56 protein-coding genes and 1 riboswitch (1 of these 57 only partly in view) are annotated in these 55,815 nt (G+C 71.7%); of the genes, 33 read left to right on the top strand and 23 right to left on the bottom strand.

All coding sequences use genetic code 11. The features are described from left to right. On the top strand, positions 1-684 hold the 3' portion of the coding sequence (locus OOZ19_RS23840; protein ID WP_266092388.1) for an alpha/beta hydrolase. Its footprint begins 276 nt before the window's first position; 684 of the gene's 960 nt are visible here — the last part of the coding sequence; its start codon lies off the left edge, out of view; its stop codon occupies positions 682-684. A 163-nt stretch (positions 685-847) separates the two neighbouring features. On the opposite strand, the gene OOZ19_RS23835 is transcribed toward OOZ19_RS23840, so the two are convergent. After that, positions 848-1,783, bottom strand: a complete 936-nt coding sequence (locus tag OOZ19_RS23835) for a DNA recombination protein RmuC (protein ID WP_266092387.1) — start codon at positions 1,781-1,783, stop codon at positions 848-850. Positions 1,784-2,143: 360 nt separating this feature from the next. Here OOZ19_RS23835 and OOZ19_RS23830 point away from each other — a divergent pair, with 360 nt between their 5' ends. The 4 genes from OOZ19_RS23830 to ychF all read left to right on the top strand — a co-directional run bounded on the left by OOZ19_RS23830 (position 2,144) and on the right by ychF (position 7,727). After that, positions 2,144-3,322 carry an exonuclease SbcCD subunit D gene (locus OOZ19_RS23830; RefSeq protein ID WP_266092419.1) on the top strand — a complete coding sequence of 393 codons (1,179 nt, stop codon included), beginning with the start codon at positions 2,144-2,146 and terminating at the stop codon, positions 3,320-3,322. Beyond that, the gene (locus OOZ19_RS23825; protein ID WP_266092386.1) at positions 3,319-6,273 is read left to right on the top strand and encodes an AAA family ATPase; all 2,955 of its coding nucleotides are present in this window, start codon (positions 3,319-3,321) and stop codon (positions 6,271-6,273) included. Before OOZ19_RS23830 ends, OOZ19_RS23825 begins: the two co-directional genes overlap by 4 nt. A 56-nt stretch (positions 6,274-6,329) precedes the next feature. Beyond that, positions 6,330-6,554 (top strand): hypothetical protein, encoded by a 225-nt coding sequence (locus OOZ19_RS23820; RefSeq protein ID WP_266092385.1) that lies wholly within the window; start codon positions 6,330-6,332, stop codon positions 6,552-6,554. 96 nt (positions 6,555-6,650) lie between these two features. Continuing rightward, positions 6,651-7,727 carry a redox-regulated ATPase YchF gene (gene ychF / locus OOZ19_RS23815; protein ID WP_266092384.1) on the top strand — a complete coding sequence of 359 codons (1,077 nt, stop codon included), beginning with the start codon at positions 6,651-6,653 and terminating at the stop codon, positions 7,725-7,727. A gap of 607 nt (positions 7,728-8,334) precedes the next feature. On the opposite strand, the gene OOZ19_RS23810 is transcribed toward ychF, so the two are convergent. Together OOZ19_RS23810 and OOZ19_RS23805 are read right to left on the bottom strand one after the other, a co-directional pair. Then, complete coding sequence (locus tag OOZ19_RS23810; RefSeq protein ID WP_266092383.1) at positions 8,335-8,679, bottom strand: VOC family protein; 345 nt, start codon at positions 8,677-8,679, stop codon at positions 8,335-8,337. A gap of 160 nt (positions 8,680-8,839) precedes the next feature. Further along, positions 8,840-9,277, bottom strand: coding sequence for a DUF6157 family protein (locus tag OOZ19_RS23805; RefSeq protein ID WP_266092382.1), 438 nt, complete (start codon positions 9,275-9,277; stop codon positions 8,840-8,842). A gap of 696 nt (positions 9,278-9,973) precedes the next feature. Between OOZ19_RS23805 and OOZ19_RS23800 the strand changes: the two genes are divergently transcribed. After that, positions 9,974-10,933, top strand: coding sequence for an FAD-dependent oxidoreductase (locus OOZ19_RS23800; protein WP_266092381.1), 960 nt, complete (start codon positions 9,974-9,976; stop codon positions 10,931-10,933). 5 nt (positions 10,934-10,938) lie between these two features. On the opposite strand, the gene OOZ19_RS23795 is transcribed toward OOZ19_RS23800, so the two are convergent. Next, positions 10,939-11,232, bottom strand: coding sequence for a 4a-hydroxytetrahydrobiopterin dehydratase (locus OOZ19_RS23795; RefSeq protein ID WP_266092380.1), 294 nt, complete (start codon positions 11,230-11,232; stop codon positions 10,939-10,941). A 69-nt stretch (positions 11,233-11,301) separates the two neighbouring features. Next, positions 11,302-11,412: riboswitch (TPP riboswitch) on the top strand. Positions 11,413-11,458: 46 nt separating this feature from the next. Here OOZ19_RS23795 and OOZ19_RS23790 point away from each other — a divergent pair. From OOZ19_RS23790 to OOZ19_RS23780, 3 genes are read left to right on the top strand one after another with little or no spacing between them, the layout of a single operon-like run. After that, complete coding sequence (locus OOZ19_RS23790) at positions 11,459-12,505, top strand: thiamine ABC transporter substrate-binding protein (RefSeq protein ID WP_266092379.1); 1,047 nt, start codon at positions 11,459-11,461, stop codon at positions 12,503-12,505. Continuing rightward, positions 12,502-14,100, top strand: a complete 1,599-nt coding sequence (locus tag OOZ19_RS23785; RefSeq protein WP_266092378.1) for an ABC transporter permease — start codon at positions 12,502-12,504, stop codon at positions 14,098-14,100. The genes OOZ19_RS23790 and OOZ19_RS23785 overlap by 4 nt, the downstream gene beginning before the upstream one ends. Next, positions 14,100-15,137 carry an ABC transporter ATP-binding protein gene (locus OOZ19_RS23780; RefSeq protein ID WP_266092377.1) on the top strand — a complete coding sequence of 346 codons (1,038 nt, stop codon included), beginning with the start codon at positions 14,100-14,102 and terminating at the stop codon, positions 15,135-15,137. Before OOZ19_RS23785 ends, OOZ19_RS23780 begins: the two co-directional genes overlap by 1 nt. Positions 15,138-15,145: 8 nt before the next feature. On the opposite strand, the gene OOZ19_RS23775 is transcribed toward OOZ19_RS23780, so the two are convergent. The 4 genes from OOZ19_RS23775 to OOZ19_RS23760 form a co-directional block, all read right to left on the bottom strand. Next, positions 15,146-15,553, bottom strand: coding sequence for a GNAT family N-acetyltransferase (locus OOZ19_RS23775; protein ID WP_266092376.1), 408 nt, complete (start codon positions 15,551-15,553; stop codon positions 15,146-15,148). Between the two features lie 170 nt (positions 15,554-15,723). Continuing rightward, positions 15,724-16,581, bottom strand: coding sequence for an ABC transporter permease (locus OOZ19_RS23770; protein WP_266092375.1), 858 nt, complete (start codon positions 16,579-16,581; stop codon positions 15,724-15,726). Next, complete coding sequence (locus tag OOZ19_RS23765; protein WP_266092374.1) at positions 16,578-17,555, bottom strand: ABC transporter ATP-binding protein; 978 nt, start codon at positions 17,553-17,555, stop codon at positions 16,578-16,580. The genes OOZ19_RS23770 and OOZ19_RS23765 overlap by 4 nt, the downstream gene beginning before the upstream one ends. Continuing rightward, a complete protein-coding gene (locus tag OOZ19_RS23760) occupies positions 17,555-18,676 on the bottom strand; it encodes a LolA family protein (RefSeq protein ID WP_266092373.1) in 1,122 nt (373 codons plus the stop codon). The genes OOZ19_RS23765 and OOZ19_RS23760 overlap by 1 nt, the downstream gene beginning before the upstream one ends. Positions 18,677-18,813: 137 nt before the next feature. On the opposite strand from OOZ19_RS23760, the gene OOZ19_RS23755 reads away from it, so the two are divergent. From OOZ19_RS23755 to OOZ19_RS23745, 3 genes are all read left to right on the top strand, one after another. Next, on the top strand, positions 18,814-19,560 hold the full coding sequence (locus tag OOZ19_RS23755; RefSeq protein ID WP_266092372.1) for a response regulator transcription factor: 747 nt from the start codon (positions 18,814-18,816) through the stop codon (positions 19,558-19,560). Positions 19,561-19,571: 11 nt separating this feature from the next. After that, positions 19,572-20,945 (top strand): sensor histidine kinase, encoded by a 1,374-nt coding sequence (locus tag OOZ19_RS23750; RefSeq protein ID WP_266092371.1) that lies wholly within the window; start codon positions 19,572-19,574, stop codon positions 20,943-20,945. A 253-nt stretch (positions 20,946-21,198) separates the two neighbouring features. Further along, on the top strand, positions 21,199-21,999 hold the full coding sequence (locus OOZ19_RS23745) for an NUDIX domain-containing protein (RefSeq protein WP_266092370.1): 801 nt from the start codon (positions 21,199-21,201) through the stop codon (positions 21,997-21,999). 183 nt (positions 22,000-22,182) lie between these two features. Here OOZ19_RS23745 and trpS read toward each other — a convergent pair whose 3' ends face one another. Next, the gene (trpS, locus tag OOZ19_RS23740; protein ID WP_266092369.1) at positions 22,183-23,148 is read right to left on the bottom strand and encodes a tryptophan--tRNA ligase; all 966 of its coding nucleotides are present in this window, start codon (positions 23,146-23,148) and stop codon (positions 22,183-22,185) included. Positions 23,149-23,368: 220 nt separating this feature from the next. Between trpS and OOZ19_RS23735 the strand changes: the two genes are divergently transcribed. Then, positions 23,369-23,692 (top strand): YciI family protein, encoded by a 324-nt coding sequence (locus tag OOZ19_RS23735; protein WP_266092368.1) that lies wholly within the window; start codon positions 23,369-23,371, stop codon positions 23,690-23,692. A 43-nt stretch (positions 23,693-23,735) separates the two neighbouring features. On the opposite strand, the gene OOZ19_RS23730 is transcribed toward OOZ19_RS23735, so the two are convergent. Next, positions 23,736-23,906 (bottom strand): hypothetical protein, encoded by a 171-nt coding sequence (locus OOZ19_RS23730; RefSeq protein WP_266092367.1) that lies wholly within the window; start codon positions 23,904-23,906, stop codon positions 23,736-23,738. 405 nt (positions 23,907-24,311) lie between these two features. Here OOZ19_RS23730 and typA point away from each other — a divergent pair, with 405 nt between their 5' ends. From typA to dapC, 8 genes are all read left to right on the top strand, one after another. After that, the gene (gene typA / locus OOZ19_RS23725; protein WP_266092366.1) at positions 24,312-26,237 is read left to right on the top strand and encodes a translational GTPase TypA; all 1,926 of its coding nucleotides are present in this window, start codon (positions 24,312-24,314) and stop codon (positions 26,235-26,237) included. 158 nt (positions 26,238-26,395) lie between these two features. Beyond that, positions 26,396-28,129 (top strand): ABC transporter family substrate-binding protein, encoded by a 1,734-nt coding sequence (locus tag OOZ19_RS23720; protein ID WP_266092365.1) that lies wholly within the window; start codon positions 26,396-26,398, stop codon positions 28,127-28,129. A gap of 150 nt (positions 28,130-28,279) precedes the next feature. Next, the gene (locus OOZ19_RS23715; RefSeq protein ID WP_266092364.1) at positions 28,280-28,882 is read left to right on the top strand and encodes an LURP-one-related family protein; all 603 of its coding nucleotides are present in this window, start codon (positions 28,280-28,282) and stop codon (positions 28,880-28,882) included. 121 nt (positions 28,883-29,003) lie between these two features. After that, positions 29,004-29,915 (top strand): N-acetyl-1-D-myo-inositol-2-amino-2-deoxy-alpha-D-glucopyranoside deacetylase, encoded by a 912-nt coding sequence (mshB, locus tag OOZ19_RS23710; RefSeq protein WP_266092363.1) that lies wholly within the window; start codon positions 29,004-29,006, stop codon positions 29,913-29,915. Next, the gene (locus OOZ19_RS23705) at positions 29,912-30,277 is read left to right on the top strand and encodes a hypothetical protein (protein ID WP_266092362.1); all 366 of its coding nucleotides are present in this window, start codon (positions 29,912-29,914) and stop codon (positions 30,275-30,277) included. The genes mshB and OOZ19_RS23705 overlap by 4 nt, the downstream gene beginning before the upstream one ends. 12 nt (positions 30,278-30,289) lie before the next feature. After that, positions 30,290-31,282 carry a hypothetical protein gene (locus OOZ19_RS23700; RefSeq protein ID WP_266092361.1) on the top strand — a complete coding sequence of 331 codons (993 nt, stop codon included), beginning with the start codon at positions 30,290-30,292 and terminating at the stop codon, positions 31,280-31,282. A 164-nt stretch (positions 31,283-31,446) separates the two neighbouring features. After that, positions 31,447-31,767, top strand: a complete 321-nt coding sequence (fdxA, locus tag OOZ19_RS23695) for a ferredoxin (RefSeq protein ID WP_184476945.1) — start codon at positions 31,447-31,449, stop codon at positions 31,765-31,767. Next, entirely contained in the window at positions 31,764-32,882 is a 1,119-nt protein-coding gene (gene dapC, locus OOZ19_RS23690) for a succinyldiaminopimelate transaminase (RefSeq protein ID WP_416309489.1), read from the top strand. The genes fdxA and dapC overlap by 4 nt, the downstream gene beginning before the upstream one ends. A gap of 4 nt (positions 32,883-32,886) precedes the next feature. Here dapC and OOZ19_RS23685 read toward each other — a convergent pair whose 3' ends face one another. Then, positions 32,887-33,810, bottom strand: coding sequence for a CHAD domain-containing protein (locus OOZ19_RS23685; RefSeq protein WP_266092360.1), 924 nt, complete (start codon positions 33,808-33,810; stop codon positions 32,887-32,889). A 92-nt stretch (positions 33,811-33,902) separates the two neighbouring features. Further along, positions 33,903-34,889, bottom strand: coding sequence for a 2,3,4,5-tetrahydropyridine-2,6-dicarboxylate N-succinyltransferase (gene dapD / locus OOZ19_RS23680; RefSeq protein ID WP_266092359.1), 987 nt, complete (start codon positions 34,887-34,889; stop codon positions 33,903-33,905). Positions 34,890-35,095: 206 nt separating this feature from the next. Here dapD and dapE point away from each other — a divergent pair, with 206 nt between their 5' ends. Next, a complete protein-coding gene (gene dapE, locus OOZ19_RS23675; protein WP_266092358.1) occupies positions 35,096-36,172 on the top strand; it encodes a succinyl-diaminopimelate desuccinylase in 1,077 nt (358 codons plus the stop codon). 15 nt (positions 36,173-36,187) lie between these two features. On the opposite strand, the gene OOZ19_RS23670 is transcribed toward dapE, so the two are convergent. Then, complete coding sequence (locus OOZ19_RS23670; RefSeq protein WP_266092357.1) at positions 36,188-37,123, bottom strand: slipin family protein; 936 nt, start codon at positions 37,121-37,123, stop codon at positions 36,188-36,190. 233 nt (positions 37,124-37,356) lie between these two features. Here OOZ19_RS23670 and OOZ19_RS23665 point away from each other — a divergent pair, with 233 nt between their 5' ends. From OOZ19_RS23665 to folP, 3 genes are all read left to right on the top strand, one after another. Further along, the gene (locus OOZ19_RS23665; protein ID WP_266092356.1) at positions 37,357-38,133 is read left to right on the top strand and encodes an LOG family protein; all 777 of its coding nucleotides are present in this window, start codon (positions 37,357-37,359) and stop codon (positions 38,131-38,133) included. Further along, positions 38,130-38,681, top strand: a complete 552-nt coding sequence (locus tag OOZ19_RS23660; RefSeq protein ID WP_266092355.1) for an LOG family protein — start codon at positions 38,130-38,132, stop codon at positions 38,679-38,681. The genes OOZ19_RS23665 and OOZ19_RS23660 overlap by 4 nt, the downstream gene beginning before the upstream one ends. 108 nt (positions 38,682-38,789) lie before the next feature. Continuing rightward, entirely contained in the window at positions 38,790-39,668 is an 879-nt protein-coding gene (gene folP, locus OOZ19_RS23655) for a dihydropteroate synthase (RefSeq protein ID WP_266092354.1), read from the top strand. Positions 39,669-39,680: 12 nt separating this feature from the next. On the opposite strand, the gene OOZ19_RS23650 is transcribed toward folP, so the two are convergent. Beyond that, entirely contained in the window at positions 39,681-40,049 is a 369-nt protein-coding gene (locus tag OOZ19_RS23650) for a hypothetical protein (protein WP_266092353.1), read from the bottom strand. Positions 40,050-40,387: 338 nt separating this feature from the next. On the opposite strand from OOZ19_RS23650, the gene OOZ19_RS23645 reads away from it, so the two are divergent. The 3 genes from OOZ19_RS23645 to OOZ19_RS23635 all read left to right on the top strand — a co-directional run bounded on the left by OOZ19_RS23645 (position 40,388) and on the right by OOZ19_RS23635 (position 41,643). Continuing rightward, entirely contained in the window at positions 40,388-40,738 is a 351-nt protein-coding gene (locus OOZ19_RS23645; protein ID WP_266092352.1) for a PadR family transcriptional regulator, read from the top strand. Between the two features lie 102 nt (positions 40,739-40,840). Further along, the gene (locus tag OOZ19_RS23640) at positions 40,841-41,182 is read left to right on the top strand and encodes a DivIVA domain-containing protein (protein ID WP_266092351.1); all 342 of its coding nucleotides are present in this window, start codon (positions 40,841-40,843) and stop codon (positions 41,180-41,182) included. Positions 41,183-41,187: 5 nt separating this feature from the next. Next, positions 41,188-41,643 (top strand): SRPBCC family protein, encoded by a 456-nt coding sequence (locus OOZ19_RS23635; RefSeq protein WP_266092350.1) that lies wholly within the window; start codon positions 41,188-41,190, stop codon positions 41,641-41,643. A 48-nt stretch (positions 41,644-41,691) separates the two neighbouring features. On the opposite strand, the gene OOZ19_RS23630 is transcribed toward OOZ19_RS23635, so the two are convergent. Next, complete coding sequence (locus OOZ19_RS23630) at positions 41,692-42,480, bottom strand: enoyl-CoA hydratase-related protein (protein WP_266092349.1); 789 nt, start codon at positions 42,478-42,480, stop codon at positions 41,692-41,694. A gap of 375 nt (positions 42,481-42,855) precedes the next feature. On the opposite strand from OOZ19_RS23630, the gene OOZ19_RS23625 reads away from it, so the two are divergent. Beyond that, positions 42,856-43,023 carry a DUF3117 domain-containing protein gene (locus OOZ19_RS23625; RefSeq protein WP_184476971.1) on the top strand — a complete coding sequence of 56 codons (168 nt, stop codon included), beginning with the start codon at positions 42,856-42,858 and terminating at the stop codon, positions 43,021-43,023. A gap of 130 nt (positions 43,024-43,153) precedes the next feature. After that, on the top strand, positions 43,154-44,731 hold the full coding sequence (locus OOZ19_RS23620) for a leucyl aminopeptidase family protein (RefSeq protein WP_266092348.1): 1,578 nt from the start codon (positions 43,154-43,156) through the stop codon (positions 44,729-44,731). Between the two features lie 76 nt (positions 44,732-44,807). Here OOZ19_RS23620 and OOZ19_RS23615 read toward each other — a convergent pair whose 3' ends face one another. Next, positions 44,808-45,728 carry a LysR family transcriptional regulator gene (locus tag OOZ19_RS23615; RefSeq protein ID WP_266092347.1) on the bottom strand — a complete coding sequence of 307 codons (921 nt, stop codon included), beginning with the start codon at positions 45,726-45,728 and terminating at the stop codon, positions 44,808-44,810. A gap of 63 nt (positions 45,729-45,791) precedes the next feature. Here OOZ19_RS23615 and OOZ19_RS23610 point away from each other — a divergent pair, with 63 nt between their 5' ends. Continuing rightward, the gene (locus tag OOZ19_RS23610) at positions 45,792-47,021 is read left to right on the top strand and encodes an MFS transporter (RefSeq protein ID WP_266092346.1); all 1,230 of its coding nucleotides are present in this window, start codon (positions 45,792-45,794) and stop codon (positions 47,019-47,021) included. On the opposite strand, the gene tatB is transcribed toward OOZ19_RS23610, so the two are convergent. The 4 genes from tatB to sigE form a co-directional block, all read right to left on the bottom strand. Further along, on the bottom strand, positions 47,000-47,392 hold the full coding sequence (gene tatB / locus OOZ19_RS23605; protein ID WP_266092345.1) for a Sec-independent protein translocase protein TatB: 393 nt from the start codon (positions 47,390-47,392) through the stop codon (positions 47,000-47,002). The genes OOZ19_RS23610 and tatB overlap by 22 nt on opposite strands. Positions 47,393-47,493: 101 nt before the next feature. Beyond that, entirely contained in the window at positions 47,494-49,320 is a 1,827-nt protein-coding gene (locus tag OOZ19_RS23600; protein ID WP_266092344.1) for a trypsin-like peptidase domain-containing protein, read from the bottom strand. Positions 49,321-49,493: 173 nt separating this feature from the next. Then, positions 49,494-50,219: a zf-HC2 domain-containing protein gene (locus OOZ19_RS23595; RefSeq protein WP_266092343.1), complete on the bottom strand. Its 726-nt coding sequence runs from the start codon at positions 50,217-50,219 to the stop codon at positions 49,494-49,496. Then, positions 50,216-50,803, bottom strand: coding sequence for an RNA polymerase sigma factor SigE (gene sigE, locus OOZ19_RS23590; protein WP_266092417.1), 588 nt, complete (start codon positions 50,801-50,803; stop codon positions 50,216-50,218). Before sigE ends, OOZ19_RS23595 begins: the two co-directional genes overlap by 4 nt. A gap of 335 nt (positions 50,804-51,138) precedes the next feature. Between sigE and OOZ19_RS23585 the strand changes: the two genes are divergently transcribed. Continuing rightward, the gene (locus tag OOZ19_RS23585; RefSeq protein ID WP_266092342.1) at positions 51,139-51,756 is read left to right on the top strand and encodes an O-methyltransferase; all 618 of its coding nucleotides are present in this window, start codon (positions 51,139-51,141) and stop codon (positions 51,754-51,756) included. A 92-nt stretch (positions 51,757-51,848) separates the two neighbouring features. Here the strand turns inward: OOZ19_RS23585 and OOZ19_RS23580 are convergent, their stop codons facing one another. Then, positions 51,849-52,988, bottom strand: a complete 1,140-nt coding sequence (locus OOZ19_RS23580) for an Mrp/NBP35 family ATP-binding protein (protein WP_266092341.1) — start codon at positions 52,986-52,988, stop codon at positions 51,849-51,851. 274 nt (positions 52,989-53,262) lie between these two features. Here OOZ19_RS23580 and OOZ19_RS23575 point away from each other — a divergent pair, with 274 nt between their 5' ends. Further along, the gene (locus tag OOZ19_RS23575; RefSeq protein WP_184476983.1) at positions 53,263-53,754 is read left to right on the top strand and encodes a MarR family winged helix-turn-helix transcriptional regulator; all 492 of its coding nucleotides are present in this window, start codon (positions 53,263-53,265) and stop codon (positions 53,752-53,754) included. Between the two features lie 79 nt (positions 53,755-53,833). On the opposite strand, the gene OOZ19_RS23570 is transcribed toward OOZ19_RS23575, so the two are convergent. Next, on the bottom strand, positions 53,834-54,367 hold the full coding sequence (locus tag OOZ19_RS23570) for a DUF1003 domain-containing protein (RefSeq protein WP_266092340.1): 534 nt from the start codon (positions 54,365-54,367) through the stop codon (positions 53,834-53,836). Beyond that, positions 54,360-55,667: a magnesium transporter MgtE N-terminal domain-containing protein gene (locus OOZ19_RS23565; RefSeq protein WP_266092339.1), complete on the bottom strand. Its 1,308-nt coding sequence runs from the start codon at positions 55,665-55,667 to the stop codon at positions 54,360-54,362. The genes OOZ19_RS23570 and OOZ19_RS23565 overlap by 8 nt, the downstream gene beginning before the upstream one ends. Positions 55,668-55,815 lie beyond the last annotated feature (148 nt).

Below are 55,815 nucleotides of genomic sequence, written 5' to 3'. Positions count from 1 at the left end.
GATCGGGCGATCGACGGGCGCCTCGCTGCCGGCGGGGCAGCCGAGTCGCTGGCGGCGGAGCGGATGCTGAGCAAGGGGTTCGCGGTGGCCACCGTGGACTACCGGCTCAGCGACCTGGGGCCCGCGCCTGCACAGGTGGAGGACGTCGCCGAAGCGGTCCGCTGGTTGCAGCGCCACGCCGGGGACTGGCGGCTCGACTCGGAGCGCGTCGTGCTGTGGGGCGCCTCAGCGGGCGGATTGCTGGTCTCGCAGCTCGGGGCGGTCACCGACGATCCGGACGAACCCGGCGGCGGGCTCACCGGGATCCGCGGCGTCGTCAACTGGTTCGGCCCGACAGACCTGAGCGTCGAAGCGGAACTGGCGAACCCGCAGCTGTCCGACTACTCACGACGCACGGTGCGGAAGTACCTGGGCTGCATGCCCAACGAGTGCCCGCGCCACGCCGACGCGGCCAGCCCGATCCGCAACCTCTCCGGTGCCGAGCCGCCGTTCCTGATCCAGCACGGCACGAAGGACTCGCTGGTGCCGGTCAAGCAGAGCCTGGACTTCGCGGACGCGCTGCGCGAACTCGGCGTGGACGTCGCGCTGCACCCCTACGACGACTTCGACCACGGCTTCACGCCGGGCCCGAGCGTCCCGATGATCGTCGACGCGATGGACGCCTTCCTCGCCGAACACGGCTGAACCGGGCGAGCCGCACACCACCCACCGCCCCGCGAAAACGGCGAGGACAGACCCTCAACCACTGCCTTCGATCTTGCCGTGGTGAGCCCGGTCTTTGATCTTTGTCTTGTCAGCGGCGAAGCCGACGAGCAGCGACCACCAAAGCAAGCTGAGACAACCCGACTCAGTTCTCGGACGCTTCGGTGCCGACCAGGCCCTCCTCCTCGCGCCGGACGGTCCCGATGGAGGCCGAGCCGCCCGCGCTCTCGGCCAGCGGCTGCACGGCGCCGCGGAACGACTCCAGTGCGTCGAGCTCCCGGCGGCGGGCCGAGACGAACCGCTGCAGGTGCGTGCTGGAGAGGTTCACCGCCTCCACCGCGCCCGAGGCCGCCCGCTGCGCCCGCACCGCCTGCGACCGCACCTGCTCGATGTCCTCGGCGATGGTGCGCTCGGTCGCCGCGAACAGGGCAGCGGAGGCGAGCACCGCGAAACTCGTGGGCCCGCACAGGAAAACGCGCTTGTCCAGCAGCCAGGACAGCAGGCTGGGGTCGGTGTCCAGCGCGGTCACCACGGCCGCGTCGGAGGGCACGAACATGATCGTGCCGTAGATCGCGTCCGCCCAGCGCTGGTAGCCCTTGCCCGCGAGCTCCGAGGCGCGGGAGCGGATGTTGCGCACGTGCACCCGCAACGCCTCGCCGCGTTCCTGCGGATCGTTGGTCTCCATCGCTTCCGCCCACACCGCGAGGCTGGCCTTCGCGTCCACCGGGACCTGCCTGCCGCCGCCGACGGTGAGCACCAGGTCCGGCCGGGCGGCACCGCCGCCCGCCAAGTCGGTCTGCACGCTGAAGTGCACCCCTTCCCGCAGCCCCAGCGACTTCGCCGTCTCGACGAGGACCTGTTCGCCGAGCTCGCCGCGGCCGGTGATCGACGCGAACGCCACCTCGTACCGGCGCAGCGCGGCCTGCTGCTCGACGGTGCGGGCGCGTTCGGTCTCGACCATGCGCAGCGCGTCGTCGGCACGGCGCGCGGAGTCGGTGTAGAGCCGCCAGATCAACAGCAGCGCCCCCGCGAACAGCAGCATCAGCACGATCACGACGGCGGTCAGCACGCCGGTACCCATGACGATCTCCTCTCGGCGGGGAACCCGATCATCCCGCATCGGCCCGACGATCCGGTCGCCATCGCCGCGAGCTCCGCGTGATCGGCCGAACGCGCGGTGTTTCGCCTGCTGGACAAGGGTGATCCGACACGCCGAGGCATGTCGTGCGAACTGCCCGGACACCTCCGCGGCGGCAGCCGAGCAGCAGCGGCGCAGGGCGTGCTCACCCCGCTTGAGCTGCGGTGTCGATGCGGCCGGATGCTCGGATCGGCGATCGGTCCGCGACGGAGCGGACGCGGTGCGTGGTGACATCCGATCTTTCGAGCGATGCCCGCCGACGCAGCGCGATCAGGGCGGGAGGAGTTCGGTAACTTGACCGCCATGCGGGTGCTGCACACCTCCGACTGGCACGTGGGACGCACGTTCCACGGCCGCGATCTGCTCGCCGAGCAGGAATCGGTGCTCTCCGGGCTGGCCGACCTGATCGCCGACGAGCACGTCGACGTCGTCGTCGTGTCCGGCGACCTCTACGACCGCGCCGTGCCCTCGGGCGAGGCCGTCGAGACCTGCGTGCGCGTGCTCGGCCGGTTGCGCGCGGCGGGCGCGCAACTGGTGGTGACACCGGGCAACCACGACTCCGCTGCGCGCGTCGGGGCGTTCGGCGAGTTCGCCGCCGCGGGCGGCCTGCACCTGCGCACCCGCATCTCCGCGTTGCACGAACCGGTGCTGCTCGACGACGAGCACGGGCCGGTCGCCTTCTACGGAATCCCTTACCTGGAGCCGGATCCGGCGCGCCAGGTGCTCGACTCCCACGCCGACGTGCCGGGTGCGAGCCCGATCGAGCAGCGCGGGCACCAGGCGGTGCTCACCGAGGCGATGAACCGCATCCGCGCCGACCTCAAGTCCCGCGACGAGCCGCGATCCGTGGTGCTCGCGCACGCCTTCGTCACCGGTGGCGACGTCAGCGACTCCGAGCGCACGATCGCCGTCGGCGGCGTGGACGACGTCCCCGGCGCGGTGTTCGACGGCGTGGACTACGTCGCGCTCGGGCACCTGCACGGGCCGCAGCGGCTGGCCGAGCACCTGCGCTACTCGGGCAGTCCGGTGGCGTACTCGTTCTCCGAGGCGGCGCAGCGGAAATCCGTCTGGCTGGTGGACCTCGACGCCACCGGGCTGCACGACGTGCGCCGCCACGAACTGCCCGTGCCGCGCCAACTCGCGACCGTGCGCGGCGAACTCGAAGCGCTGCTCGCCGAACCGGAGTACGCGGCCTACGAGGACTGCTTCCTGTCCGCGACGCTCACCGACGAGGTCCGGCCGCTGGACGGGATGCGCGCCCTGCAGGAACGCTTCCCGCACGCGGTGCACCTGGAGTGGCAGCCCGCGGGCGGCAGGGCCACCGCGGAGCTGCGCTATTCGGAAGCCGTGCGCGGCCGGGACGACACGGCGGTGGCCGACGGCTTCGTCGCCGACTGCCGGGGCTCCGAACCCACCGAGGGCGAACGCGCGCTGCTGGCCGAAGCCCTGCACGCCGTGCAGCTCGCCGAGGTGCGCGAATGAGGCTGCACCAGCTGACGATCACCGCGTTCGGCCCGTACCGGGACCGCGCCGAAGTGGACTTCGACGAGCTCGGCACCGACGGCCTGTTCCTGCTGCACGGCGACACCGGCGCGGGCAAGACCAGCCTGCTCGACGCGATCTGCTTCGCGCTCTACGGCGCCGTGCCAGGTGCTCGCGAACAGGTCAAGCAGCTGCGCTGCGACACCGCCGCCGACGACGTGGCCACCTCGGTCGAGCTGGAGCTCACTGTGCAGGGCCACCGGCTGCGCATCGTCCGCAGCCCCAAGTACGACCAGCGCAAGAAGCGCGGCGAAGGCACCACCACCCGCAACGCGAAAGCCTCGCTGACCTGGATCAGCGACGCCCCCGACGGCGCCGCGTCCGAAGGTTCCGCCCGCATCGACGAGGTCAACCGCACCGTGCAGCGGCTGCTCGGGATGAGCGTTGACCAGTTCACGAAGGTCGTGCTGCTGCCGCAGGGCGAGTTCGCGAACTTCCTGCGCGCGGAGACCACCGAACGCGAGAAGCTGCTGGAGAAGCTGTTCGGCACCCAGCGGTTCGCCGACGTCGAGCAGTGGTTCGTCGAGCACCGCAGGCAACGCGGCCGGGCGGTGGAGGCCCACACCCAGCAGGTCCGCGAGCTCGTGGCCCGCGTCGCCCAGGTCGTCGGGCAGGACCCGGAGGACGGGGCCGACGAGCGGTTCTGGCTGGAGGGCTGGGAAAAGCACCTCGCCGCAGAGCTCGACGAGACCCGGCGCGCCCGCGCCGAACTGGCCGACCGGCGCGAGGCGGCGGACGAGGAGCTGACCGCGCGCCGCGAACTCGCCGACAAGGTCCGCCGAGTCCGGGGCGCCCACGCGGAACTGGCCGACCTCGACGCGCAGCGACGCACCCACGAGCAGTGGCGCGCCGAACTGGACGCCGCGCAGCGGGTGCTGCCGGTGCTCACCGTCCGCCGCGCGACGACCGAAGCCGAGACCGACCTGGATCGCGCGGCCCGCGAAGCCGGACGCGCGGAGGCGGACTGCCCCGGAGCGGACCTCGACGCCTCGCTCGACGAGCTGCGCTCGCTGGCGGGCACCCACCGGGAGCGCGCGGGGGCGCTCACCGAACTGCTCCCCGAAGCGCGGCAACAGGAAACCGACCACGCCCGGCTCGCCGAACTCGCCCGCGGCATCGAGGCCGACGAGCGGGCGGGCGCCGAGCTGGCCGAGCAGCAGGTCGCGCTGCCCGAGCGCATCAGCACCGCTCGGGCGCGGCTCGACGAGTCGAAGCAGGCCGAGACCCGCCGCGAGCAGGCCGACGCGAAAGTCGCGGACCTCACCGAACTGCTGCGCACCGCGCGCGCCGTGCCCGCGGCGCGGCAGGCCCACGAGCAGGCCGCCGAGGCCGCGCAGCGAGCGGTGGACGCCCACCAGCAGGCCCGCGAAACCCTGCTGGACCTGCGGGATCGCAGGCTCGCGGGCATGGCCGCCGAACTCGCCGCCGGCCTCGCCACCGGTGCCGCCTGCCCCGTGTGCGGTTCGGCGGAGCACCCCGAGCCGCGTGCGGCCGTGGACGACTCGGTCACCGCCGACGACGAGGAACGCGCTCAGCAGGCCGAGCAGCAGGCGCAGACCCGTCGCGAGGCCGCGGCGACGAAGGAGACCGAGGCGCGCAGGCACCTCGACCTGCTGCTGGAGCGAGTAGGCGAGCGGACCACCGACGACCTCGTGGCCGACACCGCCGCCGCCACCGAGCAGCGCGACGCCGTCCGCGCCCTCGCCGATCAAGGCCGCGCCCGCGCCGATGAACTCGCAGACCTGGAGTCCTCCGCGCAGCGGCTCACCGAGCGGCGCGGCGAACTGGATCAGCGGATCGCCGCGGCCCGAACCGAGCGCGCCGGACTTCGCTCCACCGCGGATGCTCGCGCGGAGCGGTTGGACGCGGCGCGCGGCGACCACCCCGGCATCGCCGAACATCGCGCGCACCTGCTCGACCGCGTCGCGCGCCTCGACCGCCTGATCACCGCTCGCGGCGCCCGGGACGAGGCGGAGAAACGCCTCGCCAAGCAGCGCGCGGCGCTGCACGAGGCGGCGGTCGAAGCGGGCTTCGACGGCATCGACGCGGCACTCGCCGCCGAACGCGACGAAACCCGCCGCGCCGAACTCACCGACGACCTCACCCGAGCCGAGCAGCGCCGGGCCACCGCGAACTCCGCGCTCGGCAGCGAAGAGCTCTTCGGCATCGACGCCGGCACCGAGATCGGCCTGGAAGCCGCCGCCGAAGCCGCCACCACCGCCCGCGAAGCCGCCGAGCGGGCCACCGCCACCGCGCAACGCGCCGAACAGCGCGAACAGGACGTGCGGCTGCTCGCGACCCGGTTGCGCGCGGCCTGGGACGAACTGGGCCCGGCGCTGGCCGACCACGCCGAGCTGGAGGCGCTCGCCGACGTCGTCAACGGGCGCGGACAGAACGCGCGCAAGATGTCGCTGCGCTCCTACGTGCTGGCCGCCCGGCTGGAAGAGGTGGCGGTCACCGCGACCCGCCGGTTGCAGCGGATGAGCGACGGGCGCTACTCCTTCGTGCACTCCGACGCGGCGGGCGCTCGCGGTACCCGCGGCGGGCTCGGGCTCGACGTGCTCGACGACTACTCCGGCCACACCCGCTCCGCGAAGACGCTCTCCGGCGGGGAATCGTTCATGGCCTCGCTGTCGCTGGCGCTGGGCCTCGCCGACGTCGTCGCCGGGGAGACCGGTGGCGCGCTGCTGGACACGCTGTTCATCGACGAAGGCTTCGGCACGCTCGACGCGAACACCTTGGACCTGGTGATGGACACCCTCGACGAACTCCGCGCAGGAGGGCGGGTCATCGGCCTGGTCTCGCACGTGGACGAGATGCGCCAGCGCATCGGAGTCCGGCTGCGCATCCGGAAGTCCCGCGAGGGTTCCACGATCGAACTCGACACCTGAGAACGGTCCGCGCCCGACTGATGACAGCGACGTGGTTCATCCCTAATGTCGGAGTCATGGCTCAATCCATGATTCGGCGTTCCCGTGGCTTCAAGGTCGTCGGCGGTGTGGCGGGTGCGTTGCTGGCGCTCACCGTCACCGCAGGCTGCAACGACCCCGCCGCACCGCCGCAACAGCAGCAGGAGCAAGAGGACGGCGGCAACCAGCAGGACGGCGACCAGCAGAACGACCAGCAGGACGGCGACGACCAGGACGGCGGGGACGACCAGGACGACGACTGAGTCGTGACGATCGGCGACGGGCGCGGGTCGGTCGTACCGGCTCGTGCCCGGGCCGCCTGAGTCGATCGACCCCCGGACCACCTAGAATCACCGGCCGTGAGCCTCACCCTCGGAATCGTCGGGCTGCCCAACGTCGGCAAGTCCACCTTGTTCAACGCGCTGACCAGCAACGACGCGCTCGCGGCGAACTACCCGTTCGCCACCATCGAGCCGAACGTGGGTGTCGTGCCGTTGCCCGATTCCCGGCTGGCCACCCTCGCCGAGCTGTACGGCTCCGAGAAGCTGGTGCCCGCCACGGTGTCGTTCGTCGACATCGCGGGCATCGTCAAGGGCGCTTCCGAAGGCCAGGGCCTCGGCAACAAGTTCCTCGCGAACATCCGCGAAGCCGACGCGATCTGCCAGGTCATCCGCGTGTTCGACGACCCGGACGTGGTGCACGTCGACGGCAACGTCGACCCGTCCAGCGACATCGAGACGATCAACACGGAGCTGATCCTCGCCGACCTGCAGACCCTGGACAAGGCGCTGCCGCGGCTGGAGAAGGAAGCCCGGACGAACAAGGACAAGCGCTCGGCGCTGGAGGCGGCCAACGAGGCGAAGGCCCTCCTCGACGGCGGCACCACGCTATTCAGCGCGAACAAGGCCGACGTGCCGGAGCTGCGCGAGCTGAACCTGCTCACCACCAAGCCGTTCCTGTACGTGTTCAACGCCGACGAAGGCGTGCTCTCCGACGACGCCCGCAAGCAGGAACTGCGCGACCTGGTCGCCCCCGGCGACGCCGTCTTCCTGGACGCCAAGGTCGAATCCGAGCTGATCGAGCTCGACGAGGAGTCGGCCCGCGAACTGCTGGAATCCGTCGGCCAGCCGGAACCGGGCCTGCACGCCCTGGCCCGCGCCGGGTTCCACACCCTCGGCCTGCAGAGCTACCTCACCGCGGGGCCCAAGGAGGCCCGCGCCTGGACCATCCCGCAGGGCGCCACCGCCCCGCAGGCCGCCGGCGTGATCCACACCGACTTCGAGCGCGGCTTCATCAAGGCCGAGATCGTGTCCTTCCCGGACCTCGTCGAAGCGGGTTCGATGAGCGCCGCCCGCTCCGCGGGCAAGGTCCGCATGGAAGGCAAGGACTACGTCATGACCGACGGCGACGTGGTCGAGTTCCGGTTCAACGTGTAGCGCTGTTGACGCTCCTCGTCATGGGAGTGGTGGTGTGATCAGCTCGGTCGCCGACCGCGGCACCGAGCAGGTCTGACGTCGCGAGCCGGCGAAGCGGGTCAAACCGCGACTGCACGAGGCGGCGAACAGGAAGCTGGACCTGGCTGCTGGATGAGATGACGCTGGATGCGGTGCGTGTACCGCCCGGCGATCATCTGGAAAGCGCTCAAAAGCGGCAGGGCAGGGCGGCACGGCATCCGGATCAACGTCAACGACCAAGGGCGGATCTGCTTCCGCTGAGCGCTGCTGAGCGGCACCCCTCCGATGGTGGTGAGCCTCAGCGCTGGACGTGTTGGTGGACTCCGCTGCGGAACGCGCACGTGCTGTGTGCTGGATTCGGAGCGCGACTCGGTGAGCTCGCCCCTACGTCCTCCGCCAAGTGACGTGCCGTGAACACCGAAATGAGGCTGGACGACCGTCCTGCTCCAACGTGAGGTTGGTCTGCGCGGCGACGTGGTGGAGTTCGGTTCAACGTGTGAGTCGGCGATCGGTGGCGCGCTGCGCGCCGCCGCCCGTCGGCGCTCCTGATGGCGATGGTGCGCGGCGGCCGGGCACGTCGGCGTCTGGCTCAGCGGTGGGCGAGCACGTTGATGACGTTGCCGCCGGGGTCGCGGAAGAAGAAGCGCCGAACGCCCCACTCCTCGTCGGTCAGCGGGTGGACGATCTCGAAGCCCTGGCGCACGATCTCGTCGTGCACCGAGTCGACATCGGCGACCTCCAGCGACGCGACGGGGTTGCAGGGCGCGGTGCGGTCGGTGGTCATGAGGCTGAACTGGGCCGTGCCGCCGCTGCCCAAGGTGGCGATCCAGCCGTGGTCCATCAGCACGTCCAACCCGAGCGCTCGCCGGTACGCCGAGACGGCGGCGGGCAGCTCCGGAACGGTCAAGATCGGCACAGCTCGGTTGAGGTCCATCCCTCGAGTATGCGGCGGTCGCCGCCGTCGTGGTCTTCGCGATGTCCGAAGTCCGGCTCGGCCGCCCGCATTGAGCCGGTTCTCGACCGGCCGGTCGAGTTCCAGATCCTCGACCTGGCGGAGAGCCCGAGCCGGCCGGCGCGTTCGGCGAGAGCGGTGATCACGGAAGTACGCGCGAGCTGCGCATGGCCTTCGTGAGGGTGATCGGTTCGCCCGAGTCGCCACTACGCCGGCCGGAGGTGAACTCCGCGTACTCCGGACCGTCCACGGCGTACAAGGCCAGTCGGCCACGAGCGTCGGCGTGGATGCCCCAGCCGTAGCGCTTGCCGAGCTGCGACGAACGCAGGCACGGCTGGCTCCGCGCGTAGAACTCGAGGCGAGCGTTGACCCGATCTTCGTCGGGGATGCCCTGCCGATCCGCGAAGACGGTGAAGATGACGTCGCCGGACGTGAACTCGTACGGATGCTGGGAGATCAGCTTGTAGGTGCGTGCGGCGACCGAGGGATCGTCGCCCTTGACCGGGGGCACCGTTCCTGTCGCCGCCGGGCAGTCCTCGGCCACGGCGATGAACGTGTCCACGTAGTCCACCCGCTCCATGCGGCAACTTTAGTCCTGGGCACCCGCCGAGGCGAGGGAATCCGCAGGTCGGTCGGGTTCAGGCCGACGGCGGCGGGAGGACGTTCCGCTTGGACCGCGGGAGGTCCGGATTCGGTTCGGGATCCGGCCGACATCCGGCGTCGAACGAGTCGGGGAGCAGGCCGCGACGCGTTCAACCGGCGGCGGGGTGCCATGGGTGGGGAACGATTCTGTCGTTGTCGATCGGTTGACCCCTGATCGAGGGTTGGGGCGTGGTGCACGCGGGATTCTCTTGAGCGCCAGATTGCTGATTCGGCACTTTCGGGTGAAACGTCGCGAGGTGTCGGTAGCTGAGCGCTGGTGCTGCTCAGCTGCTGGTAGAAGCGCCAGTCGTCATGATTCGCATGGCGTTACCGGCCGCTTTAGGTTGTGCCCATGCAGCTCATCACCTCGATCTGCGGGGACTGCAACGGCAAGGGTTGCGGTAACTGTGGTGACACCGGAACGATCACCATTCTTGAGGACTAGCAGGCGAAATCCGCGATTTCGCGGGATGGCCCGCCGCGCGATGCGGCGGGCGCCGCCGCCCACCCCGCAACGTTCGAACGCTGCTCCTGTTGCGCCGCCGACAACGGCCGCGACGGCGCGGTGGCACCGTCCGCCCGCGCCCGTCGCAGCGGTCCGTGCGCAGCGGACATCGCTGCTAGCGTGCCGAAGATGGCTACCACCGAGCCCGTCCTGGTCATCGGTGCCGGAGTGACCGGTCTCAGCACTGCCGTCACCCTCGCCGAGACCGGTGTCCCGGTGCGCATCCGCACCGACGAACGGCCCGCCGAGACCACTTCGGCCGTCGCCGGAGCGATGTGGGGACCGGCGCTGCTGCAACCCGCCGACCGCGTTCGAGGCTGGGTCGCCCACACCTACCACCGCCTCGTCGAACTCGCGGCCGACGACACCAGCGGCGTGCACCTCGCCGCCGGGCGGATGGCCGCCCGCGTCGACCTCGGCGACCAGTTGCCGCCCGAAGCGCTGCTGCTCCCCGACCTGCGCCGTTGCCCGCCCGAGGACCTTCCGGGCGGGTTCGTCAGCGGCTACCGGGCGACCGTGCCGCTGATCGACATGCCGCGCTACCTCGGCCACCTCACCGCGAGGTTCCGGGCCGCCGGTGGGGAACTGCTGCTCAGCCCGGTGTCCTCGCTGGTCGAAGCGGTCGAGGAAGCGAGCCGGGTCGTCAACTGCACCGGAGTCGGCGCGCACGAACTCGTCGGTGATCCCGGCGTGCGTCCCGTGCGGGGCCAGCACGTCATCGTGCGCAACCCCGGCATCACCGACTACTTCGTGGAGATCGGAGCCGGACCCGACTTCACCGCGTACATGCCGCACGGCGCACACGTGGTGCTCGGCGGTACGGCCGTCGACCAGGACTGGTCCCGCATCCCCGAGCGCGAGGCGGGCGCCGCCATCCTGCGGCGCTGCGCGCACGTCGAACCCCTGCTCGCCGGAGCCGACGTGCTCGGCGAGACCGTCGGGCTCCGGCCCGGACGGGACGCGGTCAGGCTGGAAGTCGAGCGGTTCGGCGGCGGCACCGTCGTGCACAACTACGGGCACTCCGGTTGCGGCGTCGCGCTGTCCTGGGGCTGCGCCGCCGAGGCCGCCGAGCTGGTGCTGTCCGGCTGAGGCGTTCAGGACAGGGCGTCGACGACGCCGTCGATCTCCTCCGCCAGCGTGACGTCCTTCGACGTGATGCCGCCTTGCGAATGCGTCGACAGCGAGAACGTGACCTTGCGCCAGCGGATGTCGAAGTCCGGGTGGTGGTTCTCGCTCTCGGCGATCTCCGCGATCCGGTTCACGCACTGGATGGCCTGCGGGAAGCTCGCGAACTCCACCGTCCGCGTGATCTTGGCTCCGTCTTGGGCCCACTCCGGCAACCCGGAGAGAGCTTCGGCGACCTGGGTGTCGTTCAGCAGTTCGGTCATGCCCACATGGTGGTCGCCGATCGGCCGGAATGCGACCGTCGGCCCTCGTCGGAGTGGCGGCACGTAGACTGCCGTCGCCACGGGAGTCCAGCGCGCTGGGCTGAGAGGAGGGGCGAATCCCCTCGACCGTCCGCACCTGAACCGGATCATGCCGGCGCAGGGAGGTGTCGCGATCAGCTCGACGTTGCACACGTGGCCGTTGCCGGTGTGCTGCTCGGGAGGACCGTTGAACCGTTACCTGCGCTGGGTCGCCGCCCTTGCGGTCGCCTCGCTCGCCACCGGGTGTTCGCTCACCGGGAGTTCGGGCCAGGAGTCCGCCGGGCGCACCGTCACCCTCGTCGCGCACGACTCGTTCGTCGCCGATCCCGCCGTGCTCGCCGACTTCGAACGGCGCAGCGGCATCCACCTGGACGTCCGCAACAGCGGTGACGCGGGCGAGCTGACGAACAAGCTGGTGCTGTCCAAAGCCGCGCCCCTCGGCGACGTCGCCTACGGCGTCGACTCGACGTTCGCGTCCCGCGCGCTGGGCGAAGGCGTGTTCGCGCCGCACCGGCCCGCCGCGGCCGAACGCGGACCGCAGCGGTACGCGCAGGACCAGCAGCACCGGCTCACCGCGATCGACGTCGCCGACGTGTGCCTGAACATCGACACCGGCTGGTTCGCGCAGCACCGGGTGCCGGAGCCCGCGACCTTGCACGACCTCACCGACCCCCGCTACCGCGGCCTGATCGCATTACCGGACCCGACGACGTCCTCGCCCGGACTCGCGTTCCTGCTCGGCACCGTCGCCGCCTTCGGCGACCCCGGCTGGCAGGACTACTGGCGGGACTTGACCGCGAACGGCGTCAAGCTCTCCGCCGGGTGGGAAGAGGCGTACAACCAGGACTTCTCCGGATCCACCGGTCGGGGGCCGCGGCCGATCGTGCTGTCCTACGCCTCCTCGCCCGCCGCGGAGGTCGACGAGAACGGCCGGCCGCGCACCCGGGCGCTGCTCGACACCTGCTACCGGCAGGTCGAGTACGCCGGTGTGCTGGCCGGGGCGAAGGACCCGCAGGCCGCCGGAGAAGTCGTGGACTTCCTGCTCTCGCCCGAATTCCAAGCCCAGGTGCCGGATCAGATGTACGTGTACCCCGCGGTCGACGGGGTCGCGCTGCCTCCGGGCTGGGCGGAGAGCGCGCCGCTGCCGCAGGCCCCGGCGGAGTTGCCTGCCGCCGAAGTGGAACGCAACCGGGACCGCTGGGTGGAGCAGTGGCGGACGCTGGTGCGGGGATGAACCACGGCCTCCGCAGGCGGTTGCCCGTGGCGCTGGCGGCGGTGACCGTGCTCGGGTTCCTCGGGCTGTTCTTCGCCTGGCCCGTCGCGGCGATCATCGGGCTGGGGCTGCGCGGTGAGGTCGGGTCGGTGCTGGCCGAGCCGTCGACGTGGCGGCTCGTCGGGTTCACGCTCGGCCAAGCCGCCGCGTCCACCGCCGTCGCGCTGCTGGCGGGACTGCCGCTGGCCTACGTGCTGGCCCGGCTCGCGGTCCCCGGTCGCGGGCTGCTGCGGGTCGCGGTGACCGTGCCGTTCGTGCTGCCGACGATCGTGGTGGGCATGGCGTTCCGGGCGTTGTTCGGCGCCGATGCCGGGGTGCTCGCGATCGTGCTGGCCAACGCGTTCTTCAACGTCGCCGTCGTCGCGCGCACCGTGAGCGGGCTGTGGAGCCACCTCGACCGGCGGATGGAGGACGCGGCCCGATCGCTCGGCGCGAGCCGGTTGCGCGCGTTCACCTCGGTGACGCTGCCCGCGCTGCTGCCCGCGCTGGGATCGGCCGCGTCGGTCGTGTTCCTGTTCAGCGCCACCAGCTTCGGGGTGGTCCTGGTGCTCGGCGGTGGTGAGCTGCGGACGCTGGAGACGGAGATCTACCTGCGCACGGTGCAGCTGCTGGACCTCCCCGGCGCGGCGGCGCTGTCGCTGCTGCAACTCGCCGCCGTCGTCGCCGCGCTGCTGGTCGCGACCGTCGCGCGGCGGCGCCGGGAGACGGCACTGCGGCTGCGCGCGCCGTCCGACACGGCGCGGCGCCCGCAAGGAGCGGAGTGGTGGGTCGTCGGGCTCGCCGGGCTGGTGCTGTGCGGGCTGTGCACGCCCATCGCGACCTTGCTACTGCGATCGGTGTCCACGAGGGACGGGTGGGGGCTCGCGGGGTATCGGGCGCTGCTGGGGACCGGGCAGAACGGGACGTTGGAGGTCACCGGGCTAGAGGCGGCGCTCAACTCGGTGCGCACCGCCGTCGACGCGACCTGGATGGCGCTGCTGTTCGGGCTGCTGGCGTCCTTCGTGCTCGTCGCGGTCCGGCGCCGGGCCGTCGCCGAAAGCCTCGACCTGGCCCTGATGCTGCCGCTGGGCGTGTCCGCGGTGACCGTCGGCTTCGGGTACCTGATCACGCTCGGCTCGCTGCCGGGTGATCTGCGGACCTCGCCGCTGCTGGTGCCGTTCGCGCAAGCACTGGTGGTGACGCCGCTGGTGATCCGCATGGTGCTGCCGGTGCTGAGGGCCATCGACGAACGACTGCGCCAGGCCGCCGCGACGTTGGGCGCTGGTCCGTGGCGGGTCCGGCGCGAGATCGACGTACCGCTCGCCGCGCGGGCCGTGCTGGCCGCGGCGGGCTTCGGATTCGTCATCGCGCTCGGCGAGTTCGGCGCCACCGGGTTCCTCGCCCGGCCCGACGCGCCGACCCTGCCCGTGGCCATCGCCCGGTTGCTCGGCAGGCCCGGCGAGCTCAACTCGCAACTCGCCTACGCCGCCTGCACCTTGCTGATGATCGTCACCGTGCTCGGTGTCGTGCTCATCGAGCGGCTCCGGGGACGTACCGACGCCGTGGAGGAATTCTGATGGGGCTGGAAGTGCGCGGGCTCACCGTCCGCTTCGGCGGGACGACGGCGGTGCGCGAGGTGGATCTCTCCGTGCTGGACGGTGAGGTGCTGGCGCTGCTCGGGCCGTCCGGCTGCGGCAAATCCACCCTGCTGCGGACCGTCGCCGGGCTGGAACGGCCCACCGCGGGCGCGGTGCGCTGGAACGGGCGGGACCTCGACGCGGTCCAGGTGCACCAGCGCAGGTTCGGGCTGGTCTTCCAGGACGGGCAGCTGTTCCCGCACCGCGACGTGGCGGGCAACGTCGGCTTCGGGCCTCGGATGCGCGGTGTCGGCAAAGCCGCCCGAGCCGCGCGCGTCGCGGAACTGCTGGAGCTGGTCGGCCTCGCCGGATATGGCGAACGCCGGGTCACCGACCTCTCCGGCGGGGAAGCCCAGCGGGTCGCGCTCGCCCGCGCGCTCGCCGCCGACCCGGAACTGCTGCTGCTGGACGAACCGCTGTCCGCGCTCGACCGGATGCTCCGGGAACGGCTCGCCGTCGACCTCGCCGCCCTGCTCGGACGCGGCCCGTCGACCGCGTTGGTCGTGACGCACGACCACGACGAGGCGTTCACCCTCGCCGATCGGGTCGCGGTCATGGCGCGGGGAACGGTCCTGCAAGCCGACACACCCGAACTGCTGTGGCGGCACCCGGCCGACGACGAAGTGGCCGAGTTCCTCGGCTGCACCACCTTCCTGCCTGCGACCGTCCGCGACGGAGTGGCGACCTGCGCGCTGGGCACCGTCGAGGTGACCGCGAAGGATGGCGACGCGCGGCTCGGACTGCGAGCCGCCGGAGTGCGCGCCAAGCGGGTCCGGCCGGACGCCCACCGCGGAGCCGAACCGGTCGGCACGGTGCGGGAACGCGTCCACCGGCACGATCACGTGCGGCTCGCGGTGAACGTGCCCGAGCTCGGCCAGGTGGAGGCGGTCGCACACATCGCCGACGCTCCTGCCGTAGAGGACGAGGTGCGGCTGAGGCTGGATCCCGACGGAGTCGCGCTCGTCGGCGGAGACTGAGCGGTCCCTCAACCGGACGGTCGCTCCAGGAAATCCGAGTCGGGTGCCGCGAACCCGAACCGCTCGTACAGGCCGTGCGCGTCCGCCGTGTGCAGCATCCACCGGAAGTCCCGGCCGGGCCCGTCTTCGATCATGGCCCGCACCAGTTCGACTCCCACCCCGTTCCCCCGCGCGACGGGCAGGACGAACACGTCCGCGAGGTAGGCGCTGAGCACTCCGTCCGAGAAGGCTCGGGCGAATCCGAGCAACCGGCCGTCCGGCTTCCGGTAGGCGGCGACGATGCGCCACGCGCCGTCGACTTGGCGGTCGAACGCTTCTCTGGTCCGGTTGCGACCCCAGTACGCCTCGGTGGACAGGAACTCCCACACGGTGTCGCGATCGACGCGTCGTGGGTCGTCATCGATCTCGAAGTCCATCGCCGAAGCTTAGAGGTTCGTCGACGTGGCGGTCGGCGACTTTCCGGGCGAACCGCCATCGGCGCGATGCCCGGATTGCGGTGTCGTCCCGTCGTCGCATCGGGTGATCGAGGCTCGGCCGCGCGGCCCGCCTGAGCATCCGCGACTGCGGATGCTCAGGCGGGCACGGGTCACGCGTCCCTGGTGACCATGCGCAGCACGGTCGCGGACAGGCCGATGACCAGGTAGCAACCGGCGCGCAGCAGGCCCGTGGACAAGGTGTCCGTGAAGATCGGATCCCGCAGCACGTCGATCACGGCGGACCAGTCCGTGGTGATCAGCAGCGGACGCATCCACTCCAGCGACGGCACCGTTCCCAGCACGCCGAACACGATGAGCGCCGCCATCGTCCCGGCCATCACCACCAGCGGATGCTCGGTCAGCGAGGACAGCGCCAGCGCCACCGCGCCGATCGCCGCCATCTGCGCCGCGCACCAGAGCACGGCCAGCGCGATCCTGCCCAGCGCGGCGCCCAGCGACAGCGTCGTCCCGGACAACGTCACCAAGCCGTCCCCGCCGACGATGATCAAACCGGTGAGCAGTCCGCTGACGGCGAGCACCAGCACTGACAGCAGGACCATCAGCAGGACGCCCGCGGACTTGACGCCCACCAGGCGAACCCGGCCGAGCGGGGCGATCAGCAGACCGCGCAGCGTGCCGTGGGACGCCTCGCCCGCGATCGCGTCCGCCGCGACCATCGCCACCACCAGCGGCAGCAGCATCGATTGCGCCAGCAGGATGCTCGCCACCGGGAGCACCAGGCCGTTGCCCGCGACCGAGCTCAGCAGCCCCGGGCCGCCGCCGCTGCCCGGCTCGCCGGTCAGCGCGATCCCCACCCCGATCAGGACCGGCAGCCCCGCCAGCATCAGCAGCGCGAGCAGGTTGCGCGGGCGGCGCAGCACCCAGCGGAACTCGGCCAGCAGCACCCGCCCCAGCGGCGCCGACCGGCGCCCGGCAGGTGCCGGGGAAACCTCGGCGGTCGCGGTCATGACTCCTCCTCGGTGAGCCGGGCGAACAGGTCCTCGAGGCCCGCGCGCCCGCGCCGCGCTTCGTGCACTCCGACTTCCGCGCGCACCAGCGTCGCCAGCACCTCCGGAGCGTCCACTTCGGACAACTCCACGCGCAGGGCGTGCTGCTCCACGCGAGCGGAGATCCCGTTGTCCCGCAACGCGTCCAAGCCGGCGGTGAGGTCCGGCGTGGAGATCATCAGGTGCGGGCCGCCCGACTCGAGCAGCTCCGCCAGCTCTCCCTGCGCGACCAGCGCGCCGCGGTGCATCACGGCCACGTGGGTGCAGGTCGCCTCGACTTCGGCGAGCAGGTGCGACGAGACCAGCACCGTCGTGCCCACCGCGTGCAGCTCGGCGATGATCTGCCGGATCTCCCTGGTGCCTGCCGGGTCCAAACCGTTCGTGGGCTCGTCGAGCACCACGAGCTCGCGCGGCACCAGCAGCGCCGCGGCCAACCCCAGTCGCTGCTTCATGCCCAGCGAGTAGCCGCGGAACCGGCGGTCGGCCGCAGCGGTGAGCCCCACCCGGCGCAACGCTTCGTCCACCGCCGAACGGATGTCCGGGCTCGCCAGGTTCGGCTCCATCGCCGCGCAGCGCAGCAGGTTCTCCCGACCGGACAGGAACGGGTGGAACCCCGGCCCTTCGACCAGCGCGCCCACCTTCGGCAGCACTCGGTCCGCCTCGTCGGGCAACGCGTGGCCGAGCAGTTCCACGGAACCCGCCGTCGGCCTGATCAAGCCGAGCAGCATCCGGATCGTGGTGGTCTTGCCGGACCCGTTCGGCCCCAGCACCCCGACCACCGCACCGCGCGGGACCGCGAGATCGATCCCGGCCACCGCGGCCGTGTCGCCGTAGGTCTTGCGCAACCCGGAGGTGCGCGCGGCGTACGCCTCGACCGGGGTGGGGGCGGCAACGGCCGCCCCCACCTGTGCGGCCTGGTCGGCCACTTCGGTCATCACGGGGTCCCGACCGAGGCGGTGAGCACCTGCTCGGGAACCGCGCCCGCGGCGACCCGGCCATCGGAGGTCACCAGTGCGGAACCGACCTTCGTGCTGATCAGCCAGCCCTCACCCCACGGGCCGTTGACGGGCTTGCCGAGCTGCTGCGCCAGCGCCTGCGGATTCGTCCCCTCGCCACCCCGCTCCGGGGCGAAGCCGTGCGAAGGCCGGGGGCGTCCCGGCTGTTCGCCCTGCGGCAAGCGCGTGACCACCACCGTGTCCCAACCGTCGCCGACCACGGTCGGATGCTGCCCGGCCTGGTGCTCCGGCCGGTCCGCCGGGGACCGGTCGCCGTCGGGGCGTTCCTCGACCTTCGCGCCTTCCGGCGGGGTGAAGCGGAACATCGCCGGGTCCGGCTGGGACAGGTCGAGGTCGGAGAAACCGGCGCGCAACGCAGGGTCGTCCGAACCGTTGGTCAAGACGGTGACCTCCAGCGGCGACCGCGTCTGCGCGTCCACCGCCAGCCGGACCTCGCGCAGCACGGTGCGCTCGGAGGGCTTCGGCGTCAGCACCAGCTCGTAGGCGTCCCGGCCCGCGACCCGCGCGGTGCCGTCCACCGCCACGTCGCTGGTCTGCTGCAGCTTCCCCACGATCTCGCGGGACAACGTCGCCGGGTCCTGCGCCGCGGCGTCCGGGCCGCCAGGCCCGCCGGCGTGCGCTCCCGGACCGCGCTGCTGCTTGTCGCCCTTGGTGGCGGTGCGGGACTGCGAGTCCCACTTCCAGATCGCCGCGCCGTCGTCGACGACGGTCACCTCGCCGGAGGCCGACGGGATCGAAGCCCGCTTGTGGCCCTGCCCGTCGTTCCACACTCGAAGCGTGCTGGTCCCGTCGGCGAGCATCGAAGTGGCGCCGCCTTCGGCGCCGGGCAGCGACGGCAGTCCCAAGGCGTTGTCCACTCGAACCGTTCCGGACAACGCCGGGGGAGTCGCCGTCAGCACCGATTCGACCAGCTGCTCGGGGGCGACCGGGGGCAGCTGCGGGTCCTCGTCCGCACCGGCGGGCAGGGTGAGCACGGTCAAGCCGAGCAATCCGGCCAGCCCACCGGCCGACGCGGCGAACACGACATTCCTGCGTTTCATGCGGTCCTCCTGGTTTTGATCCGCTGCCGTGAGCGTGGCCCTGCCGAACTGAGATGGACCTGAGAACAGTCCGGGGAAGCTGAGAGGGATCTCAGGGCTCGGTGCGTGAGCGGGTTCGGCAACGGCATGCTGAGCAGATGCAGCCGCGGGTGTTGGTGGTCGATGACGAACCGGGTGTCCGGACGGCGTTGCGCCGTGGCCTGACCGCCGAAGGCATGGAGGTCACGGTGGCGGTCGAAGGGATCGAGGCGCTGCGGCTCGCCGCGACCGGCTCCTTCGACGTGGTGGTGCTGGACGTGATGCTGCCCGGTCTGTCGGGGTATCGAGTGCTGGAACGCCTGCGCGGCCAAGGGGTGAGCACTCCGGTGCTGCTGCTCTCGGCGAAGGACGGTGAAGTCGACCAGGCCGACGGCCTTGATCTCGGCGCCGACGGCTACCTCGTCAAACCATTCTCCTTCCTGGTGCTGACCGCGCAGGTGCGCGCCTTGGCGCGACGCGGGGAGAGCTCCGTGCGGCACGACGTGCTGCGGGTGGGCGAGCTGGAGATCGACCGCGACGGCCGCGAGGTCACCTGGTCAGGATCGACCGTGACGCTCTCCCCTCGGGAGTACGGGCTGCTCGTCGCGTTGGCCGGCCGGCCGGGCACGGTGGTGCCGAAGGAAGATCTGCTGCGGCTCGTCTGGGGAGCGGATCAGTTCGTGACCCGCAACGTAGTCGAGGTCTACATCGGCTATCTGCGCCGCAAGCTCGCCGCGGTCGGTGCGGAGCACCTGGTGCGGACGGTTCGCGGACACGGCTACCAGATCAGCGCCGAGCAGGTGCCCGACGACGGACCGGGCGCCGATCCCGCGAAGATCACCCGTGACGGGAGCTCGTCCGCGTGAGGTGGTGGCCGTTGCGGCAGCTGCGAGCGTGGTGGGCACGCCGCACCCTCCAGTTCCGGACCAGCGCGGTGGCGACTCTGGTCGCGCTCGTCGGGCTCGGGGTGCTGGCGCACATCAGCGTCGGGCTGATCGGCTGGCTGCTGATCGAATCGGTCGACACCGAGTTGCGCTCGAAGGTGGACACCACTGCGCGGCAGGTGGCCTCCGGCGCCGCGCCGAACCGGCTCGCGGGCGGCGAGATCCGGATCCTCGACACCGCGGGAGCTCCCGTCGACGGGCTGTCGCCTCCCGAACTCACCTCGTGGGAGGTCAGTGCGCTCAAGAGCGGCGAAGGCCTCCTCGATACGTCCTCGTACGGCGTGGACCAGGGCTTGTACCGCTGGGTCGGCATCGTGGTGCCCGATCCGGTGGGCAGTCCGCGGCTGGTGCTCGGCGCCGCGCACCTGGTCGGGCACGGCGACGCGCTGCGCACCGCGGGACGTGCCCTGACCCTCGGCCCGATCCTCGCCGCCGGGGCCGTCGGGATCGCGACCTGGCTCGTCGTGCGCCGATCGCTGCGCCCCGTCGAGCGGATGCGGCTCGCCGCGATGAGCCTGCCGGAGGGCCACCGACTGCCGGTCTCCGACGCCGACGACGAACTGCGCGCGCTCGCCGTGGCGCTCAACGAGATGCTGGCCCGCCGGGACGGGGACACCGAGTGGTTGCGGCGGTTCACCGGAGACGCCGCGCACGAGCTGCGCAACCCGGTCGCCTCCATCCGAGCTCAGGCCGAGGTCGCGGTCGTGCACCCCGACCCGGAACTCGCGCACGAGACCTTGCAGGACATCGCCGCCGAGGCGCGGCGGCTGTCCGACCTGGTCGACGGCCTGCTCGCACTCGCGCGGGCCGAGTCGGGTTCGCAGCCGCAGCACCAGCCGATCGAGCTCGTCAGCGCCGTGCGGGCCGCGGCGGACCGGGCCAACCTGCGCGGGGCCGGGCCCAGGGTGCGGGTCACCGCACCGACGGGAACCGTGGTGATCCTCGCCGGCGAGGCGGAGGTGGGCAGGGTGCTCGACAACTTGATCACCAATGCGCTGCGGTACGCGCGGGCGCTGGTGCGGGTGTCGTTGCTGCCCGCGGCCGAGTCCGTCCGGCTGGTCGTCGACGACGACGGCCCCGGCATCCCCGCCGCGCACCGCAGCCTGGTGTTCGACCGGTTCCACCGGGTGCAGCCCGATCGGGCTCGCGGCACCGGAGGATCCGGGCTCGGGCTCGCGCTGGTCGCGGAGGCCGTGCGCGGGCGCGGCGGTTCGGTGCAGGCGACGGAATCGCCGGAGGGCGGCGCCCGGATCGAGATCCGCTGGCCGCTGCCCGGCCCGCTCCGCCCCGCGCCACGTCAGCAGTGAGGTCGCCGCCGCGAGCGCGGTGCGCGGTGTCCGGCTTGCACGCGATCCCGCTGCCGGAGTGTTCGGCAGGGAGCGCGCCACCTCGGCAGCTGCCGTCCTGCCGGGCGGTCGCGCTCGCTGCTCGGCATGCGTCCCGAACCGCTCGACGAGCGACTTCGCGAACCGGAACCACCCCGGAAACAGCCCCACGCGGTGTGGGGCAGGATGTTCGCACGTGTCGGTGTTGCGAAGCACAGGTTTGATAGCGGCCCCGTTGACCACGGTCGGAGCGGCGCTGCGCCACACCCGCACCGCGGAGGACGGCTTGCGGGCGCTGGGCATCCAGGGACGGGCGCTCACGCCCACCGCGGAACTCCTCGTCCCCGGCGACGACCTCGCCTTCCGGGTGCGGAAAGCCGGGCTGGCGAGGCTGCGCACCCGCATCGTGCGGGCCGATGCCGAGCGGCTGGAATCGGTGCTCATCGCTGGTCCTCTCCACGAGTTGCGGCATGAATCAGTGCTGGCCGAAGCCGGTGGTCACGCGCTGCTGACCGACTCGCTGCGGTGGACGACCCCGTTCGGGCCGCTCGGTCGGCTGGCCGACGTCGTGCTGGGTCGACGGGTGGTGCTGGCGGTGCTGGCGGGAAGGATGCGCGCGGTCGGCGAGCTCGCCGAGGAGTGGGCGGGCAGGCCTGTGGTGGTCGGGACCGCCATCACGCGCGGCGGACGCCTGCTGGTGCAGCAACGGCACTTCCCGGCGCGGGACGCCGGGAAGTGGGAGCTGCCCGGCGGCCGGGTCGAGGCCGGCGAGAGCGAGCAGGACGCCGTCATCCGGGAGTGCAAGGAGGAACTCGGCGTCGACGTGGTGCCGACCGGTCGCGTCGGTACCGACGTGCCGCTGCACAACGGAATGCTGCTGCGGGTGCACACCGCGGAGCTGACCGACCCCGGCGCAGAGCCGACGGCGGTCGAACATCGTGCGGTGCACTGGGCGCCCGCGGCCGAGCTGAGCGCGTTCGACTGGCTGGAGGCCGATCGCGTGCTGGTGCATTCGCTGCGCGACCTGCTGGCCTGACGATTCGCTCGGCGTTCGTCCGGACTTCGGGCCGGGGGCTGATCCAGGTGGCGTTCTCGGTGGTCATGAGCCCAGGTTGCCGACGTCGATCAGGTGTTCGCCATCTTTTCGACCGGAGTGCACTCGAACTGGTGAACGAACGGGTCGGTCGCGCTGGTGCGCGCGACCGACCCGTACCCGCGCCTAGCGCAGCCCGGCCAGTCGCAACGCGGCGTCCAGCCTCGGCCGGGCCCGCTCCGCCGCGCGCCCGGCCCCCTTCTGTCGGACCCGGTCCAGCTCGGCCGGATCGTCGAGCAGCTCCCGGGCGCCGTCGCGGACCGGCCGCAGCTGCTCGATCACGGCCTCCGCGACGGCGTCCTTGAGCTCGGAGTAGGTGCTCGCCGTCGCCGCGGCCGCGTACGGGCTCACGTCCGTGCAAGCCCCGAGGACCTCCAGCAGGTTCGCCACCGCGGGCTGCTCGTCGGGGGCGTAGCGGACGGTGCCGAGGTCATCGGTCACCGCGCGGCGGAACTTCCGCCGCACCACGTCCGGCTCGTCCAGAGCGAACACGACGCCCGCGTGCTGCTGCGCGGACTTGGCCATCTTGCGCGCCGGGTCCGACAGGTTCCGCACCGCCGCGGCGGTCCTCGGCACCACCGCTCGGGGCACCGCGAACACCTCGCCGTAGGTGCCGTTGAACCGCCGCGCCAGCGTGCGCGCCAGCTCCACGTGCTGGTTCTGGTCGACGCCCACCGGCACCTCCGTCGTGCCCTGCAGCAGGATGTCCGCGGCCATCAGCACCGGATAGGTGAGCAGGCCGAGCCGGGCGGTGTCCTGACCGGCGCCCTTCTCCTTGAACTGGATCATCCGGGCGGCCTCGCCGTAGCCGCAGGTGCACTCCAGCACCCAGTTCAGCGCTCCCAGCTCGCCGGCCAGGTCGGACTGCACGAACACCGTCTCCGGTGCGATCCCGCTCGCCAGCAGCACGGCCAGGTTCTCCCTGGTGAGGGCGCGCAGGCGTTCCGGTCGGTAGGGCAGGGTCATCGCGTGCAGGTCCGAGATGAAGTACAGGTCGTCGGGCCCGCCTTCGCTCGCCCAGCGGCGCAGCGCGCCGAGGTGGTTGCCCAAGTGGACGTGGCCGGACGGGGTGATGCCGGACAAACGGGTCACGATCTCTCCTGCTGGTCGGAGGTCGCTCACCAGTCCGGTCCTCGCACCGCTCGGCCGCCTGGTGGCGACCGATGTGCGTGCGGGTTCAGCGCACGACGAGCCGGGGCCGCCCTGGGGCGGCCCACCACATGCTCAGACGCTGATGCGACATTTCGTGCACGGCGCGCACTTTAGCAGAGAGATATAGGCATTGGTGGCGAGGTAGGGCTATCGTGGAATCATGTTCGTCGTATTGCTGAACTACACCGCTCCGCAATCTGACATCGACGGCGCATTGGTGGATCACTATGAGTGGGTGACTCGACATTACGAGGCCGGTGACTTCATCACGACCGGTCATCGAACTCCGGAACCGGGCAAGCCATTGACCGGTGGTGTGCTCATCGCCCGTTCCATGACCCGCGGAAGGCTGGAGGCCATCCTCGCCACCGATCCCTTCGAGCTGCGCAAACTCGCCCGGCACGAAGTGATCGAATTCCAGGCGCTGCGCACCGTGCCGGAGATGGCGAAGTACGCGGACCAGCTTGTCCCGGCGACCGAATAGTGCACGACATCGATCCGCACCTGGGCTCGCGCCGAGGTGCGGATCAGTGCGACTTCTTTCCCTTTGGCTCTTTCTTTGACTTTTTTTGCGCTTTCTTGACTTCCTGCTCTTTCGCGTCCTTCAACGCCTCGCGCAACACCACGATCGGGCACTTCTTGCACGGCGGACGCGAATGGCAGCACTTTCGCTTGACCTTGATCGTCTTCTTGCCCACGCCTGGCTTCCCGCTGCCGGAGAGGTCCGCTGGGGACCGGACGCCGCCAGCGTAGGGCCCGCGGGACGCCCGCGGCGAACTTGATGTGGCCTGCGCGGGTGTTGCGCTCAACACCTGTCGTCGGGCTCGGCCGTCAAGTGCTCTACGCTGGAGTAGGCCGCGTGTCGACAACGCACCGAAGCCTTAGCAGTGTCGGGCCTGTGACGTGTCGGGCCCCGCCGTCCGTGATCGGTCGCCTTTCTTCGATGGGCGGACCGTGCCGGAACAACGGGGTCCCCGGAGCGCGGGTCCGTGCCGGGTTCGCGAGTTCCGCAGCGGCGGCAGCGGAGCCGCGGCAGCCCAGGTCGACAAGCGCCGCCGCCATGCCAGACCCGATCTTTGTCTTCCAACTCATGGAGTGCTCGCGTGCCCGCCACCAGCGTCGCCGAACCGAACCAGCGGATCCGTACCGATCTGCGCAACGTCGCGATCGTCGCGCACGTCGACCACGGTAAGACCACCCTGGTGGACGCCATGCTGCGGCAATCCGGCGCCTTCTCCGAACGTGCCGAGCTCGTCGACCGGGTCATGGACTCCAATGACCTGGAACGGGAAAAAGGCATCACGATCCTGGCCAAGAACACGGCCATCCGGCGGGTGACCGAAGGCGGCCCCGTCACCATCAACGTGATCGACACCCCCGGCCACGCCGACTTCGGCGGTGAGGTCGAGCGCGGCCTGTCCATGGCCGACGGCGTGGTGCTGCTGGTCGACGCCAGCGAGGGGCCGCTGCCCCAGACGCGGTTCGTGCTGCGCAAGGCGTTGGCCGCCAAGCTCCCGGTGATCCTGGTCGTGAACAAGGTCGACCGCCCCGACGCGCGGTGCTCCGAGGTCGTCGAAGAGGCCCACGACCTGCTGCTGGACCTCGCCTCCGAGCTCGACGACGGTGAGGGCTCGGTGGACATGGACGCCGTGCTGAACCTCCCGGTGATCTACGCCTCCGCTCGCGCGGGCCGTGCCAGCCGCACGCAGCCCGCCGATGGCGACCTCCCCGAGGACGAAGACCTCACCGCGCTGTTCGACACCCTGATGGAGCACGTGCCCGCGCCGCTCGGCGACCACGAGGCGCCGCTGCGGGCGCTGGTGACGAACCTCGACGCGTCCTCGTTCCTGGGCCGGATCGCGCTGTGCCGCATCCACGCGGGCACCTTGAGCAAGGGCCAGACCGTCGGCTGGTGCCGCGAGGACGGCACCGTCGAGAAGGTGCGGCTCACCGAGCTGCTCATCACGGAGAACCTCGACCGGGTGTCCGCCACCGAGGCGTACGCCGGTGACCTGGTGGCGATCGCCGGTATCCCGGACATCACCATCGGCGACACCCTGGCCGACCCGGACAACCCGCAGCCGCTGCCGCGGATCACCGTGGACGACCCGGCGATCTCGATGACCCTCGGCGTGAACACCTCGCCGATGACCGGCCGCAACGGCGGCACCAAGGTCACCGCGCGGTTCGTGAAGAACCGCCTCGACGCCGAGCTGATCGGCAACGTCAGCATCAAGGTCGTGCCGACCGAGCGCCCCGACACCTGGGAGGTCCAGGGCCGTGGCGAGCTGGCGCTGGCCGTGCTGGTCGAGACCATGCGCCGGGAGGGCTTCGAGCTCACCGTCGGCAAGCCGCAGGTGGTCACCAAGACCATCGACGGCAAGCTCTCCGAGCCGTTCGAGCGGCTGACGATCGACTCCCCCGAGGAGCACCTGGGGGCGATCACGCAGCTGCTGGCCGGCCGCAAGGGCAAGATGGAGACGATGGACGGTCACGGCACCGGCCGGATCAAGCTGGACTACGTGATCCCGTCCCGCGGCCTGATCGGCTTCCGCACCGAGTTCCTCACCGAGACCCGGGGCACCGGCATCGCCAACCACGTGTTCGAGGGCTACTTCCCGTGGGTCGGCGAGCTGCGCACGCGCCACACCGGCTCGCTGGTGGCGGACCGCACCGGCCCCGTGACCAGCTACGCGATGATGCAGCTCGCGGACCGCGGCACGTTCTTCGTGGAGCCCGGCGCCGAGGTGTACGAGGGCATGGTCGTGGGCGAGAACCCGCGCGCCGAAGACCTCGACATCAACGTCACCAAGGAGAAGAAGCTCACCAACATGCGCTCCGCCACCGGCGACGAGCTGGAGCGGCTGGCCCGCCCCCGCACGCTGGGCCTGGAGGAAGCGCTGGAGTTCTGCTCCGCCGACGAGTGCGTCGAGGTCGGCCCGGAGGCGATCCGGGTGCGCAAGATGGTGCTCGACAGCACGACGCGCGGCCGCGAGCGGTCGCGGGCGAAGGCTCGCGACAACGGCTGAGCTCCACGTTCCACCTGAGCGGAAGCTGAGCGTTTCCACCCCGGTGTGCAGTGTTGAAGGGACGCGCGGAACCATGAGGGCTTCCGCGCGTCCTTCTTCAGGGGGACATCGCGCCCGCCTGGATTCAGCAACCGGGGACAAAGGGGAGGTTCGGCAGCGTGCACCAGGGTCGACGTCCGTTCACCGTGGTCAGCTTGCTGGTCACCATCGGGAGCTTGGTGGTGGCCTGCACCGACGCGCCGCCGCCCCCGCTGGTCGAGCCACCTGAGCCCAGCCCGCAGACGGCTCCCTCGACGCAACCGATGCCGACCGAGGTGGTCGTCGGCGTCGACTCGCTGGAGGGCGGGTTCAACCCGCACACGCTGGCCGACCTGTCGCCGACGAGTTCGGCGCTGTCGAGCCTGATGCTGCCCTCGGTCTTCCGGCCCGCGCCGGACGGCGCGCGGACGCTGGACACGACGCTGATGGAGTCGGCGGACGTGCTGCCGGAGGCCGAGCGGTTCACGGTGCGCTACCGGATCCGCAAGGAGGCGGCCTGGTCGGACGGTGCGCCGATCGCCGCCGAGGACTTCGTCTACCTGTGGGAGCAGCTGCGCTCGCAACCGGGCGTGTCGGATCCGGCCGGGTACCAGCTGATCGACGACGTGCAGTCGCGGGACGGCGGCAAGGCCGTCGAGGTCACCTTCGAACGGCCCTACCCGGGCTGGCAGAGCCTGTTCACGAACCTGCTGCCCGCGCACCTGCTGCGGGACGCGCCGCGAGGCTGGGCGACCGCGCTGGACAGCGGCTACCCGGCCTCGGGCGGGCCGTTCGCGATCCGGCAGGTCGACCTGCAGCGCGGCGAGATCATCCTGGAGCGCAACGACCGTTTCTGGGGTCCGCCCGCGGTCTCCGACCGGATCGTGCTGCGCGCCAGTGACCAGGCCGGGCAGGTCGATGCCCTGCGCAGCGGGGACAGCCACCTGGCGGTGTTCGGCGCCGACCGCTCGACGATGGCCGCGCTGCGCGAGCTCGGATCCTCGGTGCAGGTCAGCACAGTGCCCCGGCCCGCCACGATGCAGGTGCTGCTGCGGCCGACCAGCGCCCAGCTCGCCGACGCGCGAGTGCGCAACGCGGTCGTGGCCGGGCTCGACCGGCAGGCGCTGATCGACGAGGGCAGCGGCGGTGGACCCGGCGACCAGCTGCACGCGCACAGCCAGGTGCTGGCGCCGTCGGAACGCGGCTACACGCCCACCGAACCCCCCGGCGGGGACGGGCCGTCCCCGGAACGGGTTCGGCAACTGCTCGCCGAAGCCGGATACCGGCATGAAGCGGGCGCCTGGACGAAGGACGGGCGCACGCTGAACCTGGTGATCGCGGCCCCGTTCGAGCACGAGCAGTACATCCGGATCGCCGAAGCCGCCGCGAAGCAGCTGCGGGCGCAGGACGTCCAAGCCACCGTGGTCACGCCGACCAGCGATCAGATGTTCGGCGAGATGCTGCCGACGAACCCGCTGTCGGAGGAGCCCGGAGCGGCGAGCTCCGTCGACATGGCGATCGCGCCGCGGCCCGCCGACGGGGATCCCGCGGCGATGATGGCGGCCTCCTACGGCTGCCCCGGCGTCGACTCCGACGACCAGCCGTTCCCGTTCACCGCCACCGGATTCTGCGACCACCTCCTGCAACCGACGATCGACGCGGCGCTCAGCGGCGCGCTGCCGTTCGAAAAAGCCTCGGCGAAGGTCGAATCGGTGCTGTGGTCGCAGGCGGTGGCGCTGCCGCTGTACCAGCAGGCGCAGGTGCTGGCGTTCGGCCGCGAGGTGCGCGGCGTGCAGCGCGGCAACGGACTCGCCGGGCCGTTCTCCACGGCCGCGCAATGGCAAGGGACCCCCAGCGACAACGACGGGTACTGAGTTCTCGACGTCGGCTAGGCGCCGACGCGCATCCAGGCAACGGCCTCCGGCCGCGAGGCGGTGGGGCTTGCCCGGCTTGTGCCGGCTCGTTCCTGGTGAAGCGGGTGGGCTGAGGGTTCGGGCCTCGGCTTGCCGGAGATCGGAGGAGAGATGGTGGAGACGGGGCGTTTGCAGCAGGCCGGTGTTTTTCACATGCGGCAGCGCATGACGTTGATGGTGAACCGGTACGAGATCCGGGCCGACGACGGGCAGGGCGGCGAAGGTGAGCTGGTCGCGTTCGCCCAGCAGAAGCGGGTCGCGTTCAAGGAGCAGGTCACGCTCTACACCGACTCCGACAAGACCGAGGTGCTGGCCGGGTTCCGGGCTCGCAAGGCGCTGGACCTCGCCTCCGGTTACGACGTGACCGACGCGGCGGGTACGCCGATCGGGCTGTTCCGCAAGGACTTCCGCAAGTCGCTGGCCCGCTCGACGTGGCACCTGGAGCAGCCGGGACACCCGGTCTGCACCGGTCACGAGCGGAGCAAGCCGATCGCGGTGCTGCGCAGGCTGTGGGAGTTCATCCCGCTGCTGGAGAACATCCCGTTCTTCTTCCCGTACCACTTCGACTTCGCCGTGGACGGCAGGAACGTGGTGTCGGTGGAGCGGAAGGTCTCCCTGCGGGACCGCTACGTGATCAAGGTCGAGGACGAGCGGCTGGACCGCCGGCTGGTGTTCGCCCAAGCGATCGCGCTGGACGCGTTGCAGGGACGGTGATCCGTCCGGGCGATTCGGTCCACCGGCACGGGTGAAGTTCATCCGCGCTGGTTGACAGGCCGGCTCGGCAGCCGCTCGACCACCGCGTGGAGGTGGAGACCGTTCCGATTACGCTTGCCTGGTGACGCTGACGGCTCCACCCCGGCTGCTGCTGGTACACGCGCATCCGGACGACGAGACCCTCTGGACCGGCGGGACGATCGCGCGCTACGCGGCGCGTGGAGTGCAGGTCACCGTGGTGACCTGCACGCTCGGCGAAGAGGGCGAGGTCATCCCGGAGAGCCTGCGCGGACTGGCCGCGGACCAGGCCGATCAGCTCGGCGGCTACCGCGTCGGCGAGCTGCGGTCGGCCTGCGCCGCGCTGCGGGTGGCCGACCACCGCTTCCTCGGCGGCATCGGGCGCTGGCGGGACTCCGGGATGCTGTGGGAGGAACCGGGCCGGGCGGGGGCGCTGCCCGCCGCCCATCCGCGGGCGTTCGCCGTCGGCGACCTCGCGGAGCAGACCGAGGCGCTCGCCTCCGTCCTGCGCGAGGTGCGGCCCCAGGTCGTGGTCACCTACGCCGCCGACGGCGGGTACGGCCACCCCGATCACGTGCGGGCCCACGACGTCACGATGGCCGCCGCGGCCCAGGTCCCGGACGTGCTCCGGGTGTTCCACGCCGTGCCGTCCCGCGACCGGCTCCGCGAAGGCCTGGCCGCGCTGGCCGCGGCCGAGTCGCTGCCCTTCGAACTTCCCGGCGTCGACGACCTGCCGAGCGTGGCCGACGAGTCGATCACCACGGTGATCGACATCGCGGACCACCTGTCCGGCAAGATCCGCGCGCTGCGGGCGCACGGCACGCAGGTGCGGGTGTGGGTCGACGAGTGGAACAACGGCGAGGGCGTCGGCGCCTACGCGTTGTCGAACGACGTGGCCCAGCCCCTCTCGGACACCGAGCACTACGTGCTGGCTGCGGGCGATCCGGCGGGCGGTGAGCACGACCTGTTCGGCGGGCTCGGCGTGAGCGGGACCGAACCGGTGGCGCCGCGGTGACGGGCTACGACCGGCTGGTGTTCGGGTTCCTGCTGCTCGACGCCGTGGTGCTGGCGCTGGTGGAGCTGCTGTTCCTGCCGCTGTGGATCGGCAGCGTGCCGTTCCCGATCACCACGGCGGTCGCCGCCGTGACGACGCCGCTGCTGGTCTCGGCCGCGGGGCGGCTCTCAGCGAGCAGGCGGGTCGCGGGCGCGCCGCTGGTGGCGTGGTTCGCGACGATCTTCGTGTTCGGTCTCTTCGGGCCCGGCGGCGACGTCATGTTGCTGGGCAACGATTGGCGGGCGCTGTTGCTGATCGGTGCGGGAACGCTGCCGTCGGCGATGATGCTCGGGATCGTCCTGGGCAGGCCGGCGGGGAAGTAGCGAGGTGCGGTCGTGACCGAGGTGGTGACCGACGAACGCGTCGCGGTGGTGCTGCGCCCGTTCGTGCGCGCGAGCACGCCGCTGCTGGACGTGCTGCGGCAGTCCGACCCGTTCCGGCTGCGCGGCCGGTTCGAGGACACCGCGGCCGATGCGGAGGCCGAAGGCGCCGCCCCCGCTGACGAGGTGGTGGCGGGCGAGCAGCAGCCTCAGCGGAACTCGCCGCACGACGCTGATGACGCCGACCGGGTGGTCGCGCGGCGGCCGTCCGCATCGGCTTCACCGGCGATACCGGCTGCTCCGGCACCGTCGGCGTCATCAGCACGGTCGGCGTCATCGGTAGAGGACGAGCCGGACGAGGGGCCGGGCCTGCTGCACAAGATGCTGCGGCAGCTCGACGGCATGCGGCTGCCGGGCAGTTCGACCTGGGACGCGATGGGCGTGGACGAGCGCTGCGACTGGTGGGCGCAGCGGGTGGGACGGCTGGTCGCGGTGGTCGCGGGCCTGCCCCGGTTCGGTGGCGTGCTCACCTCGCGGCTGCCGATCCGCAACGCGCTGGGCTTGGCGGGGCAAGGCCTGGTGCTGTCGGCCATCGCGGCCGAGCACGGCGTCACCGACCACCCCACGAGGGTGCGGTTGATCGCGAAGGTGCTGCTGGACCGCGACCTCGCTGAGGGCGTCGCCTCCGGCGCGCGCGGCGGAGCGCAGGCCGAGGAGGACGCGAAGACCGCGGAGCTGACCGAGGAGCTCGACGCCGCGGAGCGCTCCGGGGGCTCCCGGCTGAAGGCGGTCGTGCGCACGGTGTGGCGAATGGCACGTGCGCTCTGGGAGATCGACTCGGAGTTGGACAAACGCCCGCAGGGCCGCTTCTACCACGAGTGGCTCGGCAACGTGCCGATCGTCGGTGTCGTAGGTGGTTACCTGGGTGAACGGTCCGCGCTGCGGCGCATCGGCAAGCTCGGCGCGAAGTGGTTGCGAGCGGAGGGCTACGCGGTGACGCGTCGGTGATCTAGGGGTTTACGGCGTTTACCGCTGTGGTCGGGCCGTCGTATGGTCGAATCGGATCCCGTGCGGTGGGACCACCTTGGCCCTCCGCGCCGGGGGCGGGGGATACTGTCATCGGCCGGGTAGCGGAAGCCTGGTCCGGATCGAAAACAAGCAGGAGAGCAACCGTGACCTACGTGATCGCCGAGCCCTGCGTCGACGTGCTCGACAAGGCGTGCATCGAGGAATGCCCTGTCGACTGCATCTACGAGGGCGGGCGGATGCTCTACATCCACCCCGATGAGTGCGTCGACTGCGGTGCTTGCGAGCCGGTCTGCCCGGTGGAGGCCATCTACTACGAGGACGACGTCCCCGACGAGTGGGGCGCCTACACCAAGGCGAACGTGGACTTCTTCGACGAGCTCGGCTCGCCCGGCGGCGCGGCCAAGGTCGGCAAGGTCGAGAAGGACGTCGAGCCCGTGACCAGCCTGCCGCCGCAGGGAGAATGACCTCCGAGGCGCATCCCGTGGACGGGACGCACGCGCTGCGCGGTCCGCGGCTGCCGGATTTCCCCTGGGATTCCTTGGCGGAGCAGACCGCGACGGCACGTGCGCATCCTGACGGGCTGGTGAACCTCTCGGTCGGCACTCCGGTCGATCCGGTGCCGGAGCCGTTGCGCGCGGCGCTGGCTTCGGTCTCCGAGATCCCCGGCTACCCGGCCACGCACGGCACTCCCGAGCTGCGGGCTGCCGCGGTGGACGCGCTGCTGCGCAGGCACGGCGTGACCGTCGATCCGAGCGCGGTGCTGCCCACGATCGGTTCCAAGGAGCTGGTCGCCTGGCTGCCGACGCTGCTGGGGGTGCGACCGGGCGACGTCGTCGCCATCCCGGAGCTGGCCTACCCGACCTACGAGGTCGGCGCGAAGCTCGTCGGTGCCGAGGTCGTGCGGCTCGCTCCGGGGGAGACCCCGCCCGCCGGGACCGCGCTGGTCTGGCTGAACTCGCCGTCCAACCCGACCGGCCGAGTGCTCGACGCCGCCGACCTGGCGGCGTCGGTGCGGGCGGCGCGCGAAGCCGGGGCCGTGGTGGCCTCGGACGAGTGCTACCTGGAGCTCGGCTGGGAAGCCGAACCGGTGTCGGTGCTGCATCCGTCGGTGACCGCGGACCCCACCGGGGTCCTGGCGGTGCACTCGCTGTCGAAGTCGTCGAACCTCGCGGGGTACCGCGCAGGGTTCGTCACCGGCGACCCGGACCTGGTCGCGCGCCTGCTGGAACTGCGCAAGCACGCGGGCATGATCATGCCGCGACCGGTGCAGCAGGCCATGACGGCCGCACTGGCCGACGACGAGCACGTGGGCGTGCAGCGCGACCTGTACGCGTCCCGCCGCGCGGTGCTGCGGCCCGTGCTGGAGGCGGCCGGGTTCACCATCGAGCATTCGCACGGCGGCCTGTACCTGTGGGCGACGCGCGGAGCGGACGCCTGGGACACGGTGGGCTGGCTGGCGCAGCGCGGGATCCTCGTCGCGCCCGGCACGTTCTACGGCCCGGCCGGGCAGCGGCACGTCCGGATCGCGCTGACCGCCACCGACGAGCGGATCCAGGCCGCGGCGGACCGCTTGAGCTGAGCGCTCACACCTTCGCGGCAGTACCTCGCAGCTCCCGCCAGCTCTCGTGCCACTGCTCCCGGTGGGCGAGCCGGCGGGAGCGCTCCCGTTCGACCAGGCGACCGGCCACGAACGCGATCGCCGGGTCGGGGCCGGGACCGCGGGCGGCCAGCAGCTCCAGCACCCGCCGCTCGGCGACGCAGGCGTCCTGGTGTTCGCCGAGCACGTCCTGGAAGCGCTTCGCCGCGCTGAGCAGCTGCCGCATCGGTTTGCCGAGCACCGGTTCGGCGAGTTCCGCGGTGTAGCGCAACCGCTTGCCGAGGATGCGCAGCGCGTGCAGCTCCGCGTTGGTCGGGTCGGTGCCGATCTCGTCGACGGTGCGCCGCAGCCTCCGGTACTGCTTGGCGACCAGCGCGCGGAGCTCGCGCGGGCCGCAGTGCTCGACGCCCGAGGCGGGCAGCGGGCGGTGCACCGCCTCGACCAGCGCGTTGATCAGCGCTCGATGGCGTTCGCCGTCCAGCGCGACCACCAGCGACTCCCGCGCGGCCCGGTGCTCGAGTTCCAGCGGGCCGATCAGCCGCGCCGCGGATTCCCGTTGCGCGGCCTCGAAGTCCGCGGCCTCCCCGCGCAGCCGGCCCACCAGCACGTCCAGGTCGCGGACCTCGCCGAGTTCGCGGCCGAACCATCCCAGTTCGGCGCGCAGCGGTTCCGACCAGTGCTGGTCGAGGAACGGCGCGGCGGACTTGAGCACCGACCGCATCCGGCGCACCGAGACGCGCACCTGGTGCAGCTGCTCGGGTTCCTCGCCGCCTCTCGCGCCGGGCTCGTGTTCCAGCAGCGTGCGCAACCGGGCGTCCAACGCGGCCCGGACGTGCTCGGCGATCGGGTCGGTCCGGCCCGCCACCACGGGTTCTGGTGGCAGGCCGGACGTGCCGAGGGGGCGGTTCATCCCACCAGTGTCACCGATTCGAGACCGGTGAACCCCCGTCGTTCGGCGGTCGAATCGGCTTAGCGGTCTTGCGGGATGAGCCGCGCGGCCGGTCAGTCGTTCGCGTGCAGTGCCGCGTTCAGCTCGACCTTGCCGCCGGAGCGCGGCCGGACCTCCACGGCGCCGGTGCCGGAGTTGCGCAGGAACAGCAGGCCGTTCGAACCGGACAGCTCCCGCGCCTTGGTCAGCGTGCCGTCCGGCAGCGAGACCTTGGTGCCCGCGGTGACGTACAGCCCGGCCTCCACGACGCAGTCGTCGCCGAGGGTGATGCCGACGCCGCCGTTGGCGCCGATCAAGCAGCGCTCGCCGATGGAGATGATCTCCTTGCCGCCGCCGGAGAGGGTGCCCATCACCGAGGCGCCGCCGCCGACGTCGGAGCCGTCCCCGACGACCACGCCGGCCGAGACGCGACCCTCGATCATGGAGGCGCCGAGCGTGCCCGCGTTGAAGTTCACGAAGCCCTCGTGCATCACGGTGCTGCCGCTGGCCAGGTGCGCGCCGAGCCGCACCCGGTCGGCGTCACCGATGCGCACGCCGGACGGCATCACGTAGTCGACCATGCGGGGGAACTTGTCCACGCTGTAGACGGTGACCGGGCCGCGCGCCCGCAGGCTCATCCGGGTCGCCTCGAACCCTTCGACGGGGCAGGGGCCGTGATTGGTCCACACGACGTTGGACAGCAGCCCGAACATGCCGTCCAGGCTCTGCCCGTGCGGGCGGACCAGGCGGTGCGAGAGCAGGTGCAGGCGCAGGTAGAGGTCGTGGGTGTCGGCGGGCTGGTCGGAGAGCCTGCCGATCTCGGTGCGCACGGCGACGACGTCCACGCCGCGGGCGTCGTCGCGACCGAGCAGCGCGGCCCCGGCCGCCCCCAGGGAGTTCGTCGCTTCCTCGGCGCTGAGCCGGGTGCTGCGGGATTCGCCGGGCTCGCCGAGCTTGACGGTGGGGAACCACGTGTCCAGCACGGTGCCGTCGTCGGTGACGGTGGCCAGGCCGACGCCGTGGGCACCGGTGTTCTGCGGGTCGGGTGTCTGCGCGCTCATGCGAAAAACGGTAATCGGCGCATTCCGGCACCGCCCTCCAGGGGTCGGCTGGTCCGGTGACCCGCGCACGCTTCGTAATCGCGCGATTGCCCACCGCGATGGGGAATTAGGTCGCTCGCAGTGTCCACCGTGGACTGCGAGAGTGGTGTTGATCACTCCCGCGTCTCGGCGGCGGGCAGGAGCCGCGGCCGGGTAGCCTGCCTGGGGTGACCGCGCCCCTGGATCTCCGTGCCGAGCCCGTCGAGCTGACCGCCGCGCTGGTGGACATCCCCAGCGTCTCCGGTGACGAGCGGCGCATCGCCGACGCCGTCGAGCACGCGCTGCGCACCCAGGCCCCGCACCTGGAGGTCGTGCGCAGCGGTGAAGCCGTGCTCGCCCGCACCGACCTGGGGCGGGCCTCTCGGGTGCTACTCGCCGGGCACCTCGACACGGTGCCGATCAACGACAACCTGCCGTCGCGCCGCACCGGCTCCGGCGACGACGAAGTGCTGCACGGGTGCGGAACCGTGGACATGAAGGGCGGCGACGCCGTCCTGCTGCACGTGGCGGCGGCACTGCCGGAGCCTCGCCACGACCTCACGTTCCTGTTCTACGACTGCGAGGAGATCGCGGCCGAGCGCAACGGGCTCAACCGGATCGAACGGGACCTGCCGGACTGGCTGCAGGGCGATCTGGCCATCGTCGGCGAACCCTCCAACGCCACCATCGAAGCCGGGTGCCAGGGGACGCTGCGGGTGGAGATCCGCACCAGCGGCACCCGCGCCCACACGGCGCGCGCGTGGATGGGGGACAACGCCATCCACGCGGCCGAGCCGATCCTGCGGCGGCTGCTCGACTACACCCCGCGCGAACCGGTGATCGACGGCCTGCAGTACCACGAGGGACTGCAGGCGGTGCGGATCGAAGGCGGTGTCGCGGGCAACGTCGTGCCGGACTCGTGCGTGGTCGCGGTCAACCACCGCTTCGCCCCGGACAAGTCGCTGGCCGAAGCCGAAGCCCACGTCCGCGAGGTGTTCGACGGCTTCGACGTGACCGTCGTCGACGCCTCCGGGGGCGCGCTGCCGGGCTTGGGCTCGCCCGCGGCGGCGGAGCTCGTCGCCGCGGCCGGCGGGGAACCGGTGGCCAAGCTGGGCTGGACCGACGTCGCGAGGTTCGCCGCGCGGGGACTTCCCGCGGTGAACTTCGGCCCCGGTTCGCCGACGCTGGCGCACACCCAGCAGGAGAACGTGCCCACCGCCGACATCCGCCGCTGCGCCGACGTCCTCACCCGCTTCCTGCGCTGAGGCTTCGCCGCGAGATCAGCGACCGCTCGGCGACCCGAGGTCCTGCGCGGGAGTGCCGGGCAGGATCCTGGCGTCGTGCACCGCGGGCATCCCCTCGACGTCGGGCACGCCCGCTGGTTCGGGGACCTGGGCGATCGTGTCCGGGGCCGCGGCGGCGGGCTCGTCCTGCGACGTGGTGGCCTGGGCCTGGGCCTGCTGCGGGCCCTGGACGTGCTCGACGAAGCGGAGCAGCTCCACCGGGAACGGCAGGACCAGTGTCGAGTTCTTCTCCGCCGCGACCTCCACGACCGTCTCCAGCAGGCGCAGCTGCAGCGCGGCGGGCGCGTCGGCCATGACCCCGGCGGCGTCGGAGAGCTTGCGCGAGGCCTGGTACTCGCCGTCGGCGGCGATGATCCGGGAGCGACGTTCCCGCTCCGCCTCGGCCTGCCGGGCGATGGAGCGCTTCATCGACTCCGGCAACGACACGTCCTTGATCTCCACCCGGTCGATGTGCACGCCCCAGTGCAGCGCCGGGCTGTCGATCATGACTTCGAGGCCCTCGTTGAGCCGCTCCCGGTTGGAGAGCAGGTCGTCGAGGTCGCTCTTGCCGATGATCGAACGCAGCGAGGACTGGGCGACCTGGCCCATCGCGAACAGGTAGTCCTCGACGTTCACCACGGCCCGAGCCGGGTCGGTGACGTTGAAGTACACCACCGCGTCGACCCGCACCGTGATGTTGTCGCGGGTGATGCCCTCCTGCGCGGGCACCGGCATGGTGATGATCTGCAGGTTCACCTTCCGCAGCCGGTCCACCACGGGAACGATGAAGGTGAGGCCCGGCCCGCGCACCGACTGCTGCAGCCGGCCGAAGCGGAACACCACCCCGCGCTCGTACTGCGTGATGATCTTCGCGGCGAAACCGGCGCAGAGCACGGCGATGGCCAGAACGATGACGAGCAGCTCGATGAGCATGGCGGCCCCCAACCTGGATCCGCGGCCTCGGTGCCGCCGGCCTGCGCCGGACGGGCACCAGTCGGGTCGTCGTACTGCTCACGGTACGCCTCGGGTCCACCCCGTTCCGAGCGTTCCACCGCAGGTCGGTTAGGGGGCACGACCGAGGACCGCGTGGATCGGGCGGCAACACGGCACCACGTGGTCACCGGCGCGGAACCCGGTGTTCTTCCGGGGGTGCTTACCCTCGTTCCATGACCATCGAGGGCTCACCCAACGGCGCGGAGCGCCCGCAGGAGAAACGACGCGGACCGGTCGTGCTGCGCCGCTCCCGGCTGCACGAATCGACGACCACCGACCAGCGCCTGCTGGACTCGCGCGGCCCGACCGACTGGGTGCACACCGACCCGTGGCGAGTGATGCGCATCCAGTCCGAGTTCGTGGAGGGGTTCGGCGCGCTGGCCGAGGTGCCGCGCGCCGTGACGATCTTCGGTTCCGCCCGAACCCCGCGCGAACACCCCGAATACGAGATCGGCAGGCGGCTCGGCGCGGCGATGGCCGGCATCGGGTGCGCCGTCATCACCGGCGGCGGCCCCGGCACCATGGAGGCCGTCAACCGCGGCGCCTCCGAAGCGGGCGGGCTCTCGGTCGGACTCGGCATCGAGCTGCCCTTCGAGCAGGGGCTCAACCCGTGGGTTGATCTCGGCGTGAACTTCCGATACTTCTTCGCCAGGAAGACGATGTTCATCAAGTACGCCCAGGGCTTCATCTGCCTGCCGGGCGGCTTCGGCACGATGGACGAGCTGTTCGAGGCGCTCACCCTGGTGCAGACCAAGAAGGTCACCAAGTTCCCCGTCGTGCTGTTCGGACGTTCCTACTGGCAGGGGCTCTACGACTGGGTCCGGGACACCATGCTGGCGTCCGGCAAGGTCGGCGAGAAGGACTTGGCCCTGCTGCACCTGACCGACGACGTGGAGGATGCCGTGCGCATCGTGGAAGAGGCATATCAGGCATGGGAGGACGCGCATTGAGCGAGCAGGAGACCACCGAGGTGGCGGTGTGCGTGTACTGCGCATCCGGACCGGTGGACCAGCGCCACCTCGACCTCGCGGCGGAGGTCGGCAGCGGCATCGCCAAGCGCGGCTGGACGCTCGTCTCCGGTGGTGGCCGGGTGTCCATGATGGGCGAGGTGGCCAGAGCGACCCGCGCGGGCGGCGGCCGTTCCGTCGGGGTCATCCCGCGCGCTCTGGTGGACCTGGAGGTCGCCGACGACGACGCGGACGAACTGCTCGTCGTGGACACCATGCGGGAGCGCAAGGGCCTGATGGACGCGCACGCCTCGGCGTTCCTCGCGCTGCCCGGCGGCATCGGCACCTGCGAGGAGCTGTTCGAGGTGTGGACGTCCCGCTACATCGGCATGCACAGCAAGCCGGTGGTGATCCTGGACCCCGACGGGCACTACCGCGGGATGCTGGACTGGGTGCGCGGTCTCGTCGCCGACGGGTTCGCCTCGCAGCGCTCGCTCGACGCGCTGACGATCGTCACCGAGGTGGACGCGGCACTCGACGCGTGCACCTGATCGGCCTCGCGGCGGTCGGCTGACGCGCGTGGCCGCTGCTCATCGGCTTCGCCGCCGGCAGGCGGGAAGGCGTTCAGGGCCGATGTGCGGCGTGCCAGGATCGGGGGCATGACGTCTCAGCCCGCGATGCGGTTCGGTGACAAGGACGTGGCCGCGGATCGCGCGCTGGTCATGGCCATCGTCAACCGCACCCGCGACTCGTTCTTCGACCGCGGCGCCACGTTCGCCGCCGAGGCCGCGCTGGCCGCCGTGGACGCCGCGGTCGAGGACGGCGCCGACATCGTCGACATCGGCGGCGTCCGCGCCGGAGCGCAGGGCGAACGGGTGGACACCGACGAGGAGTCCCGCCGGGTGGTGCCGTTCGTCGCCGCGGTCCGGGAACGGCACCCCGAGCTGGTCATCAGCGTCGACACCTGGCGCGGCGAGGTCGCCAGGCGGGTGTGCGAGGCGGGCGCCGACCTGCTCAACGACACCTGGGCCGGGGCGGACCCGGAGGTGGCGCGGGTCGCCGCCGAGTTCGGCGTGGGCGTCGTGTGCTCGCACACCGGAGGGCTGCCGCCGCGCACCGACCCCTACCGGGTGCGCTACCCGGACGTGGTCGCGCAGGTCGCCGCGGAACTGGTGGAACGCGCCGAGCTCGCCGTCTCGCTCGGGGTGCCGCGCGCCGGGGTGCTGATCGACCCGACGCACGACTTCGGCAAGAACACCTGGCACGGGCTGGAGCTGGTCCGCCGCATCGGTGAGCTCGTCGACACCGGGTGGCCGGTCCTGATGGCGTTGTCGAACAAGGACTTCATCGGCGAGACCCTCGACGTCGAAGTGTCCGAGCGGCTGGAGGGCACGCTGGCGGCGACCGCCATCGCGGCCTGGTCCGGTGCGCGCGTGTTCCGCGCGCACCAAGTCGCGGCGACCCGGCGGGTGGTGGACATGGTCGCCGCCGTCGCCGGGACCCGTCCGCCGAGCCACGTGCTGCGCGCCCTGGCCTGACCGGCCCGGAGGTCAGAAGGCGTCGTCGATCATGCGGCCGGTCGCGGCCACCGGCAGCGCCGCATCGAGCTCGCGCAGCAGCGGTGCGAGCCGCAGCCAGCGGGACCGCACCCGCGGCCCGCTCGGATACGGGCGGTTGATCTCCTGGGCGAGTTCGTCGATGCGCCACTGCGCCTCGTCGAGCTCCAGCCCGGTGGCGGGCAGGTGGTGCACCGCCTCGACCAGCGCGGCGATGCGCACGCGCAGGTCGTCGAGGCTGGACCGGACGAACGGGGTGCTCTGCGGCGCCGAGTCGGCGTCGGGCTGGCTTCTGGGAGACGGCAGGACGACCTCCCGGTCGTCGATCGAACCGGGAGCGTGTCGTTCGCTGTCGTCGCGCACGCCGACCTCCGTGCCTCCGCGTCGGCACGCGCCCGCTGGGGCGCGCCTGGTGATCCGCAGTGTGGGCCGCGGAGTCGCCACGATGAGTCGCTTGTGAATCGATCCACTCGTTCGGCCGAGCAATGCCCCACGAACGGGGCCGTGGCTCGCCGCCGTCGATCACGAACCGCGATCTCCCGCGCCACCTCTTCGGCTCATCGGCGCGGCATTCGTCCGAGGGAGTCGCCCGCCACGTGGGTGAGTGATCCAATTCACGCCTGGGAGAATCGGGAAAGGACCAACGGCCCCTTGTGTCCGGACGGTGACAGTGGTGGCAAATGACCGTAGAGTCGCTACCTGTGAAGGCTGATGCGCTCCGCGGCCACCTTGATGCCCTGCTGCTCGCCACGCTCGATGGCAGACAGCTGCACGGCTACGCGATCATCGAGGCGTTGCAGCAGCGCAGCGGTGGTGCACTGGACCTGCCGACGGGCACCGTCTACCCCGCGTTGCGCCGGTTGGAGCGCGCGGGCTACGTGAGCAGCGCGTGGAGCACGGTCGGTGGCAGGCAACGCCGGACCTACCGCCTCACCCAGTCCGGAGTGGAGACGCTGCACTCGGAGCGCCGGGCGTGGCGGGAGTTCACCTCGGCCATCGAAGGCGTGCTCGAAGGCAAGATCATTCCGTCCCAGGCCTCCGCCAAGACCTGACGCTCGCGCACGGACGGGTGACGCGTCGCGCGCGACCGGACCGAGCCCGCGCACATCGAGGTCTGCTGCCGCGGAGCGCGGGCGCCGTGCCACGATCGGAGCGTGGCTAGTGCGCTGATCTACCTGTTCGTCGTGCTCGTGGTCGCCGCGGTGATCTACCTGCTCGCTGCCCTGGTCTTCGGGCGGGGGGAGCAGCTGGAGGCGCTACCGCCGGGCGCGACGCCGACCAGATTGCCCGCCGTCGACGTCGAAGGCGCCGATGTGCGCTCGCTGCGGTTTCAACAGGTCGTGCGCGGGTATAAGGCTGCCGAGGTGGACTGGGCGCTGGAGCGGCTGGCCAACGAGGTCGACGACCTGCGCGGCCAGGTCGCCGTCCTGCAGCGGCAGCTGGACATCGCCGGCGAGCAGCTGCAGCGGGCCCGGGCGGTGGACCGGGAGGAGTGAGTCGGGTGGGCAACGCGCAGCTTCGGCTGGAGGTACCGGTGCGCGCCGCGCCGGAGCAGGTGTGGGCGGCGGCGACGGACTGGTCGCGGCAAGGCGAGTGGATGCTGGGCACCACGGTGCACGTGGTCAGCGGCGACGGTGGCCGCGGTACGACGCTGGCCGCGTTCACCGGACTGCGCGGGGTCGGCTTCCTGGACACGATGGAGATCATCGAGATGCGGGCGCCGCTGTGCTGCCGGGTGCGCCACACGGGGGCGCTGGTCTCCGGTGAGGGCGGCTTCCGGGTGATCGCGCGCGGCGAGTCGGACGAGTCGACGTTCGTGTGGTGGGAGGACCTGGCGACGCCCGCCGGGGCCGGCGTGATGTGGCCGGTGCTGCGGCCCGCCTTCACCTGGGGGCTGCGGCGGTCGCTGGACCGGTTCGCCGAGTTCTGCTCGAGGTATCCGGCTCTCGCGCGGTGAGCGAGGGCCGTTCGCCGCCGTCGAGCGGAGCGAACGGCCCTGGAAGGCTCAGTGACCGGTGAAGTTCGGCGTGCGCTTCGCGACGAAGGCCGCCACCGCTTCGCGGTGATCGGCGGTCTGGCCCGCCTCGATCTGCGCGCCCGCCTCCACGTCGAGGGCCTCGTCGAGCCCCTCCGCCGCGGCGGCGCGCATCGTCTCCTTGATCCGCGCGTAGGCGCTGGTGGGGCCGGTGGCCATGCGTCCCGCGAGTTCCATCGCCGCCTCGGTGGCGTGGCCCGCGTCCACCACCCTGTTGACCATGCCGATGCGCAGGCCCTCTTCGGCCGCGACCGGCTCCGCCAGCAGCATCAGCTCCATCGCCCGTCCGTAGCCGATCAGGCGCGGCAGCGTCCAGGACGCGCCGGAATCCGAGGACAGGCCCACGTTGGCGAAGGCCATCAGGAACTTCGCGTCCTCGGCGGCGATGCGCAGGTCGCAGGCGAACGCCAGCGAAGCGCCCGCGCCCGCGGCGCTGCCGTTGACCGCGGCGATGATCGGCTTCGGCATGGTCGCCACCGCGCGGATCAACGGGTTGTAGTGCTCCTCGACCGTCCGCAGTGGCGTGGGATCGTCCGACTCCAGCATCGCGATGTGCTCTTTGAGGTCCTGGCCCGCGCAGAAGGAACGTCCCGCACCAGTGACCACCACCGCCCGCACCGCGTCGTCGGCCGCGGCTTCGCGCAGCGCCGCGGTCAGCGCGAGCTTGAGCTCCACGTTGAGCGCGTTGAACGACTCCGGCCGGTTCAGCGTGATCAGCCGCACGCCACCGGTGGCCTGGGTCAGCAGTACATCCGACACTTCTCGCCCTTTCGTCGCTTGAGGTGTGCGGGCCGCGGGCACCCTGACCAGCGCATCCACAGTGGACTGCGCACGGGGAGTGCCGGCGCGATGACGGTGCGCATCTCGGGAACGGTCCTGATGGGACGGTCGACCGGAAATGCCGCAATGGCAGCACGACACTCGCACGAATGGCCGTGCTGAGAGCCGAAAAGTCCCGAACATGCCCGCACGACGGCTGAGTCTGCCACCCGGCGCCGGTATTCGACCAGCGCAAGAGCGACACGAGTTGATCGGTTCGGTTTCGCGGCTGCGTCCGGATGGGGGAGAATGGGATCGGACCCGACTGATTGTGGGCGATCAGCGGGTGGGAAGAGTTCACGGAGGGAGCACGCTATGGCGGCCATGAAGCCCCGGACCGGTGACGGTCCCCTCGAGGTGACGAAGGAGGGTCGCGGAATCGTAATGCGCGTCCCCCTTGAGGGCGGTGGGCGGCTCGTCGTCGAGATGTCGGTGGAGGAGGCAACGAACCTGGGCGAGGCCCTGGAATCTGTCACCGGCTGAGGCCGCTGCGCAAGCGATCGGCGTGCACCCGATCGTCGCCGGCCCTGGCATCCGAGGTAGATGCCGGGGCCGGTATCCGTGGAGTGGCCGAGACGGCCTTTTCTTTTGAGTGCGGGAAGGATTTCAATCCGTGTCCGATTCCTCGGTGTTCGGCTCGTCGCGGACCCCGGAGCACGCGGTGCTCCCGGTGATCCCGACGGCACTGGTCGAAGTGGACGTGGTCTCGCGGTGGCGGGACGGCGTTCCGGCGGCGGTGCCGGTGTTCGACGGGGCCTCCGGGCCTGACCTGGCCGCGGCTGCCGAACCGTGGGGCGTGGATCCCTCGCTGCTGGAGGCGCTGGGCGTGACGGCCACCGTGGGCGATGTGCGCACGGTTCCGCTGCCGGACGGCCGTTTCGGCTGGGTGGTCGGTGCCGGTTCCGGCGTCGGCCGGTGGCGCTCGATCGGCGCGTCGATCGCGCGGGCGGCGCGCGCCCGGCTCGGCGAGGGAATCGCGGATGAGGACGCCGACCCGGCGGACCTCGGCGACGCGGCGGAAGCGGAGTACGTCCAGGTGCGGTTGCCCGCGGACGCCGATGCCGAGCTGGTCTCGGCGTTGACGCTCGGGTTGTCGCTGGGCGACTACCGGTTCCGGGTGTCGGCCGAACCGGCCGCGCCGCGGATGCGCAAGGCATTACTGGTGGTGCCCGACGGGGTCGACCCGGCGGAGCTGCGCGCGGCGGCTGCCCGCGCGCACGAGTGGGCCGCGGCGACCTCGTTGGCCAGGGACCTGGCCAACGCTCCCTCGAACGTGAAGAACCCGGTGTGGCTCGCCGGTGCGGGCACCGAGCTCGCGGGACCGCTGCCGGGTGTCACGGCGACGGTCCGCGATGAGAAGTGGTTGGCGGACAAGGGCTTCGGCGGTGTGCTCGCGGTCGGCGGCGGCTCGGTGAGCCCGCCGCGGCTGCTGGAGCTGACCTGGCGGCCGGAGGGCGTGAAGTCCGGCCCGCACCTGGTGCTGGTGGGCAAGGGGATCACGTTCGACACCGGCGGGATCTCGATCAAGCCCGCTGACGGAATGCACTTGATGCGCACCGACATGGCCGGCGGCGGCGCGGTGCTCAGCGCACTGCTGTCCATCGCCCGGCTGCGGTTGCCGGTGCGCGTGACGGCGTTGGTGCCGTCCGCGGAGAACCACGTCTCCGGCAGCAGCTACCGGCCGGGCGACGTGGTGCGGCACTACGGCGGCAAGACCACCGAGGTCGCCAACACCGACGCCGAAGGCCGCATGGTGCTCGCGGACGCGCTGGCCTACGCGGTACAGCGACACGAGCCGGACTTCATCGTCGACGTCGCCACGCTGACCGGTGCGATGAAGGTCGCGCTGGGGCTGCGCACCGGTGGGCTGTTCGCCACCGACGAGAAGCTGGAGCGCGCGCTGCGCGAGGCCGGGGAGCGCGTCGGCGAGTCCTGGTGGCGGATGCCGCTGCTGGAGGACCACGCCGCGGACGTGCAGGGCGAGCTCGCCGACGTGCGTCAGGCGCCGCAAGGACCGGGCGGCATCACGGCCGCGTTGTTCCTGCGCGAGTTCGTCGGCGCCGTGCCGTGGGCGCACCTGGACATCGCCGGGCCGGGACGCGCGGACAAGGCCTACGACGACGTGGTCCCGGGCGCGACGGGATTCGCTGCCAGGACCCTCGTGGAGCTCGCCGCCTCGCTGGCCGAGTGACACCGCTGTTCTCCTGGTGATCCCGCGGCGGACGTGATCCGCCGCGGGATCACGCGCATCCGGCCGGTGGTCGTGGTCATCGCCGGGAGATCGCGTGCTCGCGGAAGGCGTGTACGGCGGGCGGCGGGGTGCGGTGGGCCGGCCAGGCGATGCCGACGGTGCGGTGCGCGGCCGGGCTCAACGAGATCTCCGCGGTGCCCGCCACGGCGCCGCCGAGCGCCCTGGGCAGCACGGTGACGCCGAGACCTGCCGCGACCAGTCCGCGCACGGTGTCGACCTCCTCGCCTTCCCAGGCGGGCCGCAGCGCGACGCCGGCGGCGTCGGCCAGTTCGGTGACGATGCGCCGCAGCCCGTAGCCGGAGCTCAGCAGCGCGAAGTCCTCACCCGCCAGGTCGGCCAGCCGGACGCTGGTGCTGCGCCCGGCGAGGCGGTGGCCGGTGGGCACGACCGCGACCAGCTCGTCGCGCGCCACCGGGGTCGCCTCCCAATCCGGGCCGGACGGCATCGGCGAAACCAGGCAGAGATCGATCCGGCCGTCCCGCGCCCCGGTCAGCAGATCGTCGCGCGCACCTTGCACCAGTCGGAACCGCACTCCGGGATGGTCGGTTCGGAAGCCCCTGATGAGCTCGGGAACGAGGGCGCCGCCCATGGTGTGCTGGAAGCCGAGAGCCACCCGGCCCCGGTTCGGATCGAGTTCCTCGACCACTTCGCGGCACCGATCGGCCAGTTCGCGGTAGGCGTCGTCGGCGGCGGTTGCCAGCTTCGCCCCGGTGCGGGTGAGCCGAACCCCGCGCCCGTCGCGCGTCACGATCTCGGTGCCGAGGCGGTCGGCGAGCCGGGCGAGGGTGCGGCTCACGGTGGGTTGCGGGATGCCGAGGCGGTCGGCCGCCCGTGTGAGATGCCCCTCCGCCGCGACGGTGCGCAGCAGGTTCAGCGTCGGGGCCAGATCCGCGGTGAGCTGGGCGGCGTCCAGCGGCCGGTCTGATTCATGCGTCACGGCATGAATTGTCGGTGTTCGGTGAATTGGACGCATTAGTTAGCGTTGCTTACCGTCGCCGACGTGCTCACCGATGACCTGAACCGGATCCGGCGCATCCGGCTCGCACTGCTGGCAGGCGCCCTGGCCTTGTTCGCGTTGCTGTACGCGCCGCAGCCGGTGCTGCCGCAGTTCGCCGAATCGTTCGCGCTCGCCCCCGGCACCGTGGCGCTGCTGGTCTCCGCGGGCACGCTGGGCCTGGCGGTGGCCGCGATCCCGCTTGGCACCCTGTCCGAGGTGTTCGGCAGGCGGCGGATCATGGTGTCGTCGTTGCTGCTGGCCGAGGCCATCGGGCTGCTGCTGCCCTTCGTGGCGGACTTCCCGCTGCTGGTGGCGCTGCGGCTGGTGCAGGGAGCCGCGGTGGCGGGCATCGCGGCCGTCGCCGCCGCCTACCTCGCCGACGAGACCGGCGGTCGCGACCTCGGCACCACGATGGGCCTCTACGTCGCGGGCACCACCGTCGGAGGCATGTCCGGGCGGTTGCTCGGCGGCGTCGCCGGTGACTTCGCGGGCTGGACCGGCGGACTGGCGGCGGTCGCCGTCCTCGCCGGGATCTGCACGGTCGCCTTCGTCCTCCTGCTGCCGCAGGAGCGCCACCAGCGGCGGCAGGAACTGCGCTGGAAACCGCTGCTGACCGGGGTGCGCGCCGCCGCGGCCGATCCGGGCCTGCGGCCCCCGTTCCTGGTCGCGGCGCTGGGCATGGGGTCGTTCGTGGCGGTCTACAACGTGCTCGGCTTCCGGCTCATCGAGCCGCCGCTGTCGGTGCCTCCCGCGTTGGCCGCCCTGGCGTTCCTGGCCTACGCGGCGGGCACGGTCACCTCGGCGCTGGCCGGGCGGCTCGCGGACCGCTGGGGACGACGTCCGGTGCTGCTGATCGGACTGGGCACGGCGGTGCTGGGGCTGCTGCTGATGCTGGCCGGGAACCTGGTGGTGATCTTGGCCGGGCTGGTGGTGTTCACCGGTGGGTTCTTCGCGGCGCACTCGGTGGCCAGCGGCTGGGTCGGGCTGCTCGCGTCACCCTCGGCGCGGGGGCAGGCCTCCGCGATGTACCAGCTCGCCTACTACGGCGGCAGCAGCGTCGGCGGGGTGCTCGGCGGGGTGGCCTACGCGGCGTGGGGCTGGGCGGGCATGACCGCCGTGCTCGGTTGCTGGCTGGCTCTCGCCGGGGTGGCGGTGCTGCGCAACCGGCGAGCCCGGCCGGTGGGAGGCGCGGTCGCGCCGGAGCCCGAGGCTCAGGTGGCGTCCGAATCGTAAGGCGGCCGTTCACCCGGAGCGAGCGGCGACTGCGGTTTGGGCGGGGCGGGCGTGGACCCGTTGCCGTTGCCGTTGTTGCCGTTCAGCGGAGGGTTCAGCGGGTTCTCGCCGTCCAGCAGGTGCTTGGTCACCGCGGTCCGCGGGTTGAAGTCGCGGATGCCGCGCAGGTCTTCGAGCGGCTTGCGGAGGTCGTCGAACTCCGGGCCCAGCTCGGAGCGCAGCTGGTCGCGCGCACCCGTCGCGTACTCCTTGACCTGGCGAATCGTGCGGCCCAGCCACGCCGCGCCCTCCGGCAACCGGTCCGGTCCGAGGATGAACAGACCGGCGACGATGAGGACCAGGATCTCACCCCAGCCGATGCTGTCGAACACCTCGGATCACCTTTCACTCCATGCCGTGCGCGTCGCGCTCCGCCAGCCTACCCACCCGGACGGACCTTGCGGAAACGCCACTTTCCCAACTGGATGCGCATTCAGCGCAGCGCCACGTCCAACACCAGCTCACGGCCCTGGCGCACCACGGTCACCGGAACCGTCCGGCCCACGGGATACCGGTCCACGGCCACCACGAGCTCGTCCGCGGTGCTGACCTCGCGGTCGCCCACCCGGATGATCACGTCGCCTTCGGCGATGCCCGCCGCGGCGGCGGAACCGTTGTCCCGCACGTTGAGCACCTGGGCGCCGTCGGTCGTGCCGTCGTTGACGGACTTGGCGTTCACCCCGAGGTCGGCGTGCACGGCCTTGCCGCCGCGGATCAGCTCCTGCGAGATGCGCCGCACGTCGTCGATGGGGATGGCGAAGCCGAGGCCGATCGAGCCGCCCTCACCACCGGAGCCGATGGTGCGGATGCCGCTGTTGATGCCGACCACCGCTCCGTTGCCGTCGACCAGCGCGCCCCCGGAGTTGCCGGGGTTGATCGCCGCGTCGGTCTGGATCGCGTCGACCACCGCGTTGGTGTCGGTGCCTTCCCCGGCCAGCCGCACCGGCCGGTGCACCGAGCTGACGATGCCCGTGGTCACGGTGCTCGCCAGTCCGAGCGGGGAGCCCACGGCGATCACCTGGTCGCCCACGGCCAGATCCGCGGAGCGTCCCAGCTGAGCGACGGTCGGGTTGGCCACCTCGACCTTGATCACCGCGAGGTCGGTCTTCACGTCCCGCCCCACGATCCGGGCGGGCACCCGGCTGCCGTCGCTGAACACCGTCGACACCCTGGCGCCCGGGGTGTCCGCGGCCATCGACACGACGTGGTTGTTGGTGACGATGTAGCCGTTGCCGTCGATCACCACGCCGGAGCCGCTGCCGCCCTGCGCGCCGACGTGCACCTCCACCGAGACCACGGCGGGCACGATGCGGTGGGCCACGCCCGCGACGCCGCCACTGGGGCGTTCCATGCCGGGTTCGACCTCGGCCAGCGTCACGTCCGGGTTGGTCAGCGGGTTGCCCTCCTCGGCGGTGATGCGGCCGACGAAGCCGCCGACACCGGCCAGCAGCACCGCGACTCCGGCGAGCGCGGCGAGCGAGCGGGGGCGCACCCGGCGGCCGAACAGGACCTCGCGGGCGCTCAGCAGCGGGCCGGGGCCGGGTTCGACGTCGGGTTCGGCGGTCTCCTCGGGCAGCGCGGGCGGCCCGATGACGGAACTCGCCGAGGGGTTGCGCCACGGGTCCCGGTCGCCGCGGTCGTTCCAGAACGTCGCGGGCTGCTCGGGGGTGGTCGCGGGCGGGGTCTCGCCGGGTTCGCGCTGCAGCGAATCGGGCGTGCCCTGGGGGCGGCCGAACGCCTTGGTCAGCGCGTCCGGCGGTGGCGGTGCCTGCTCGACGCCCGAGGCCGGCTGCCGGGAGGCGTCGGGGTGGAAGCTGCCGGACACGCCGCTCGGCCTGCTGAAGGTCCGGGCCTGCGCGGGGTCGACGTCGGGGCGCTGCGTCGGGCGTGCCCCGAGCCGTTGCGGGTCGTCCTGCTGAGCGGCGGCGGGCGGCGTCGGCTGGGCCTGCCCCGGTCCGGCGGGTCCTGCCGGGGCGGGGTTCGGCGGCGGGGAAGCCCAGGGGCCGGTCCCGTGCGGCTCGGAAGGCCCGTTGCCGGACCGCGCCACCGGTCGTTCGCCGCTGGCACCAGGTCGCTGGAAGTCCTCGGCTGGAACCCCGCGCGCGGGCGCTGCGGAGCCCTGCTGCCACGGGTGCAGCGCCGCCTGGTCGTGCGGCGTGCCGCCGGTGGGGAAGGCGCGGTCCTGGTCGCCGTGCGGACGGGTTCGATCAGGCCGCACCGGGTCGGATCCCTGCGCGGGTTTCCTCGGTTGCTCGCTCATCGCTCCCCGGACCTGCGAAGTCGTCGACACATCGGCATGCGAGTGGATCACATGAAGGTGGCGTCCCGCGCACCGGTACCGGTGGTGGGCGTCCACCGCACATCCTGCCCAGCATCAGGTGAAGTCCGCGTAGGTGCCCGCTCGCGCACCGGATTTTCCCGGGGGCGGCTGGTTCAGGGCTGGACGGAGGCCGAGATCAGCGGTGAGCTCGACGGCACCGCCGGGGTACCCGAGGTGGGGAAGGCCGCCGACTCGGACGGCGGTGTCGGGACCGGCGCTTCTCGCGGCGGCTCGCTCAGCCGGGCGGAGGCCGGGATCATCGCGGAGTCGTAGGCCTCACCGGGGTGCGGCATCGGGCCCGCGTCGGTCGGCGGGAGCTGCTCGTCCGGAACGCTCACCAGGGCCAGGGCGCCGAGCACCAGCCCGGAGAACACCACACCCGCGCCCGTCCGCCTGCCGCGACCGGCGCGCTGGTCCGGCGACGTCGCTCCGAGCGGAGTGCTGGTCCCCATCGGCTGCTGCCCGCCGCCGAGCGGAGTGGTGGAGCCGAGGGCGGCTCCGGAACCGAACCGGCCGGGCCGCGCTCCGGGATTGACCGCGACGAGCTGCCCGTCCTCGGTCAGCGCCAGCCCGTCGGGCTGGGCGGGGAGCTCAGCGCTCGACGGTATCGCCTGGAGCGCCTGGAGCAGGCCCGCCGAGACGGACGGGACGGGTGCGGACCGCACCGCCGTGCGCGCTTGCCGCTGAGCCGCGGCGTCCGCCGCGCAGGCCGGACACCGGGCGAGGTGGGAGGCCGCGCGGTCGTGGGCGCTGGCGGTGAGCTCTCCGTCCACGAATGCCACGAGCGCGTCCAGTGCGAGGTGCTGTTCGGACAGCCCCCACCCTCGCCGAGCCGTCATGCCGACTCCTCCTGAACCTGTTCTCGCCGAGCTTCCAACGTGGCCTTCAACATCTGCCTGCCGCGGTGGATCCTGCTGCGCACAGTACCGAGCTTCACCCCGAGGGTGGTTCCGATCTCCTCGTAGGAGAGTCCTTCGACGTCGCAGAGCACGACGGCCGCTCGGAACTCCGGCGGCACCTCGTCCAGCGCGGCCTGCAGGTCCGGGTCCAGGTGCGTCTCGTAGAACACCTGCTCCGGGCTCGGGCCGGTGCTCGGCAGCCGGTCGGTGTCCTCGGGCAGGCCTTCCATCCGCAGTCGCGAACGGCGCCGGGCCATGTCGAGGAAGAGGTTCGTGGTGATCCGGTGCAGCCAGCCCTCGAACGTCCCCGGCTTGTAGGACGCCAGCGAGCGGAATACGCGGATGAACGTTTCCTGCGTGAGGTCCTCGGCGTCGTGCTGGTTGCCGCTGAGCCGGTACGCGAGCCGGTAAACCCGGTCGGCGTGCTCGCGGACGACCTCGTCCCAGGACGGCGGCGTCCACTCCGCATCCGAGACGGGTGCGGCGGCGACGGTGTGCTGGTCGGCTCGAACGGCCGGACTCATCGACTGTGTTGGCATCGGACGTGGAGCCACCTCCTGCGGCTGGTGCACAAGGGGAACGAACCCGCCCGCCGCTTTGTTCCCGGTGGAGGTCCGAAACGGGTGGTGCGGAGCGTGTTCCGCGGTGCCGCCGCTATCGCTGAGGACGTGGTCCGCCCTCGATTCGCTCCCCACTCTCGCGCGCGCTCGTGAGGGACGGATGAAAGGGCGCTGAGAGCAGCCTGAGAACCTGACTTTCACCTGATCGGCGCAAGACCGGCGGGTTCACGGAAACAGGCGTCTAACGATGTGCCGAAACGGGGCAACCGAACCCGTCCGCGAAGATAATCTTGCGACTCGTGATACCCGAGACGTCGATCGGCACCGGTCCGCTGGACCGGCCGGGCAGCATGCTCGGCGACGCCCGCGGATCCATCGGGCCCGTGGCCGACCCTGCGCACGACACCATCGATGCGTCCGTCGGGGCCGCGCTGCGGTTCCTGGCGACCGTGCTGCGCGCCAAATCCGTCGTCGAGGTGGGCTCCGGCACGGGCGCCTCGGCGAGCTGGCTGCTCAGCGGCATGGTGCCGGACGGCGTGCTGACCTCGATCGACGTCGACGCGTCGGCCCAGCACATCGCGCGCGAGGCGCTGGCCGCCCAGGGCGTGGCGCGGGGTCGCACTCGGTTCATCGCCGGGTTGGCCGAGCGGGTGCTGCCGAAGCTCACCGAGGACGCCTACGACCTGGTGTTCGTCGACGCCATGCCCGGCCGCTACCCGATGTTCCTGGAGCTCGGCGCGCCGCTGCTGCGGCCCGGCGGAGCGATCGTGTTCGCCGGTCCGGTCGACGCGGCCCAGCACCAGGAGCCGCGCGCGCAGGCGGTGCGGGAGCTGATCAGGGCAGTGCGGGCCGACGAGTCGCTGGTGCCGGTGGCGCTGCCCGTCGGCGACGGACTGCTGGCCATCGCGCGCACCTGACGACCGCACCTCGCCGCGGTGCCGTGCTCACCTGATGCCCCCACGAGCGGTCCCGGTCGGCGCCGGGACCGCCTCGTGGCGGCGGAAGCGGCTCAGGCGGGGGAGACGGACAGCAGCTGACCGGACAGCCCGCGGGCACGGGTCGACAGGCGCTTCGCCACGTCGTTGAGCACCTGGGCCGCCGGGGAGTCCGGAGCCTCGATGACCAGCGGGGTTCCGCTGTCGCCGGCCTCGCGCAGCCGGGTGTCCAGCGGCACCTGGCCCAGCAGCGGGACCTCCGCGCCCACCGCGCGGCTCAGCGAGTCGGCCACGATCTGGCCGCCGCCGCTGCCGAAGACCTCCATGCGCTGGCCGTCGGGCAGCTCCATCCAGGACATGTTCTCCACGACGCCCGCCAGCCGCTGCCGGGTCTGCATCGCGATGGCGCCCGCGCGCTCGGCGACCTCGGCGGCGGCCTGCTGCGGGGTGGTCACGACCAGGATCTCCGCGTTCGGGATGAGCTGGGCGGTGGACAGCGCGATGTCGCCGGTGCCGGGCGGCAGGTCCAGCAGCAGCACGTCCAGGTCGCCCCAGAACACGTCGGAGAGGAACTGCTGCAGCGCGCGGTGCAGCATCGGCCCGCGCCACACGACCGGCGTGTTGCCGGGGGTGAACATGCCGATGGAGATGACCTTCACGCCGTGCGCCTGCGGCGGCAGGATCATCTTCTCGACCTGGGTGGGCTTGCCGCTGGAGCCGAGCATGCGGGGCACCGAGTGGCCGTAGATGTCGGCGTCGACGACGCCGACCGACAGGCCGCGCTGGGCCATCGAGGCGGCGAGGTTCACCGTGACGCTGGACTTGCCGACGCCGCCCTTGCCGGAGGCCACGCAGTACACCCGCGTCATCGAGCCGGGTTCGGCGAACGGGATGCGCGGTTCCTCGGAGTTGCCGCGCAGCTTCTTGCGGAGTTCGGAGCGCTGCTCGTCGCTCATCACGTCGAGCTCGACGGTGACGGCCCGGACGCCGTCGACGGCACTGACCGCGGAGTCGACCCGCTGGGTGATCGTCTCCTTCATGGGGCAGCCCTGCACCGTCAGGTACACCTCGACGGTGACCTGGCCTTCTTCGCCGATCGTCACGGCTTTGACCATGCCGAGCTCGGTGATCGGCTTGTGGATCTCCGGGTCCTCGACCTTGGTGAGGGCCTGGCGAACGGCCTCTTCCGTGGGAGCGGAGTGCGTGCTGGTCACGGTTGCGGTGACACCGACCCTTCCTGCGGCTGTGCTTGCCCTCGATGCTACGGACCGACCCGCGATGTTACGGGCCGGTAGCCCCGGAATCGCAGGCGAGGTGCGCAGCGGGTGACGGCGGGGGAGTCGGTGCAGGGTGCGGAGCGGGTGTCCGGAAGCGGGTTGCACGGGCCTGTGCGCTGGATTATTCCAAGCACCGGGTCCGACGTGCTCGCATTGTGAAATCCGGGGGCGCTTCGCAATCGTGTGACTGCCCTCCGTAGTATCACTCATCGTGACCGAGACGGGTCTTGATCGATTACCCACTCGTGGCGAGCTGCTGGCCTATCGGACCTTCCTGCGTGCGCATGCCCGCGTCACGCGCTGCCTGGAAGGGGATCTGATCGCCGAGCAGCGGCTGACGCTGGCCGCCTACGACGTGCTGCACGCGCTGTTCGAGGCGCCGGAGCGCAGGCTGCGCATGACCGAGCTCGCGGACACCGTGCTGCTGTCCAGGTCCGGGGTGACCCGGCTGGTCGACCGGTTGGAGCGGATCGGTCTGGTCAGTCGCGTCCGGGTCGATTCGGACGGCAGGGGAGTACTCGCAGTGATCACCGAGGCCGGCGAGGGCCGGTTGCGCACCGCATCCAGCACGCACCTCGGTGGAGTGACCCAGTACTTCCTTTCGGTGACCGAGCCGCGCGAGCTCGAAGAGTTCGCCCGCACCTGCGAAAAGCTCGCCGCGGGCGGGGTCCCGGCACCGCCGGGCCAACGCGCCCAAGCCTGAGCCTCGAAGCCGCACGCCGATAATCCGATTTAACTTCCGCCCGAGCCTGCACGCGACGGGCGAAGCGCCCTCGCGCTCCTCAGCGGCGGCCGTCCTCGTGGCCGTCAGCGGAACCCTGGCGCCGTCGGCGCGCGACCGCGCTCTCCGTGCCGGGCAGCTCGTCGCGCAGCCGGTCCAGCTCGACCCGCAGGTAGTCGCGGGTGGCGACCTCGCCGACGGCCAGCCGCAGCGCGGCGAGCTCCCGCGCCAGGTACTCGGTGTCGGCCTTCGTCTGCTCGGCGCGCGCCCGGTCCTCCTCGAGCGAGACCCGGTCGCGGTCGTCCTGCCTGTTCTGCGCGAGCAGGATCAGCGGCGCCGCGTAGGAGGCCTGGGTGGAGAACGCGAGGTTGAGCAGGATGAACGGGTACGGGTCCCACCGCAGCCCCACCGCGAACAGGTTCATCCCGATCCAACTGATCACGAACACCGTCATCCAGAACAGGAACTTCCCGGTGCCGAGGAAGCGGGCGACGCGTTCGGAGACTTGGCCGAACAGCTCGGGGTCGAAGTCCACGGTGAACCGGCGGGGCATCCGGGGCTGGTCCAGCCGCCGCCGGGAGAGCAGTTCAGGCATCGTCGCTCGCTTTCGGTGCGTCCGGGGAGTGCGCGCCCGGCCGGTCGTCCCGGTCGGGCAAGCCGCTCTCCCGCCAGTTCTCCGGGAGCAGGTGGTCGAGCACGTCGTCCACGGTGACCGCGCCGATGAGGTGCTCCTCGTCGTCGAGGACCGGGCCGCACACCAAGTTGTAAGCGGCGAAGTAGCGGGTCACCTCGGCCAGCGCGGCCGTCGGCGGCAGGCTCGCCAGGCTGGTGTCCAGCGCCCCCGCGACCAGCGTCGACGGCGGTTCCCGCAGCAGCCGCTGGATGTGCACGCAGCCGAGGTAGCGGCCGGTGGGCGTGGCCGACGGCGGGCGGCAGACGAAGACCATGCTGGAGAGCGCGACCGGCAGCTCGGGATTGCGGACCATCGCGAGCGCCTCGGCGATGGTGGCGTCCGGCCCGACGACGACGGGTTCGGGCGTCATCAACCCGCCCGCCGTGTCCGAGGAGTACTCCAGCAGTCGCTTGACCGGGGCGGACTCGGCGGGCTCCATGAGCTCCAGCAGCCGGTTCTTGTCCACTTCGGGGAGTTCGGCGAGCAGGTCGGCGGCGTCGTCGGGGCTCATCGCCTCCAGCACGTCGGCGGCCCGGTCCTCGCCGAGGTGACCGATCAGGTCCTTCTGGTCGTCCTCCGGGAGTTCCTCGACGACGTCGGCGAGCCGTTCGTCGTCGAGCGCCTCGGCCACCTCGTAGCGGCGCTTGGCGGGCAATTCGTGCAGGGTGCTGGCCACGTCGACGGCGCGCATCGTGTCCAGCAGCGCCAGCAGCTGCTCCACGCCCTGCGGCCGGTCGGTGAGCTCGGCCGCGGCGAGCCCCGTGATCTGGTCCCACTCCAGCACCTGCACGGGCCCGCGGCGGGCGAGCCGCCCGGTCCGCTCGCGCACCGCGAGCCTGCTGATCCGCCAATCGCGGGTGCGGGTCTGCTCCAAAGCGGCGTCGACCAGCACCGCGGACGCGCCTGAGGCGGCGACGGTGACCTTCGCGTCGAGGAGCTGACCGAGCACCAGGACCTCGTTGGGGCGCTGGTGGAACTGCCGGGTGTTGACCGAGCCGGTGGCGAGGGTGACCGCGTTGGGTTCGAAGCGCACGACCCGGAGCATCGGCACGAAGATCCGCCGCCGCGCCGCCATCTCCATCACGATGCCGAGCACCCGCGGCGGCTGGTGCGCGGTGCTCAGCCCGGCGACGACGTCGCGGACCTTGCCGATGGACTCGCCGTCCGGTCCGAACACGGCGAGCCCGGCGACTCGTGCCGCGTAAACCCTGGTCGCTGCCACGCTGATCAGGCTAGTCGGCGGTGGGTATTGGAGCAGGGTTCCTGGGGGGCGGTTTGCTTTGGTGGTCGGGTGGCGGAACCTCAGCGGCTTCCTCGCGAGGACAGCTTTTTCCCTCGTGGCGGAGCCACTCGGGAAAAAGATCCCGCAG

Source organism: Saccharopolyspora sp. NFXS83 (assembly GCF_026241095.1).
In the GTDB taxonomy this organism is placed as follows: Bacteria; Actinomycetota; Actinomycetes; order Mycobacteriales; family Pseudonocardiaceae; genus Saccharopolyspora_C.
The sequence above is the reverse complement of the archived record's forward strand: the minus strand, read 5'-3'. Positions and strand labels throughout refer to the sequence as shown.

Excerpts from the sequence above, each read along its gene's own strand:
- OOZ19_RS23835 (WP_266092387.1), bottom strand. The coding sequence starts at position 1,783 with ATGGGTACCGGCGTGCTGACCGCCGTCGTGATCGTGCTGATGCTGCTG.
- OOZ19_RS23830 (WP_266092419.1), top strand. The coding sequence starts at position 2,144 with ATGCGGGTGCTGCACACCTCCGACTGGCACGTGGGACGCACGTTCCAC.
- OOZ19_RS23825 (WP_266092386.1), top strand. The coding sequence starts at position 3,319 with ATGAGGCTGCACCAGCTGACGATCACCGCGTTCGGCCCGTACCGGGAC.
- OOZ19_RS23820 (WP_266092385.1), top strand. The coding sequence starts at position 6,330 with ATGGCTCAATCCATGATTCGGCGTTCCCGTGGCTTCAAGGTCGTCGGC.
- OOZ19_RS23810 (WP_266092383.1), bottom strand. The coding sequence starts at position 8,679 with ATGGACCTCAACCGAGCTGTGCCGATCTTGACCGTTCCGGAGCTGCCC.
- OOZ19_RS23805 (WP_266092382.1), bottom strand. The coding sequence starts at position 9,277 with ATGGAGCGGGTGGACTACGTGGACACGTTCATCGCCGTGGCCGAGGAC.
- OOZ19_RS23800 (WP_266092381.1), top strand. The coding sequence starts at position 9,974 with ATGGCTACCACCGAGCCCGTCCTGGTCATCGGTGCCGGAGTGACCGGT.
- OOZ19_RS23795 (WP_266092380.1), bottom strand. The coding sequence starts at position 11,232 with ATGACCGAACTGCTGAACGACACCCAGGTCGCCGAAGCTCTCTCCGGG.
- OOZ19_RS23785 (WP_266092378.1), top strand. The coding sequence starts at position 12,502 with ATGAACCACGGCCTCCGCAGGCGGTTGCCCGTGGCGCTGGCGGCGGTG.
- OOZ19_RS23780 (WP_266092377.1), top strand. The coding sequence starts at position 14,100 with ATGGGGCTGGAAGTGCGCGGGCTCACCGTCCGCTTCGGCGGGACGACG.
- OOZ19_RS23775 (WP_266092376.1), bottom strand. The coding sequence starts at position 15,553 with ATGGACTTCGAGATCGATGACGACCCACGACGCGTCGATCGCGACACC.
- OOZ19_RS23770 (WP_266092375.1), bottom strand. The coding sequence starts at position 16,581 with ATGACCGCGACCGCCGAGGTTTCCCCGGCACCTGCCGGGCGCCGGTCG.
- OOZ19_RS23765 (WP_266092374.1), bottom strand. The coding sequence starts at position 17,555 with ATGACCGAAGTGGCCGACCAGGCCGCACAGGTGGGGGCGGCCGTTGCC.
- OOZ19_RS23760 (WP_266092373.1), bottom strand. The coding sequence starts at position 18,676 with ATGAAACGCAGGAATGTCGTGTTCGCCGCGTCGGCCGGTGGGCTGGCC.
- OOZ19_RS23755 (WP_266092372.1), top strand. The coding sequence starts at position 18,814 with ATGCAGCCGCGGGTGTTGGTGGTCGATGACGAACCGGGTGTCCGGACG.
- OOZ19_RS23735 (WP_266092368.1), top strand. The coding sequence starts at position 23,369 with ATGTTCGTCGTATTGCTGAACTACACCGCTCCGCAATCTGACATCGAC.
- OOZ19_RS23715 (WP_266092364.1), top strand. The coding sequence starts at position 28,280 with ATGGTGGAGACGGGGCGTTTGCAGCAGGCCGGTGTTTTTCACATGCGG.
- dapC (WP_416309489.1), top strand. The coding sequence starts at position 31,764 with ATGACCTCCGAGGCGCATCCCGTGGACGGGACGCACGCGCTGCGCGGT.
- OOZ19_RS23685 (WP_266092360.1), bottom strand. The coding sequence starts at position 33,810 with ATGAACCGCCCCCTCGGCACGTCCGGCCTGCCACCAGAACCCGTGGTG.
- dapD (WP_266092359.1), bottom strand. The coding sequence starts at position 34,889 with ATGAGCGCGCAGACACCCGACCCGCAGAACACCGGTGCCCACGGCGTC.
- OOZ19_RS23670 (WP_266092357.1), bottom strand. The coding sequence starts at position 37,123 with ATGCTCATCGAGCTGCTCGTCATCGTTCTGGCCATCGCCGTGCTCTGC.
- OOZ19_RS23665 (WP_266092356.1), top strand. The coding sequence starts at position 37,357 with ATGACCATCGAGGGCTCACCCAACGGCGCGGAGCGCCCGCAGGAGAAA.
- folP (WP_266092354.1), top strand. The coding sequence starts at position 38,790 with ATGACGTCTCAGCCCGCGATGCGGTTCGGTGACAAGGACGTGGCCGCG.
- OOZ19_RS23625 (WP_184476971.1), top strand. The coding sequence starts at position 42,856 with ATGGCGGCCATGAAGCCCCGGACCGGTGACGGTCCCCTCGAGGTGACG.
- OOZ19_RS23600 (WP_266092344.1), bottom strand. The coding sequence starts at position 49,320 with ATGAGCGAGCAACCGAGGAAACCCGCGCAGGGATCCGACCCGGTGCGG.
- OOZ19_RS23595 (WP_266092343.1), bottom strand. The coding sequence starts at position 50,219 with ATGACGGCTCGGCGAGGGTGGGGGCTGTCCGAACAGCACCTCGCACTG.
- sigE (WP_266092417.1), bottom strand. The coding sequence starts at position 50,803 with ATGAGTCCGGCCGTTCGAGCCGACCAGCACACCGTCGCCGCCGCACCC.
- OOZ19_RS23570 (WP_266092340.1), bottom strand. The coding sequence starts at position 54,367 with ATGCCTGAACTGCTCTCCCGGCGGCGGCTGGACCAGCCCCGGATGCCC.